48 protein-coding genes are annotated in these 55,356 nt (G+C 73.4%); 22 read left to right on the top strand and 26 right to left on the bottom strand.

All coding sequences use genetic code 11. From position 1 onward, the window contains the following. Positions 1–408: 408 nt before the first annotated feature. Complete coding sequence (locus AB0M30_RS23045) at positions 409–1,185, bottom strand: DUF1932 domain-containing protein (protein ID WP_364586813.1); 777 nt, start codon at positions 1,183–1,185, stop codon at positions 409–411. Positions 1,186–1,261: 76 nt separating this feature from the next. Here AB0M30_RS23045 and AB0M30_RS23040 point away from each other — a divergent pair, with 76 nt between their 5' ends. From AB0M30_RS23040 to AB0M30_RS23030, 3 genes are all read left to right on the top strand, one after another. Then, positions 1,262–1,936, top strand: a complete 675-nt coding sequence (locus tag AB0M30_RS23040) for a GntR family transcriptional regulator (protein WP_364586810.1) — start codon at positions 1,262–1,264, stop codon at positions 1,934–1,936. Positions 1,937–2,014: 78 nt separating this feature from the next. Then, the gene (locus tag AB0M30_RS23035; protein WP_364586808.1) at positions 2,015–2,719 is read left to right on the top strand and encodes a 4-carboxy-4-hydroxy-2-oxoadipate aldolase/oxaloacetate decarboxylase; all 705 of its coding nucleotides are present in this window, start codon (positions 2,015–2,017) and stop codon (positions 2,717–2,719) included. Next, complete coding sequence (locus AB0M30_RS23030; RefSeq protein ID WP_364586805.1) at positions 2,716–3,747, top strand: 4-oxalomesaconate tautomerase; 1,032 nt, start codon at positions 2,716–2,718, stop codon at positions 3,745–3,747. The genes AB0M30_RS23035 and AB0M30_RS23030 overlap by 4 nt, the downstream gene beginning before the upstream one ends. A gap of 60 nt (positions 3,748–3,807) precedes the next feature. Here AB0M30_RS23030 and AB0M30_RS23025 read toward each other — a convergent pair whose 3' ends face one another. Then, the gene (locus AB0M30_RS23025) at positions 3,808–4,356 is read right to left on the bottom strand and encodes a DUF2231 domain-containing protein (RefSeq protein WP_364586802.1); all 549 of its coding nucleotides are present in this window, start codon (positions 4,354–4,356) and stop codon (positions 3,808–3,810) included. A 488-nt stretch (positions 4,357–4,844) separates the two neighbouring features. On the opposite strand from AB0M30_RS23025, the gene AB0M30_RS23020 reads away from it, so the two are divergent. Then, complete coding sequence (locus AB0M30_RS23020) at positions 4,845–6,059, top strand: MFS transporter (RefSeq protein WP_364586799.1); 1,215 nt, start codon at positions 4,845–4,847, stop codon at positions 6,057–6,059. 242 nt (positions 6,060–6,301) lie between these two features. Continuing rightward, a complete protein-coding gene (locus AB0M30_RS23015; protein ID WP_364586796.1) occupies positions 6,302–7,564 on the top strand; it encodes a GGDEF domain-containing protein in 1,263 nt (420 codons plus the stop codon). Between the two features lie 5 nt (positions 7,565–7,569). On the opposite strand, the gene AB0M30_RS23010 is transcribed toward AB0M30_RS23015, so the two are convergent. Further along, positions 7,570–8,565 carry a LacI family DNA-binding transcriptional regulator gene (locus AB0M30_RS23010; RefSeq protein WP_364586793.1) on the bottom strand — a complete coding sequence of 332 codons (996 nt, stop codon included), beginning with the start codon at positions 8,563–8,565 and terminating at the stop codon, positions 7,570–7,572. Between the two features lie 81 nt (positions 8,566–8,646). On the opposite strand from AB0M30_RS23010, the gene AB0M30_RS23005 reads away from it, so the two are divergent. Both AB0M30_RS23005 and AB0M30_RS23000 read left to right on the top strand, forming a co-directional pair. Then, positions 8,647–9,489 (top strand): phytanoyl-CoA dioxygenase family protein, encoded by an 843-nt coding sequence (locus AB0M30_RS23005; protein WP_364586790.1) that lies wholly within the window; start codon positions 8,647–8,649, stop codon positions 9,487–9,489. 35 nt (positions 9,490–9,524) lie between these two features. Beyond that, positions 9,525–9,665, top strand: coding sequence for a hypothetical protein (locus AB0M30_RS23000; protein ID WP_364586787.1), 141 nt, complete (start codon positions 9,525–9,527; stop codon positions 9,663–9,665). 185 nt (positions 9,666–9,850) lie between these two features. Here AB0M30_RS23000 and AB0M30_RS22995 read toward each other — a convergent pair whose 3' ends face one another. After that, positions 9,851–9,973: a hypothetical protein gene (locus tag AB0M30_RS22995; RefSeq protein ID WP_255410490.1), complete on the bottom strand. Its 123-nt coding sequence runs from the start codon at positions 9,971–9,973 to the stop codon at positions 9,851–9,853. A 206-nt stretch (positions 9,974–10,179) separates the two neighbouring features. On the opposite strand from AB0M30_RS22995, the gene AB0M30_RS22990 reads away from it, so the two are divergent. Further along, entirely contained in the window at positions 10,180–10,932 is a 753-nt protein-coding gene (locus tag AB0M30_RS22990) for a ZIP family zinc transporter (protein WP_364586784.1), read from the top strand. Here AB0M30_RS22990 and AB0M30_RS22985 read toward each other — a convergent pair. Both AB0M30_RS22985 and AB0M30_RS22980 read right to left on the bottom strand, forming a co-directional pair. After that, complete coding sequence (locus AB0M30_RS22985) at positions 10,913–11,230, bottom strand: hypothetical protein (protein ID WP_364586781.1); 318 nt, start codon at positions 11,228–11,230, stop codon at positions 10,913–10,915. The two genes, AB0M30_RS22990 and AB0M30_RS22985, sit on opposite strands and share 20 nt — an antisense overlap. A 26-nt stretch (positions 11,231–11,256) precedes the next feature. Then, positions 11,257–11,856: an SRPBCC family protein gene (locus AB0M30_RS22980; RefSeq protein WP_364586779.1), complete on the bottom strand. Its 600-nt coding sequence runs from the start codon at positions 11,854–11,856 to the stop codon at positions 11,257–11,259. A gap of 96 nt (positions 11,857–11,952) precedes the next feature. Here AB0M30_RS22980 and AB0M30_RS22975 point away from each other — a divergent pair, with 96 nt between their 5' ends. Next, complete coding sequence (locus AB0M30_RS22975) at positions 11,953–12,588, top strand: TetR/AcrR family transcriptional regulator (protein WP_364587083.1); 636 nt, start codon at positions 11,953–11,955, stop codon at positions 12,586–12,588. A 9-nt stretch (positions 12,589–12,597) separates the two neighbouring features. Here the strand turns inward: AB0M30_RS22975 and AB0M30_RS22970 are convergent, their stop codons facing one another. The 5 genes from AB0M30_RS22970 to AB0M30_RS22950 form a co-directional block, all read right to left on the bottom strand. After that, positions 12,598–13,464 carry a trypsin-like serine protease gene (locus AB0M30_RS22970; RefSeq protein WP_364586776.1) on the bottom strand — a complete coding sequence of 289 codons (867 nt, stop codon included), beginning with the start codon at positions 13,462–13,464 and terminating at the stop codon, positions 12,598–12,600. 67 nt (positions 13,465–13,531) lie between these two features. After that, the gene (locus tag AB0M30_RS22965; RefSeq protein WP_364586773.1) at positions 13,532–14,173 is read right to left on the bottom strand and encodes a TetR/AcrR family transcriptional regulator; all 642 of its coding nucleotides are present in this window, start codon (positions 14,171–14,173) and stop codon (positions 13,532–13,534) included. 87 nt (positions 14,174–14,260) lie between these two features. Then, complete coding sequence (locus tag AB0M30_RS22960; protein WP_364586770.1) at positions 14,261–15,139, bottom strand: CU044_5270 family protein; 879 nt, start codon at positions 15,137–15,139, stop codon at positions 14,261–14,263. Beyond that, positions 15,132–15,722 (bottom strand): RNA polymerase sigma factor, encoded by a 591-nt coding sequence (locus tag AB0M30_RS22955; RefSeq protein WP_364586767.1) that lies wholly within the window; start codon positions 15,720–15,722, stop codon positions 15,132–15,134. The genes AB0M30_RS22960 and AB0M30_RS22955 overlap by 8 nt, the downstream gene beginning before the upstream one ends. Before the next feature lie 101 nt (positions 15,723–15,823). Next, complete coding sequence (locus AB0M30_RS22950; protein ID WP_364586764.1) at positions 15,824–16,306, bottom strand: MarR family transcriptional regulator; 483 nt, start codon at positions 16,304–16,306, stop codon at positions 15,824–15,826. Between the two features lie 87 nt (positions 16,307–16,393). Between AB0M30_RS22950 and ribA the strand changes: the two genes are divergently transcribed. Beyond that, positions 16,394–17,008, top strand: a complete 615-nt coding sequence (gene ribA, locus AB0M30_RS22945; protein ID WP_364586761.1) for a GTP cyclohydrolase II — start codon at positions 16,394–16,396, stop codon at positions 17,006–17,008. A gap of 125 nt (positions 17,009–17,133) precedes the next feature. Here ribA and AB0M30_RS22940 read toward each other — a convergent pair whose 3' ends face one another. The 4 genes from AB0M30_RS22940 to AB0M30_RS22925 all read right to left on the bottom strand — a co-directional run bounded on the left by AB0M30_RS22940 (position 17,134) and on the right by AB0M30_RS22925 (position 22,414). Further along, positions 17,134–17,478: a hypothetical protein gene (locus tag AB0M30_RS22940; protein ID WP_364586758.1), complete on the bottom strand. Its 345-nt coding sequence runs from the start codon at positions 17,476–17,478 to the stop codon at positions 17,134–17,136. Positions 17,479–17,623: 145 nt separating this feature from the next. Further along, the gene (locus tag AB0M30_RS22935) at positions 17,624–20,767 is read right to left on the bottom strand and encodes a family 43 glycosylhydrolase (protein WP_364586755.1); all 3,144 of its coding nucleotides are present in this window, start codon (positions 20,765–20,767) and stop codon (positions 17,624–17,626) included. Positions 20,768–20,861: 94 nt separating this feature from the next. Continuing rightward, complete coding sequence (locus tag AB0M30_RS22930) at positions 20,862–21,836, bottom strand: hypothetical protein (RefSeq protein WP_364586752.1); 975 nt, start codon at positions 21,834–21,836, stop codon at positions 20,862–20,864. After that, the gene (locus AB0M30_RS22925; protein ID WP_364586749.1) at positions 21,833–22,414 is read right to left on the bottom strand and encodes a TetR/AcrR family transcriptional regulator; all 582 of its coding nucleotides are present in this window, start codon (positions 22,412–22,414) and stop codon (positions 21,833–21,835) included. The genes AB0M30_RS22930 and AB0M30_RS22925 overlap by 4 nt, the downstream gene beginning before the upstream one ends. A gap of 60 nt (positions 22,415–22,474) precedes the next feature. Here AB0M30_RS22925 and AB0M30_RS22920 point away from each other — a divergent pair, with 60 nt between their 5' ends. Continuing rightward, positions 22,475–23,470 (top strand): hypothetical protein, encoded by a 996-nt coding sequence (locus AB0M30_RS22920; RefSeq protein ID WP_364586746.1) that lies wholly within the window; start codon positions 22,475–22,477, stop codon positions 23,468–23,470. On the opposite strand, the gene AB0M30_RS22915 is transcribed toward AB0M30_RS22920, so the two are convergent. After that, positions 23,461–24,186 carry an alpha/beta fold hydrolase gene (locus AB0M30_RS22915; RefSeq protein ID WP_364586743.1) on the bottom strand — a complete coding sequence of 242 codons (726 nt, stop codon included), beginning with the start codon at positions 24,184–24,186 and terminating at the stop codon, positions 23,461–23,463. The two genes, AB0M30_RS22920 and AB0M30_RS22915, sit on opposite strands and share 10 nt — an antisense overlap. 188 nt (positions 24,187–24,374) lie before the next feature. Between AB0M30_RS22915 and AB0M30_RS22910 the strand changes: the two genes are divergently transcribed. The 3 genes from AB0M30_RS22910 (at position 24,375) to AB0M30_RS22900 (ending at position 27,453) form a co-directional block, all read left to right on the top strand. Continuing rightward, positions 24,375–25,169, top strand: coding sequence for a hypothetical protein (locus AB0M30_RS22910; protein ID WP_364586740.1), 795 nt, complete (start codon positions 24,375–24,377; stop codon positions 25,167–25,169). A gap of 35 nt (positions 25,170–25,204) precedes the next feature. Next, complete coding sequence (locus tag AB0M30_RS22905; RefSeq protein WP_364586737.1) at positions 25,205–26,509, top strand: alpha/beta hydrolase; 1,305 nt, start codon at positions 25,205–25,207, stop codon at positions 26,507–26,509. Positions 26,510–26,577: 68 nt separating this feature from the next. Beyond that, a complete protein-coding gene (locus AB0M30_RS22900; protein ID WP_364586734.1) occupies positions 26,578–27,453 on the top strand; it encodes an LLM class F420-dependent oxidoreductase in 876 nt (291 codons plus the stop codon). Between the two features lie 48 nt (positions 27,454–27,501). On the opposite strand, the gene AB0M30_RS22895 is transcribed toward AB0M30_RS22900, so the two are convergent. Next, positions 27,502–28,338, bottom strand: a complete 837-nt coding sequence (locus AB0M30_RS22895; protein ID WP_364586731.1) for an alpha/beta hydrolase — start codon at positions 28,336–28,338, stop codon at positions 27,502–27,504. 148 nt (positions 28,339–28,486) lie between these two features. Here AB0M30_RS22895 and AB0M30_RS22890 point away from each other — a divergent pair, with 148 nt between their 5' ends. Both AB0M30_RS22890 and AB0M30_RS22885 read left to right on the top strand, forming a co-directional pair. Further along, on the top strand, positions 28,487–29,944 hold the full coding sequence (locus AB0M30_RS22890; protein WP_364586728.1) for a hypothetical protein: 1,458 nt from the start codon (positions 28,487–28,489) through the stop codon (positions 29,942–29,944). 166 nt (positions 29,945–30,110) lie between these two features. Then, the gene (locus AB0M30_RS22885; protein ID WP_364586725.1) at positions 30,111–30,758 is read left to right on the top strand and encodes a GTP pyrophosphokinase family protein; all 648 of its coding nucleotides are present in this window, start codon (positions 30,111–30,113) and stop codon (positions 30,756–30,758) included. On the opposite strand, the gene AB0M30_RS22880 is transcribed toward AB0M30_RS22885, so the two are convergent. From AB0M30_RS22880 to AB0M30_RS22870, 3 genes are read right to left on the bottom strand one after another with little or no spacing between them, the layout of a single operon-like run. After that, positions 30,755–31,351, bottom strand: a complete 597-nt coding sequence (locus AB0M30_RS22880) for a TetR/AcrR family transcriptional regulator C-terminal domain-containing protein (protein ID WP_103335819.1) — start codon at positions 31,349–31,351, stop codon at positions 30,755–30,757. The two genes, AB0M30_RS22885 and AB0M30_RS22880, sit on opposite strands and share 4 nt — an antisense overlap. A gap of 32 nt (positions 31,352–31,383) precedes the next feature. Continuing rightward, positions 31,384–32,688, bottom strand: coding sequence for a cytochrome P450 (locus AB0M30_RS22875; RefSeq protein ID WP_364586721.1), 1,305 nt, complete (start codon positions 32,686–32,688; stop codon positions 31,384–31,386). Positions 32,689–32,746: 58 nt separating this feature from the next. Further along, positions 32,747–33,406 (bottom strand): DUF998 domain-containing protein, encoded by a 660-nt coding sequence (locus AB0M30_RS22870; protein ID WP_364586719.1) that lies wholly within the window; start codon positions 33,404–33,406, stop codon positions 32,747–32,749. A gap of 190 nt (positions 33,407–33,596) precedes the next feature. Here AB0M30_RS22870 and AB0M30_RS22865 point away from each other — a divergent pair, with 190 nt between their 5' ends. After that, positions 33,597–36,065, top strand: a complete 2,469-nt coding sequence (locus tag AB0M30_RS22865) for a M14 family zinc carboxypeptidase (RefSeq protein ID WP_364587080.1) — start codon at positions 33,597–33,599, stop codon at positions 36,063–36,065. A gap of 64 nt (positions 36,066–36,129) precedes the next feature. On the opposite strand, the gene AB0M30_RS22860 is transcribed toward AB0M30_RS22865, so the two are convergent. The 3 genes from AB0M30_RS22860 to AB0M30_RS22850 all read right to left on the bottom strand — a co-directional run bounded on the left by AB0M30_RS22860 (position 36,130) and on the right by AB0M30_RS22850 (position 40,425). Beyond that, on the bottom strand, positions 36,130–37,203 hold the full coding sequence (locus AB0M30_RS22860) for a LysE family transporter (RefSeq protein WP_364586716.1): 1,074 nt from the start codon (positions 37,201–37,203) through the stop codon (positions 36,130–36,132). Positions 37,204–37,318: 115 nt separating this feature from the next. Further along, positions 37,319–38,407 (bottom strand): DnaJ domain-containing protein, encoded by a 1,089-nt coding sequence (locus AB0M30_RS22855; RefSeq protein ID WP_364587077.1) that lies wholly within the window; start codon positions 38,405–38,407, stop codon positions 37,319–37,321. 434 nt (positions 38,408–38,841) lie between these two features. Further along, positions 38,842–40,425 (bottom strand): AMP-binding protein, encoded by a 1,584-nt coding sequence (locus AB0M30_RS22850; RefSeq protein WP_364586713.1) that lies wholly within the window; start codon positions 40,423–40,425, stop codon positions 38,842–38,844. Between the two features lie 189 nt (positions 40,426–40,614). Between AB0M30_RS22850 and AB0M30_RS22845 the strand changes: the two genes are divergently transcribed. Further along, complete coding sequence (locus AB0M30_RS22845; protein ID WP_364586710.1) at positions 40,615–41,124, top strand: DUF664 domain-containing protein; 510 nt, start codon at positions 40,615–40,617, stop codon at positions 41,122–41,124. Positions 41,125–41,128: 4 nt separating this feature from the next. Here the strand turns inward: AB0M30_RS22845 and AB0M30_RS22840 are convergent, their stop codons facing one another. From AB0M30_RS22840 to AB0M30_RS22830, 3 genes are all read right to left on the bottom strand, one after another. Then, entirely contained in the window at positions 41,129–41,845 is a 717-nt protein-coding gene (locus AB0M30_RS22840; protein WP_364586707.1) for a transporter substrate-binding domain-containing protein, read from the bottom strand. 49 nt (positions 41,846–41,894) lie between these two features. Beyond that, entirely contained in the window at positions 41,895–42,986 is a 1,092-nt protein-coding gene (locus AB0M30_RS22835) for an aldose epimerase family protein (RefSeq protein ID WP_364586704.1), read from the bottom strand. A 130-nt stretch (positions 42,987–43,116) separates the two neighbouring features. Then, a complete protein-coding gene (locus AB0M30_RS22830) occupies positions 43,117–44,364 on the bottom strand; it encodes a helix-turn-helix domain-containing protein (RefSeq protein ID WP_364586701.1) in 1,248 nt (415 codons plus the stop codon). Between the two features lie 282 nt (positions 44,365–44,646). Here AB0M30_RS22830 and AB0M30_RS22825 point away from each other — a divergent pair, with 282 nt between their 5' ends. From AB0M30_RS22825 to AB0M30_RS22810, 4 genes are all read left to right on the top strand, one after another. Further along, on the top strand, positions 44,647–46,650 hold the full coding sequence (locus tag AB0M30_RS22825; protein ID WP_364586698.1) for an MMPL family transporter: 2,004 nt from the start codon (positions 44,647–44,649) through the stop codon (positions 46,648–46,650). Beyond that, positions 46,647–48,032 (top strand): MFS transporter, encoded by a 1,386-nt coding sequence (locus tag AB0M30_RS22820; protein ID WP_364586695.1) that lies wholly within the window; start codon positions 46,647–46,649, stop codon positions 48,030–48,032. The genes AB0M30_RS22825 and AB0M30_RS22820 overlap by 4 nt, the downstream gene beginning before the upstream one ends. A gap of 92 nt (positions 48,033–48,124) precedes the next feature. After that, positions 48,125–49,876, top strand: a complete 1,752-nt coding sequence (locus AB0M30_RS22815) for a fatty acyl-AMP ligase (protein ID WP_364586692.1) — start codon at positions 48,125–48,127, stop codon at positions 49,874–49,876. Next, positions 49,873–55,356: SDR family NAD(P)-dependent oxidoreductase (locus AB0M30_RS22810; protein WP_364586689.1), on the top strand; the 5,484-nt coding region annotated here is incomplete at its 3' end. The genes AB0M30_RS22815 and AB0M30_RS22810, both read left to right, overlap by 4 nt.

Genomic DNA, 55,356 nt, shown 5'->3' with positions numbered 1-55,356 from the left:
ACGGGGGCTGGCGTGTCAACGGTTCGGTGAGTGGGCGGGGTGTGCCGGCTGGTCGCGGACCGTGGGCCGTGGGCCGGGCGGTTGTGGGTCGGCCGCGTCTGTGCGGCGGGGGCTGGCGTGTCAACGGTTCGGTGAGTGGGCGAGGTGCGCCTGCTGGTCGTGGGCTGCGGGCCGGGCGGCTGTGGCTCGGCCGCGTCAGTGCGGCGAGGGCTGGCGTGTCAACGGTTCGGTGAGTGGGCGGGGTGTGCCGGCTGGTCGCGGGCCGTGGGCCGGGCGGCTGTGGCCCGGCCGCGTCAGTGCGGCGAGGGCTGGCATGTCAACGGTTCGGGTGAGTCGGTGAGGTGTGCCTGCGGGCCGCGGACCCGGCGGGCGTGGCTCGGCTGCGTCTCCGCGACGGCGGCCGGAGCGTCAACGGTTCGGTGAGTGGGCGAGGTGCGCCAGCTGGTCACGCGCCGCGGCGGCGACGTCGGCCCGGACGCCGAGCTCGCCGAGCATCTCGGCGGCCGCCGCCATCTCGGCGGTGCGGCGGACGGCGTGCCGGTACGAGCCGTCCACCAGCCTGTCCACAGTGGACGCACCCGCGGCGGTGAGCTCGGCGACGACGATCTGCCGCAGCCAGTCTTCGCAGCCGGTGGCCCGGGCGGCCTGCAGCGCCTCGACCACGGCGGCGGACATCCCCTTGAAGAAGACGCTGCGCAGCAGCTTGCGTTCGGCGGCGAGCCCGGCCTCGCCGGCCATCGTCTCGACGGCCGCGCCGAGCGGGTTGAGCGCCGCGGCGACCACGTCGGCCGCGGGCCCGGTGGCCAGCATCGGCACCCGCAGCCCCCGGCCGGGGACCGGGGCCATGATCGCCACGTCGGCGAAGGGAATCCGGTGCTCGGCCGCGAGGGCGGCGAGTTCGCGTTTGGTGCCGGGCGAAGCGGTGTTCAGGTCGGCCCAGGCGGCGCCCTCGGCCAGCCCGTCCAGGCCGGCCTCGAACGCCCGCCGGGCGGCCGAAGCGCTGTTGACGCTCAGGACGAGGTCCGCACCCCGGGCGGCGTCGGCCTCCGAGCCGGTGGGCACGATCCCGCCGGTGGCGGAAACCGCCGGGTCGTAGCCGCGCACGACGGCGCCGGCCGCCACCAGGTCGCGGGCCAGTGCGCCGCCGGCTTCGCCCAGGCCGAGTACGGCGATGGTTCCGGTCATAGCAAAATCCTCCTCGCCAGCTACGATCGAGTACACGATGTGCTCGACAAAATTGTCAACAAACGGAGCCGAGGCTATGACGGAGAGTGCGCCGGACCCGCAGCCGGGGGAGCGGTCCGCGGTGGCGGCCATCCGCGACGCCATCGTCCGCGGCGAGTTCGTGCCCAACCAGCGGCTGGTCGAGGCGGATCTGTCGGACCGGTTCGGGGCGAGCCGGGCGACGGTCCGGGCGGCGCTGATCGAGCTGACCAACGAAGGGCTCATCGAACGCGTGCAGAACCGCGGTGCCCGGGTGCGCGCGGTGTCGCTCGAAGAGGCTGTCGAAATCTCCGAGGTGCGCATGATGCTGGAGTCGCTCTGCGCGGCGAAGGCGGCGGAGCGCGTTTCGGACGCCGAGGTGGTCGAGCTGCGCGAACTGGGCGAGCGGATGCGGGCGGCCGTGGCGGGCGGGGACGTCGTCGGGTACTCGGGTCTCAACCAGCGGCTGCACCGCCGCATCCGCGAGATCAGCGGCCAGCGGACGGCCGCGCAGGTGCTGGAACGGCTTCGCGGGCAGAGCGTCCGGCACCAGTTCCGGCTGGCGATGCGCCCGGGCCGGCCGCAGGTCTCGCTCCCGGAGCACCTGGCGATCATCGACGCGATCTGCGCCCACCGGCCGGAACAGGCGGCCGAGGCCGCCCGGGCTCACCTGGGGAGCGTGATCGAGGCGCTGAAGGCGGCCGACGCCGAGGTCTCGCCGCTTCACTCCTGACCTGCGGCGATCGAAGCCTCCGCAGCCTGTGCGCCAAGATTGTTGACAATTTCGTCGACCGAATCGTACGGTGATGGCATGAACCCGGTCATCGTCACCGATCCGCCGCGCGCCGACCTCGACGAGGTGACGCGGCTGGCCGACTACGGCGTCGCCACCGTGCACGAGGCTCTCGGCCGCTCCGGCCTGCTTTCCGCCGGCCTCCGGCCGATCCAGGACGGCGCCCGCGTCGGCGGCACCGCCGTCACCGCCCTGTGCTGGCCCGGCGACAACCTGATGATCCACGCCGCCGTCGAGCAGTGCCGCGAAGGCGACCTCCTCGTCGTCACCACCACCTCGCCGTGCCGGGACGGCCTCTTCGGCGAGCTCTTCGCCACCGCGCTGCGCCGCCGCGGGGTGCGCGGGCTGGTCACCACCACCGGCGTCCGCGACGTCGCCGAGCTGCGCGCGCTCGGCTTTCCCGTCTGGTCGGCCGCGGTGAGCGCGCAGGGCACGGTCAAGGCGACCGCGGGCGCGGTCAACGTCCCCGTCGTCGTCGGCGGGCAGCTCGTCCGCCCCGGTGACGCCGTCCTGGCCGACGACGACGGCGTCCTGCTCGTCCGCCGCGAAGACGTCCGAAGTGGACTCGAGAAGGCGCAAGCCAGGCTGGCCAAGGAAGCCGCCGCCCGGGAAGCCTTCGCGAACGGCCAGCTCGGCCTGGACCGCTACGGCCTGCGCGAAAAACTCGAAGCGCTCGGCGTCCGGTACCTGACGGCCGAGGAGTACGCGAAGGAGCAGGCATGACCGGCGTGCGCTGCATGCTCATGCGCGGGGGCACGTCGAAGGGCGCCTACTTCCTCGCCGAAGACCTCCCGGCCGACCCGGCCGCCCGCGACGACCTGCTGCTGCGGATCATGGGCACCCCCGACCCGCGCCAGATCGACGGCCTCGGCGGCGCGCAGCCGGTCACCAGCAAGGTCGCCGTCGTCTCGCCGGCCACCGACGACGGCCACGACGTCGACTACCTGTTCCTGCAGCTCGGCGTGGAGGAGGCCACCGTCTCCGATCGCCAGACGTGCGGCAACCTCCTCGCCGGCGTCGGGCAGTTCGCCGTCGAGCGCGGGCTCGTGCCCGCCGGGCCGGACCGCACCACCGTCCGCGTGCGGTTGCTCAACACCGGCTCCATCGCGATCGCCGGCTTCCCCACCCCCGGCGGCGAAGTCGACTACCGCGGGGGCACGGCCATCTCCGGTGTGCCGGGCACCGCCGCCCCGGTCGAGCTCGACTTCACCGGCACCGAAGGGTCGACGTGCGGCAGCCTGCTGCCCACCGGCCACGTCCGCGACGAAATCGGCGGCATCGCCGTCACCTGCGTGGACAACGGGATGCCGGTCGTCGTCGCGCGCGCCGAAGACCTCGGCGACGGGCCGGACCTGGGCGAGCGGATCGACGCGCTGCGCATCGAGGCCGGGAAGCTGATGGGCCTCGGCGACGTCCGCGGCTCGTCCGTCCCGAAGACCACGCTGGTCGCCGCGCCACGCGACGGCGGCGCCATCGCCACCCGTACCTTCATCCCGGTCAAGCCGCACCCGTCGATCGGGGTGCTCGGCGGCGTCAGCGTCGTGACGGCGTTGCTGCTCGACGGCGCCGTCGGTGCCGAGCTCCTCCGGAAGCCGCCGTCCGGCGAGCCGATCGAGATCGAGCACCCGAGCGGCAAGCTCGCCGTCGGCATCGAGTTCGACACGACGGTCACGCCACCCCGGATCCGCCGGTCCACAGTGGTCCGCACGGCCCGGAAGCTGTTCGACGGCACCGTTTTCCCCCGGTACTGACGACCACGTCGAGCGGCTCACCCCGAGCCGGACGGCACGCCGCCGGTGCCCTGAGCGCGGTCAGCGCGCCTGCCAGCGGAAGAATCCGGAGCCCTGCGCGTAGGCGAGGTGCCCGCCGAGGGCACCGCCGGCGCTCGTCACCGCGAGGCCGAGCGCGCCGAGAACCCGGCCGTGGGCCACCCGGCCGCGCGTGCGCGCGGCGTAGGAGGCGCCGAAGAGGGCGATCGCGACGGCGTTGCCCGCGGCGTGGGCGAGACCGACCCGGCGCTGCCGTTCGTCGAGGTCGGCGTAGTCGAACAGGCCGAGGACCACGGCCGCGGGTGCGGCCAGCAGGCCGGTCGCGACCAGGCGGCGGGCCGCCTCTTCCTGGCCGGGCAGCAGGTCGAACAGCGCCGAGCACACCCATGCGCCGATCGGCACGGTGACGGCGAGGGGGTGCAGCGGGTGGCCCAGCCAGCGCCCGCGCAGCAGCCGGCCCGGGACGCTCGTGGCGGCCCGGCGCAGCCGGTAGGCAAGCGCGGTGGCGGGCACATCGAGCACTTCGGCATCCTCGACGGCCATCAGCGCCCGGTGCGGCGGGGCAGGGGTCTCACGGTCGGCTCTCTGCATGCCGTCCTGGCTACCCGGCTGGGCGCGGTCCAACCGCCTGCGCCGCGGGTGGACCGGCCGGGCGGCCGGCTATCCCTCTGCCGGGCGGGGTCTTGCCGCCGCCGTTGCGGGGTGGTCGGTTCGCCGGGGTGGGCCGGCTGGGCGGCCCACCTCTCTGCCGCCACGGTCCCACCGCCGCCGAGCGGCGTGGTGGGTTCCTTGCCTTGGGGTGGTCTGGCCGGGCGGCCCAGCCTCTCTGCCCGCCGCGGTCCCACCGCCGCCGTGCGGGCGTGGTCGGTTCGCTTGCGTCGGATCCAGCCCGGCCGAGCAACCCACACCGACCGTGGTTCAGCCGGCCCGGCGCCCCACCGACCGTCGTTCAGCCGGCCGGGCGACCCCACCGCCCGTGCCCCACCTCCGTCGATGGTGGCGGACCTCGCCACGCGCTACCGTGAGCGTCTTGGGCAACGCTCTGCGTGACACGGTGAGGGCCGGCCTGGGGGTGGGGGATGGGTGTGACGCGGTCCGCGTTCGCGGTACGCGGCTTCCGCCTGCTCTGGCTCGCGGGCCTGCTCTCGGTCGCAGGTGACCAGCTCGCCCGGGTCGCCTTGTCGATACTCGTCTTCCAGCGCACCGGTTCCGCCGCACTGAGCGCCGCCACCTATGCCCTGTCGATGCTGCCCGCGCTCGTGTCCGGCGCGCTGCTGTCGTGGCTGGCCGACCGGTACCCGCGGCGCCGCGTCATGGTGGCCTGCGACGGGATCCGGGCGGCGCTCGTCGCCGTGATGGCCGTGCCCGCCGTGCCCTTGCCGCTGATGGCCGGGCTGCTCGTGCTGGTGCAGCTGGCCGAAGCGCCGTTCTCCGCCGCCCAAGGCGCCGTCCTGCCCGAGCTGCTGGGCAGCCGGTACGAGGCGGGACAAACCGTTCACCAGGTCACCACGCAGCTGTGCCTGGTACTCGGGTTCGCGGCGGCCGCGTTCGTGGTCACCGGGGTCGGCGCGCACGCCGCCCTGGCCGTCGACGCCGCCACCTTCGCCGCCTCCGGCCTGCTGATCCGGGCCGGCCTCGGCCGCCACCCGCCGCCCGCCGTCGCGGCACACGAGGCGACGTGGTGGCGGCGGATCGCCGCCGGCGCGGTGGCCGTCAGCCGGGATCGCACCCTGGGCACGCTGGTGTGGCTGGGCTGGCTGGCGTTGTTCACCGTCGTCCCCGAGGGGCTCGCCGTCCCGTTCGCCCAGCAGGCCGGGGTGGGCGGCGAATGGATCGGGGTGCTGCTCGCCGCGGAGCCGGCGGGCGCGGTCGTCGGCGCGCTGCTGCTGCGGCGGGTCGCCCGGCCGGTGCGGGTGCGCGCACTCGGCGTGCTGGCGGTCGGGACGGCGGCGCCGCTGGTGGCCTTCTGGGGCCGGCCGACCCTGGGCACGGCGCTGGTGCTGCTGTTCGTCTCCGGGCTGTGCTCGGCCTACCAGGTCACCGCGGGCGCGACGTTCGTCCAGCTGTCCCCGCCGCGGGTGCGCGGGCGGACCCTCGGGTTCGCGCGCACCGGCATGATCGCCGGGCAGGGGCTCGGGATCGTGGCCGGCGGTGTCCTCGCCCAGCTGGTCGGGCCGGCCGCGGCGATCGCCTGGGCGGGAACCGCGGGAGCGCTCGTCGCGCTCGTCGCGGCCGCGGCCTGGGCGCGCCGCCGGCCGGACGCCGTTTCGGCGGCCCTCCCGGCCGAGGCCTGAGTTCGTCACCAGCCTTTGTCGCTCATCGCGGGCTCCTTCCCGGTGGCAGGGGAGTGGGGACTCGGTTCACCAGCCCTTGTCGCTCATCGGCTCGCCTTTCCGTGCGGTTCCTCCGGTGCCGGATACCCGGGAATCGTCTCAGCCGCCCGGTCGGGTCGCGATGGCGGGAAACACCTGACATCCGGCCGTGACGCGACTACCCTGGGCGATCGGGGCATCACCGGCGCGGGGGAGGCGCTGCGATGGGGGAAAACGTGGTCACCGGCGGGGGCCGGTCGCCATCGGGGTGGAAGCTGTGGTCGTTGCCGGGGCGGGTGCGGTTCCTCGTCCTGGGCGTGGACCTGCTGGCGTTCGGCGTGCTGGTGCTCTCGGCCCGCGCGGCGCCGACACCGGAGCAGTGGGTGACGGCGGGCTGGCTCGCGGCGGCGGCGTTGCCGCACCTGCACGCCTCCCACCTCATCGAACGGCGGCGGCGCGATCGCGAGGGCACCCCATACGTCGACCTCTGCAGCGTCTGGATCTTCGCCGGGGCGATCGCGGTGCCCCTGGTGCTCGAACTGGTGCTGGTGGCGGTGATCTACGCCCACCGCTGGGCGCTGGTCAACCGGTTCGACGCGGTCCGGCCGCCGCACCGCACCGTGTACACCGCCGCCACGCTCGCGCTGGCCGCGGCCGCCGCGGCCGCCGTGCTGCGCTCGACCGGCGTCCACGAGCACCTCGCCGGTGGCGCCCGGCCCGGCTGGGCCGACCTGGCCGCCGTGATCGTCGCGGCGGCGGTGCAGTGGGCGGTCAACACCGGGCTCGTCGGCACGGCCATCGCCTGGACGGTCACCGTCGAACACCCGCGCCGGCTGATCGGCAGCGCGTCGGACAACCTGCTGGAGGTCAGCCAGCTCGCACTGGGCGTGTTCGTCGCGCTCGCCCTGCTCTGGTGGCCGCCGGCCGCGCTGCTGATGATCATCCCGACGTTCGCGCTGCACCAGTGCGTCCAGCTCGACCAGCTCAAGCTCGCCGCCCGCACCGACCAGCGCACCGGGCTGCTCAACGCGATCGCCTGGCACGATCAGGCCGAGCTCGCGCTCGAGCGCACCCGCGGCCGGATCGGGGTGCTGATGATCGACCTCGACTGGTTCAAGCGCATCAACGACACCCACGGCCACCCGGTCGGCGACGACGTCCTCGCCGAGGTGGCCACCGTGCTCACCCGGACCGTCCGGCGCGGGGACACGGTCGGCCGGTACGGCGGCGAGGAGTTCGCGGTCCTGCTGCCCGACGTCGACGAAGCCGAGGTCCGCGCGATCGCCGAGCGGATCCGCGTCCGGATCCGGGCGCTGCGCATCACCGCGCCGACGGGCGAGGCGGTGACGCTGTCGGCGACGATCGGCGCGGCACTGGATCCGTCCGCGCCGGGAGCCGGCCTCGACGAGATGATCCGCGCGGCCGACGACGCGCTGTACGCGGGCAAGAAGGCGGGCCGCGATCGGGTGGCCGTCGCCGGCTGCTGACACGCTCAGCTCGATTCGCGCACTTCCAGGTGGTGCGGCGCGACGATCGACCGCGGGGGTTCCGGGTCGGCGGCCTGCCGGGCCAGGCGGTCCAGGGCGAGTTCGGCGATCCGGTCCTTGTCCGGCGACACGGTCGTCAGGGCCGGCACGCTGTAGCGGCCGTCTTCGATGTCGTCGAACCCCACCAGGGCCACGGATCCGGGCACCGCGACACCGCGGTCGGCGGCGGCCCGCACCGCGCCCAGCGCCAGTTCGTCGGTGAAGCAGAAGACGGCGTCGGGCGGGTCGGGCAGCTCCAGCAGGCCCAGCATCGCCCGGTGGCCGTCGGCCCGGTGCAGGCGCCGCACCGGGACCTCGAGCTCCGGCTCGGCGGGCAGGCCCGCCTCGGCCAGCGCCTGCCGGTAGCCGGCGAGACGCTGCCGCGCGGTCGCGTTCAGCGAGCGCGGCTGGATGCCCAGCGCCGCGACGCGGCGGCGGCCCGAGGCCAGCAGGTGCCGGGTGGCCTCGCGCGCGGCGGCGACGTTGTCGATGGCGACGTGGTCGACGCCGGCGGTGCCGTCGTGCTCGCCGAGCAGCACCAGCGGAACGGTGTCGGTGCGCGCGGCCAGTTCCGCGGGGGCCACCGCCCACGGGCTGAACAGGACCCCGTCGACCAGCTGGCTGCGCCGGCCGTGCAGCAGCTCCTTCTCGCGCTCGGCGTCCCCGTCGGTCTGGTCGATGAGCACGGTCAGGCCCCGGGCACCGGCGATCCGGACCGTCCGCGCGGCGAGCTCGGCGAAGTACGGCGAGTCGATCTCGGGGATCACCAGCGCCACCAGCCCGGTCCGGCCGCGCCGCAGGGTGCGCGCGGCCAGGTTGGGCCGGTAGCCGAGCGCGTCGATGCTCGCCTGCACGCGTTCCCGCGTCGCCGGGGCCACGTACCGGAACCCGTTGACCACGTTGGACACCGTGCGCACCGAGACACCGGCGTGCTCGGCCACGTCACGCAGTTTCGGGTTCACCGGCGCAGCGTACCTCTTGCAACGTGGCATGCCACGTTGCAAACTGAGCTGCCACGCCGTCGTGCTCGTCAGGAGGCCCGGATGACCGCGCACCAGACCGCCCCCGCTCCGCTGCCCGCCGCCGAACTCGCGGCGCTGACCGAGCGCCTCGGCTCGGACGGCATCATCGGCCTGCCCGGCGCGTTCTCCCGGGACTGGGTGCGGCGGCTCGGCGAAGACATCGACGCGGCGTTCGCCGAGGCCCGCGCCCGCCCGGGCGGGGCCGTCGGCCGCGGGCCGAACCGCTTCTACGTCGAGATCCACCCGGAGCAGCTGCGCGGGTTCACCGAACTGGCCGGCCACCCGTGGATCACGGCGGTCGCCGAGGCGGTGCTGGGGCCGGCGTACCGGATCGTCGAAGTGGGCTTCGACGTCCCGCTCGAAGGCGCGGTGGACCAGCCCTGGCACCGGGACTTCCCGATGCCCGCGGAAACCGCGCGCGAGGGGCGGCTGACGTCGCTGGCGGTGAACGTGACCGCCGTCGACACCGAGCCGGACATGGGGCCGTTCGAGATCGCGCCCGGCACCCACCGCGACGACGGCAGCGCGTTCGACCACGGCATGTTCCCGCCCCGGGAAGCCTGGCCGCGGTACCGCGAACTCGCGACCCGCAAGTTCCCGCGGATGGGCGACATCTCGATCCGGTCGGCCCTCACGGTCCACCGCGGCACCGCGAACCACTCCGCGAAGTCCCGCCCGGTCCTGGTGCTGGGTCTCGACGCGCCGGGGGCGGGCAACGACGCCCGCCACGACACGGCGGTCACCCGCGAATTCTGGGCGTCCCTGCCGGAATCCGTGCGCGCCCACCTGCACTGCCCGGTCGTCGACGTCCTGCGGCCGATCACCCAGAAGCACACGATCGAGGGGCTCGTGATGGGAGCTTGATGTTTGGCCGCCCCGGACGCGGGCACCTGGTTGCCATGGCTGATGCGGGAATCACCGAAATGACGGGCCGGGCCGGCGTCGTCGCGGGGCTGCGCCGCGTACTGCTCGCCTTCGGGGTCGGCGGTGCGCTGGCGTGCCTCGCCTGGATGGCGTTGTGGCTGGCCATGCACGTCTAGTGTCGCGCGTCCGAAGTTCAGTGACAGCGGCCCAGTCCCCGAGCGCCCCAATGTGGCCTTGGTTGCGTTCAACGCACCGAAGGCCACATTGGGGCGCTCTTCCCGGACGTCAAACAACTTGCGACGCGCGACACTAGATCTGCCGGCTCCGGCCACGCGCGGTGCGTCGTGGCCGGAGCCTGGTGTCACTGGCAGGCTTCGCAGTCCGGGTCGTCGATGCGGCAGGCGGCGCCGTCGGTGAGCGGGAAGTCGAAGTCCTCCAGCTCGGGCACGGCGACGGACTCTTCCGGGGTGGTGGTGGCGGACATGGGCCCTCCCTTGTGGACGAACGGGTTCTCCTGGGTGTAGCGCCGAAGATCGCCGGGCATTCCGTGACGCGCACCACACCGGCGACGCCGCGGCGATCAGGCTCGGCCGGATGTCCACGCACCTCGGGACCAGGTTTTGTGTCCGCGACGGCCGTCGTGGGTAGTCCCCTCCCGGACGATCACGGACTCGGCGGAAGGTGGCTGTCGTGCCGCAGTGGGTGGAGGCGGGGCTGTGGGGCCTCGTCGGCGGGGCCGCGCTGGTGCTCGGCGCCGCCGTGGCCTGGTGGGTGCGGGTGTCGCGGCGGGTCGTCGCCGGGATCATGGCCTTCGGGGCCGGCGTGCTCATCTCCGCGCTCGCGTTCGACCTCGTCGACGAAGCGCAGCGGGCCGGCGGGCTCTGGCCGACCGCCGGCGGCTTCCTGGGCGGCGCCGCCGTGTACGTCCTGATCAACGTGCTCCTCGCCCGGCGGGGTGCCCGGCACCGCAAGCGTTCCGGGGATCAGCAACCGTCCGAACAGGACACCGCGGGCAGCGGGGCCGCCATCGCCGTCGGTGCCCTGCTCGACGGGATCCCGGAATCCGTCGTGCTCGGCGTGTCGCTGCTCGGCGGCGGGGGCGTCGGGGTCACCGTGCTCGCCGCCGTGTTCATTTCGAACGTCCCCGAAGGCCTGTCCAGCGCCGCCGGCATGAAGGCCGCCGGCCGCGGCGCCCGGTACGTCTTCGGCGTCTGGAGCGGCATCGCGATCGCCAGCGGGCTCGCCGCCCTGGTCGGCAACCTCCTGCTGCGGACCGCGTCCCCCGCGACCGTCGCCGCCATCACGGCGGTGGCCGCGGGCGCGATCCTCGCCATGATCGCCGACACCATGATCCCCGAGGCGTTCGAACGCACCGAGCTCTACACCGGCCTGCTCGCCACCATCGGCTTCCTCACCGCGTTCGTCATCGAGCACGCCGGCTGAGGGCGACCGCGACCACGACGCCCGCCGCGGTGAACAACGCGGTGGCCAGGGGACTCAGGAACTTCGACAGGCTCGGTGCGCTGCTCGGCCCGGCCAGCCACGCCGTCAGCACGCCGGCGTAGACCACGGCGAGGGCGGCGGCCCACCGGCGCCGCGCCCGCCGCCGCAGCGCACCGATCAGCACGACGGCGATGGGCACGCCCGACAGCAGCGCGAACTGACCGGCCACCAGGACCGGGACGGACCAGGCCGCGACGAGGACGGCCTTCGAGGTGCGGGGCGGGGCGGTGGTGGTCATCGTCTTCTCCTCCTGGGGAACGAAGCTCAGCGGGCTTCGGCGGTGGTCTTGAGGTCGGCGAGCCAGGCGTCGAGCCCGGAGGCCAGGTAGCGGATGGCGGTGGCGGGGTCGGCCTCGATCTGCTCGCCCGTCCAGCTCTCCTCGGTGCGGACGAGCACGCCGCCCCGCACCGGCGTGAACGTCCAGACGTGCACGCCGCGGTCGATGCGCAGGCCGTCGCCGATCGCCGGGCCGGTCCAGCGGACGCACCGGCCGGGCTGCAGCTGCCCGACCGTCGAGGTGATGACCAGGGTGGTCGCCGGGGTCGTGGGGGTGGGCGGCGCCGGCGTGGTCCAGCGGAACCGCGAACCCGGCCGCAGCGGCCCGGCGTCGAGCCGCCGCGCGGTGGTGACGGCCGGCTGCCAGGCGGGCCAGCCCGCCACGTCGGTGTGCAGCTTCCAGACCGCGGCGGCCGGCGCCTTGATCAGCGTTTCGGTCCGGTAGTGGAGCCGCGCCGCCGGATCGATGCCCACGCCGCGGCAGCTCGGGGCCGTCGCCGGGGTGGCCTCGGCCGGGGCGGCGGTGCCCGCGAGCCCCGCGGCGACCGAGAGGGCGAGCAGGGTGGAACGGAGCCGGGTGCCGGTCATGGTGTCCTCCGGGTGGTTAGTGCTTCTTCGGATAGTTAGAAGCTATAACCAGCGTGGCGTGAGTGTCAATAGGAAAAGTGATAACCTCTAACGGTGATGAGCGAGAGCCCGCGAGAGCGTTATCGAGCCCAGGTGCGCGAGGAGATCAAGCGCCACGCGTGGGAGCAGATCGCCGCGGCCGGGGTGCCCGCCCTGTCGCTCAACGCGATCGCGAAGCAGCTGGGCATGAGCGGGCCGGCGCTGTACCGGTACTTCGCGAGCCGGGACGAGCTGATCACCGCCCTGATCCGGGACGCCTACCGCAGCCTCGCCGACACCGTCCGCGCCGCCCGCGACGCCGGGGCCGGCCTGCCCGGGCTGGCGGGCACCATCGGCGACTGGGCGCGCCGCGATCCGCAGCGGTACTTCCTGATCTACGGCACGCCCGTGCCCGGCTACCACGCGCCGGGCGACACCACCGCGATCTCGTCCGAGGTCATGGCGGTGCTGATCGAAGCCTGCGCCGACGAGCCGGCCGGCGAGCCGCCGACGCCGTTCGACACGCACCTCGAGATCCACCGCGAGTGGGCGGGCGGCCACCCCGCGCCGGCCGCGGCCCTGCACCGCGCGCTGTCCTTCTGGATCCGCCTGCACGGGGTGCTGTCCCTCGAGCTGGCGGGCCACTTCGCCGGCATGAAGTTCGACCCGGACCTGCTGATCGCCGAAGAACTGGCCGCCCTGCGGGAGAGCTGACCGCCGGGGTCAGCCCGTTTGTTCGCGGATCCAGTCCGCCACGACGTCCACCCGGGCGATGGTCTCGGCGCCGGGCTGCGGGCATGGCGGACCGGTGTTGACGATGGCCACCAGCGTCCCGGTGCGGTCGTCGTCCGACACGAAGAACGGCCCGCCCGAGTCCTCCGGGCACGGGCCGTTTTCGACCGTGCGCTTGCCGACCGGCTGGGCCTCCAGGGTGGCCTGGCCGATGCCCGACACCGTGAACCGCCCGCGTTTGAGGTGGTCGGACGGGCCGAGCACGGTCGCCGAGAGCGAACCCCACCCGGCGAACTCGAGCTGCTTCCCGACCGGCGGCCGGCTCGTGGCCAGCGCCACCGGGACGATGTCGTGGATCTGGCGGCCGAGCTTGGCCACCGCCAGGTCGTTCACCGGCGACTGCCGGACGTCGACGACCTCGGTCGTGTACCCGCCGGGATCGGTGTCCTTCAGCCGTCCGACGGTGACGGTCATGGTGTACGGCGGCCGCCCGCCGATCCGGGCGTCCTTCAGGTCGTGGAAGCAGTGCCCGGCGGTGACGATCCACTGCGGCGCGACCAGCGCCCCGCTGCAGGCGCCGTTGCGCACCCCGCCGCCCGGGACGGGGATGTCGTCGGACGTCAGCTTCGCGTTGAACGGCAGCGTCGGGTTCGGGGCCGGCCGGGCGGACGTCACCGGTTCCCTGGCCGGGGCCGCGGTGTCGGGCAGGCTGTGCCCGCCGGCCGCCGCGGCCAGGATCGGGCCCGCGACCGTCACCCCGGTCGCGGCGTGGGCGAACGCGAGGCCGGCGCCGGTCAGCACCGCGACCGCCACCGCTCGTGCCCGGAACTGCCGTCGTCGATCCGAAGAGGTCCTCACACCTCTAATGCACGGGTGGGAGCCCGGAATGGTTGCGAGAACCGGGCGGTACTTGCATCCGCGCCGGTCAGCCGCGTCGGCGGCGGGCCGGCTTCTTCGCCGCGATCGCCGGCCACAGCACCGACACGACCGCTTCGGGGATTTCGTCCCGGCTCTCGCCGCGGTAGAAGGCGGCGAAGTAGCTGCCGAAGCACAGCGTCGCGATGGTGTGCTTGTCGATGCCGCCGGCGACATCGCCGCTCTCCTGCAGCTGGGTCAGCACGTTTTCGACGAGCGTGACCCGCGGTTCGACGGCGTGCTCCCGGAGGATCCCGAGCAGCTCCGGTGTCCGGATCGCTTCGCCGGCGAAGTTGCCCATGAGCACCATGGCGTCCGGGTTGAAGTACGCGGGATCGAGCCGCCGGACGGCTTCGGTGAACGCCTCGCGCGGGGCCATTTCGGTCAGGTCGACGGTGTAGGAGTCGCGCTGCTTGCGGAAGCCGTAGTCGAGCGCGTCGACGACGAGGTCGAACTTGGTGCGCCACCGCCGGTACAGCGTCGGACGGCTGACCCCGGCGTCCGACGCGATGTCGCCGATGGTCATGAGGGAGTAGCCGTCGCGGACGAGGCGCTCGCGGGTGGCCAGGATGATCGCTTCGTCGAGCGCGGCGTCGCGGGGACGCCCGCCCGGCCGCGGCGCTTCCGGGTTCGTCTCGCGTGCCGGCGCCATGGGGGAGAGCCTAATCGATCCGTTACGGCACGTCGTCGTAACGGACGGCCCGCCGGGACCCGGTCCGAGTCCCGGCGGGCCGGGTGGTCAGGGGCGCTGCCCCACCTCGTCGACGTAGGTCTTCACCGTCACCGCGCTGTCGGTCGTGCCCAGGAACTGGTACGTGGTGGCGTCGAAGACCAGCACGATCGGCTTCGCTTTCGGGCCCGAACCGGGGGACACCGGGAATTCGATCCCGACGCCCGGGCGGCCGGCGCCGTCGGTGACGTGGTCCAGGGCCGTCAGGCCTGGCACCCTGGCCGCCGCCTCGAACAGCGCCGCGTAGGACGCCGGCTGGAGGACCTGCTCGTAGGCGAGGCCGTACACGGTCTTGCCGATGTAGCCGGCCCGCCCTTCGCGATCCTCCTCCTTGTCGTAGAGGTAGGCCAGCATCGCGTCGGCCGTCGTCGGCAGGTCGGTCCGGTAGGCCCGCCTGGGTGTGCAGTCCTCGAGCGTCCCTTCGAAGCGGGGGTCGTTCGTGCCGTACATCGGCGCCTTGCCGTTGCGGCAGCCCCCTTCCTTGAAGCTGCCGATCAGGCTGTCGCGGGTGCCGTCGACCGAGAGCCAGACCTCGCGGTTGGGGGGAATGGTGTATTCGGTCTTCACGTACAGGAACTGGTCGGGCCGGGGTGGCTTGGCCGGCTCCTTCAGCGCGGTGTTCGCCGCCGCGGTCAGCACCTTGACCGGGTCGGCGTGCGCCACACCCGCCCCGACGCCGACCTGGTCGGCCGGGGTCAGTGCGACGACGGCGGTGATCGCCGCGGCCAGGCCGATCGAGGCACCGGCGAGCCAGAACCAGCGGCGCGGCCGGTGCCGCCGCTCGCCGCGCGCGGCGGCCAGCAGCCGCTCGCGGGCCGGAGCGAGGTGCTCGGCCGGCGCGAAGCCGACGGTGTCCGCGCGGCGGCGGATCAGGTCCAGTTCATCCATGACCCGAGGTCTCCTTCACGAGGTCGAAGGCGCCGAGCTCGGCGCGGACGCGGCCGCGAGCCCGGCTGAGGCGGGATTTGACGGTGCCGACGGGGATGTCGAGCGCTTCGGCGACTTCCTGGTAGGCCAGGCCTTCCGCGGCGACGAGCAGCAGGACGTCCCGCTCGCGGGGCCGCAGGGCGGCCAGGGCCCGGTCGAGCCGCGTGGCGAGGGCCCGCGCGGTGACCTGGTCGGCGACCCGGTCGGCGTGCCCTTCGTCGGCGGCCGGCGGTCCGACGGCCAGCCGGAGCTTCAGCTCGCGCACTTCCGTCCGCCGGTGCCGGGAAATGAGGTTCGTGGCGATGCCGTAGAGCCACGGCCGGGCGTCGGACCGGGCCGGGTCGAACTTCGCCCGCTTGTCGAAGGCGATCAGGAACGTGTCGGCCAGGACGTCGTCGGCGGTCGCCGGGCCGAGCCGCCGGGCCACGTAGCGGTGGATGTGCCGAGAGTGGCGGTCGAAGATGACCGCGAACAGGCTCGGCTCGTGCCGCGACCGCGCGATCACGCTCGCGTCGTCGTCGGCATCGGTGTCTTCCGGGGTCATCGCCCGCCTTTCGATCCAGCCAGTGTCATGAGCTGTTCTCAGGCGGCGTGCGACGCGTTCCGGAATCGGCGCGGATCAGCAAAGGAAGTGACGCAAGTCACTCAGGGGCAGCCGTCGGTGGCGTCTCCGGCCGCGAGCATGCGGCGGTTCGCCTCGCTCAAGCCGTCGGCCAGCGCGTGCAGCTGGTCCGGGGTGAGGACGTCGATCAGCAGTTCGCGGACCAGCCCGACGTGTCCGGGCGCGGCCTGCTCGAGCAAGGTCATGCCGTCGTCGGTGAGCACGGCGTAGACCGCCCGCGGATCGCTCTCGCACGCGCGGCGGCGCACCAGGCCGGCCCGCTCCAGCTGCCCGATCTGGTAGGTGAGCCCGCTCTTGGAGTTCGAGACCGCGCAGGCGAGCTCGGCCATCCGCAGTTCGCGGTCCGGGGCGGCGCTGAGCCGCGCGAGGATCACGTACTGGAGGTGGGAGATTCCGGAATCCTGCTTGAGCTGCTGGTCCAGCCGCCGGTTGAGCAGCTCGTAGGTGCCGAGGAACGCGTTCCAGGCGCGCTTCTCCTCGGCGTTCAGCCACCGTGGACGACCCATGTCACAACGGTACCTGTTGTTCAAATTCGAACTCAAGGGGTACGGTCGGCTCAGAGTTCAAATTTGAACGAGCAACCTGGAGTCACCATGATCCCCGCCGCCACCGTCCGCACCCGCGTGCGGGTCCCGCTGCGCTTCGCCGACGGCTTCTCCGCTTCGGCCGACGTCGTCACCTTCGACGGCTTGGCGGACGGCGCCGAGCACCTCGCCCTGGTCTTCGGCAACCCGGTCCGGCCGCTGGTGCGCCTGCACTCGGAGTGCCTGACCGGCGACGTGTTCGGGTCCGCCCGCTGCGACTGCGGGCCGCAGCTGCGCGAGGCGGTGGAACGGATCGACGCGGCCGGCGGTGTCCTGCTGTACCTGCGGCAGGAGGGCCGGGGCATCGGCCTCTACGCCAAGCTGGACGCCTACGCCCTGCAGGACGCCGGGCTCGACACCTACCAGGCGAACACCGCGCTGGGCCTGCCCGAGGACGCCCGCGACTACACCGCGGCGGCCCAGATGCTCGCCGCGCTGGGCATCGGCGAGGTCGACCTGCTCACCAACAACCCCGACAAGGTCCGGCAGCTGCGCGAGCGGGGCGTCACGGTCGCCGCGACGGTGCCCACCGGCGTGCACGCCACCCCGGACAACCTGCGGTACCTCGACGCCAAGGTCCGGCACACGAACCACACCCTGGCCCTGCCCGAACTGGCCGGCTGAGGCCGGCCGGGCCTCGTCTCAGCGCCGGGAAGCCACGGTCGCCAGCTGCTCGGTGAGCTCGGCCAGCAGCTCGGTGGCCGCGTCGCCGAGCGCGGCCAGGTCGGCCAGGGTCGTTTCCTCCGTCGTCACGGGCACAGGTCCTCCTCCAGGGCGTCGTGGCGGGCGACGACGGCGTCGGCGAACGCGGTGTGCACCCGGAGGTACTCGTCGCGGCCGACCGCCGTGTCGGCCCATTCGTGCCAGCGGATGTGTGCTTCGGCGACGTCGACCTGCGCGGCCGCCGCCACCGTGGCGGGGGACGTGCCGGCGAGGATCGCGTGGTGCATGAGCGACGGCGACGAGCGCCGGGCGAGCTCGGCCAGGGCGGCGAGGCGGGCGAGCTCCGCGAGCGTGTCGGACGTGACCGGCCGAGGGCGCGGCCGGGGGACCGGACGCGTGTTCCCGAGGTTGTCGGTCAAGACGCTGGTCATCAAACGACTCCTGAGGCGGAAAGCAGCTGGCGCAACCCGAACGGCGGATGTTTACCCCGGGCAGACCGGGGTAAACACCTACGCTCGTGATCTCCGTCTCACCGCATCGGGTGGGCCACCCCGCCGGGCGGCCCACCCGCGGGAGTCAGCTCGCCCGGACGGCCCCGCAGTGCCACGGGATCCGCTGCGGCCGCACGCTTTCCAGCGTCGGGACGACCGGGACGATCGTGCCGTCGCGGCGGAACGTCAGCTTGTCGATCGTCGTCTCGCGGTGGGTGCCGTCGCCGCCCGGGATGCCGAAGCGGTGGTACGCGAGGTACCAGTCGTCGGTGCCCGGGACCTGCAGCATCGAGCTGTGCCCGGTGCCGAGGACCCCCAGGTGCGCGTCCTTGCTCAGGAGCACGCCGCGGTTGGTGAACGGCCCGGTGGGGCTCGGTGCCGTGGCGTAGCCGACGCGGTAGTCCGGGCTGCGGGTGTCGTCGATGGACCAGCTGAGGTAGTACGTGCCCTTCCGCTCCACCATGAACAGCCCCTCGCGGAAGTCGGCCAGGCCGTCCAGCCGGGTGATCTTCGCCGGGTCGTAGGACACCATGTCGTCGTTCAGCGGGACGACGTAGGCGTTGCCGTTGCCCCAGTACAGGTACGGCTTGCCGGTGTGGTCGAGGAACACGGCCGGGTCGATGGCCTGGCCGCCGTCGGGGTTCTTGGCGATCAGCGGCTTGCCGGAGTCGACGAACGGGCCGGTCGGCGAGTCGCTCACCGCGACGCCGATCTTGGCCTCCGCGCAGAAGTAGAAGTAGTACTTCCCGTTGCGTTTCGCGATCGTCGGCGCCCAGGTGTTTTTGTCGGCCCAGCTGACGTCCTTGCCCAGGTCGAGGATGACGCCCTCGTCCTTCCAGTCGACGAGGTTCTTCGACGACCACGCCGAGAACTTCGTCCCGCTCCAGCCGTCGAACCCGTCGGTGGTCGGGTAGAGGTAGTAGGTGTCGCCGAACGCGACGATGTTCGGGTCGGCGTTGAAGCCCGGCAGGACGGGGCTGCGCACCTCGTGCGCCTCGACCGTCCACACGCGACGCTCACCGCCGGCGCCGGTCACCGTGAACTGCTTCGGCGAGCTGAGGTTCACCGGTTTCCCGTTGTCCGGCTTGATGGTCGCACCCGGCGCCAGGCCGAACTTCGGCGCGAGCCGGTGCAGATCGGTGCCCGGCTTGACCGGCAGCACGACCGTCCCGGCGCCGGCGTCGATGACGGCCGGCGTCTTGAGCGCGTCGAGCTGCACCGAGCGGATCGCGGTGCTGTTCGACGGGAGCGTGGCGACGTCGAGCCCGGACAGCGCCCGGTTGTAGAGCCGCACGTCCTTCATCTTGCCGGTGAAGGTCTTGTCACCGGCGTACACCGAGCGGCCGAGGTAGTTCGCCGCCGTGACGCCGCCGCCGAGGTCCGCCGGCTTGATGGTGGCGTTCGCGTTGCGGCCCACTTCGACGCCGTCCAGGTAGAGCACCTCGACGCCGTTGCCGACCGTGAGCGTCACGTTCTTCCACACCCCGCGCGGCAGCCCGCCGCCGGAGTCCGCCCCCTGCTCGGTGGTCCAGTTGCCGGTCGCGATGGCGCCGCGGAAGCCGCCGCTCACCGTCCCGCCGGTGGTGAAGAGGTAGCCGTTGCCGGTCCCGTCCTTCGCCGTGTTGCCCAGGCCCCACAGGAAGTAGGGCGTCTGCTGGTTGGGGTCGACCAGGACGTCGGCCGACACGGTGGCCGCGGCGGCGCCGGTGAGCAGGTTGTCCGGTAGCTGCACGTGCCCGTTCTTGCCGCCGAAGGCCAGCGCGCCGCCGGCCCAGGAGACGTCACCGGCGAGGGCGCCGTCGTACCCGTGCCCGGTGGTGTCGGTCGCGACCGTGCCCGACTTCGCGTCGAGCGGCCAGTGCGCGACCAGGCCCTTCGCGTCGGCCTTCACCGGTGCCGGGGGAGCGCTCAGCCGGTTCATCTCGGCCTGGGTGACGGGCAGGACGGTGCCGTGCCGCGGCGAGGCGGGCAGGTGCGCGCCGGCCGACATCGTCCACTTGCCCGAGTTCAGGTCGGTGGTCTCGAACGGGACGTAGCCGCGGCCGCCGAACTCGTCGATGAACAGGTACCACTTGTTCTCGGTGTTGGACTTGAACCCGGTCGGCCCTTCGCCCGCGGACAGGCCGGGGCTGGTCGCGGTGGCCTTGCCGATGCAGTCGGCGACGAAGCCGTAGTGCGGGTCGAGCAGGTCGGTGGCCTTCTCCTCGGTGATGAACTTGCTGCACGGCGTCGAGGAGGTGTTGTTGCGCTCGTCCTTGGTGAACCGGTAGTAGGTGTCCTGGTTCTTGACGACCGTCGAGTCGATCACCGAGTAGCCCGGGTCGATCCACACCTGCGGTGCGCTGAAGGTGCGGAAGTCGCGCGTGGTCGCGTACATCATCCGGTTGTAGGTGTCCCCGGTGTGGTTCGGGTCGTTCTCCGCGTAGAGCTTCGACGCCCAATAGACGACGTACGTCCCGCGCTTGGCGTCCCAGAAGGCTTCCGGGGCCCACGTGTTGCCCGCGGTCGGCGGGGACACCTGGACGCTGCGCTGGCGCGACCAGTGTGCCAGGTCGGTCGACTCCCAGACCATGATCGACCGGCTGCCGGTGCGCTGGGCGGCGTCCCAGCCGCGGCCGGCGTAGATCCGCAGGTCGGTGGCGAGCAGGTAGAACTTGTCGCCGTCGGGGGAGCGCAGGATGAACGGGTCGCGCACGCCCAGTTCGCCGAGGCTCGACTTGAGCACCGGCTGGCCGTTGTTGAGCTCGCTCCAGTTCAGCGGGTCGTTGCCCTTGCTGAGCGCGGAGTAGATCTGCTCGCCGTTGGAAGTGCCTTCGCCGGTGAAGTAGAAGAAGCTGTAGCCCGCCAGGGGTTGCGGGGCCGGTTTGGGGACCACGGTGGCGGTGAACCGCCGCGTGGTGCTCTCGCGGCCCTGGCTGACTTTCGCGGTCAGGACGACCTTCGCGGGGGCCGCACCGGTCGCCGGCCGGGTGACCTCACCGGTCGGCGTGATCACCGACGGCGCGGACGATGTCCAGGTGACCCTCGTGCCGTCCGGGCCGCTCGCCGGCAGCGTGACATTGCCGCGGACGTCGTCGAGGTCGGGCACGGAAAGCGTGCCCGCGGCGGCGCGGACGCCGGTGCCGGACTCGGGGGACGGCGTCGCGCCGGCGCCGGCGCTGCCGAGGGGGACTAGTGCGGCCGCGACGGCCAGCACGACGCCGAAACGGCGCGGGGAGAACAACTTCATCGTTGTCGGTTCCTTCGGGGCACGTCGGGGACCAGCGCATGTTAACGTTAACATGCTCGGGGTACGCTGACTCTAGGTCGGCGTGGTCCGGTGGTCAAGAGCCGGACGGCTGCTGCCCCAGCTGTTCGGCGATCGCCGTCCGCGGATACGGCGTCTTCCGGCTCTCGGTGTGGAGCGCGAAGTAGAAGTCGTTGACGATCGCGGCGAGCGGGGCGTGCCGCTGGAGCAGTGAAGCTTGGTGCGGTACTTCCCCGGCGGCGCACGCGCGGACGAAGTCATTGCGGCTGCGGGCATCCGGCCACGCGCGCAGCGCGCGGACGTGCCGGTTGACCAGGTGGGTCAGCACGTAGGCCCGGTCGTGGCCGTCGTGCTCGGCGAGGAACTCCGCTTCGGCGTCCGAAAGGTCGAACTCCGGGGCCACGGTCAGGCCGAAGTCCGTGAGGTAGAGCCGTTCGCCGTCGGTGACGACGTTGGCGAAGTGCGCGTCGAAGTGCTGGACGCCGCGCGCGGCCAGGAATTCGGTGATGTGCCGCAGCTCTTCCTCGAGCGGCAGGTCGTCGCCCGGCCATTCCGCCAGGCTGTGCGGCAGGTATTCGAGGAACAGCACGAGGTCGGTGGTGGCTCCGGCCAGCGCTTCCAGCCGCCGCCGCACCCCGGCGTCGCCGTGCCAGAACGCGACGTCGGCCTCGATGTCGGCGTGCAGCCGGGGCAGGCCGGGCGCGAGGCGCCAATGGTGCAGGAGCGGGAAGTTCGCACATTCCCCGCCGAGCACCCACGCGGTCGTCATGAGGTGCGCTTCCAGTTCGCGCCACGCCCCGCCGCCCGCCGACCCGACCCCGTAGTGCGACCACGGCGGCAGCCCGTAGAGGTCGGCCGTCGAGCGGGGATTCGCCAGTTCGACGTCGGTGAGCGGGACCCGCTTGACGAACACGGGTTCGCCGCCGGCCCGCAGCAGCCAGGACGACCCTCCGATGCCGGTGCCCAGCGGGCGGGCCGCGGCGAGGAGGTCGTCGCCGGCTTCCGCCAGGGCGGCGGCGATCTTGTCGTGGCGCGCCAGCCGGTGCGTCATGCGCGCACCAGCGGCAGGTAGACCTCGTCGACGATCTCGACCAGCACGTCATCGTCCACTGTGGTCAGTCCGCGGGTGAGGTATTCGTTGCGCAGCAGGACGAGGGCCACGGTGGCGGCGCGCGGGTGCAGCGCGCCCGGCCGGGCCTCGCCCCGGGCCACCGCCCGGCCCACGAGCGTGACCCAGGCGGCGGCGCCCCCTTCGGCGGCCTGTTCGTGCAGCTGTTCGCGCAGTTCCGGTTCGTCGCCGACGCCGGTGAGGAGGCCGCGGAGGGCGCGTGCGGCCGGCGAGGTCTGGCCGCAGTTGATCGCCCGCAACAGGGTCAGCGCGTCTTCGCGGAGGTCGCCGGTGTCGGGTGGCTTGAGCGTTTCCTCGGCCAAGTGACGGTAGGCGGCGACGCCGAGCGCGGCGCGGTTCGGCCAGCGGCGGTAGATCGCGTTCTTGTTGGTGCCGGCGCGCTGGGCGACACCTTCCATGGTCAGGCCGGGGTAGCCGGATTCGGCGAGTTCGGCCGCCGCCGCGCGCAGGATCGCCTCTTCCAGTTCGGTACCCCGGCGCCGGGGCTTCGGTGCGGCCACGAGCGTCAGCTTAGCCTATTAGGGTACGGTACGGTCCGTACCCTAACGAGGGGAGTGAGCATGCGGGCCAAGGGCATCGGCTACGACACCGGCCTCGAGCGGGCCGGGCGGTTCAACCGGCCGTTCGAGCCGGACCTCGTGCGGCGGGAGCTGGCGATCATCCGCGACGACCTGCACTGCACCGCGGTGCGGCTGATCGGCACCGACCTGGACCGGATCGAGTTCGCCGCCCGCGAGGCGGCCGCGTTGGGGCTGGAGGTGTGGTTTTCGCCGTTCCCGTGGGACCGCACCCCGGACGAGGTCCTGGCCCTCCTCGCCGACGGTGCGGCCCGGGCCGAACGCCTCCGCGAGGCGGGCGCCGAGATCGTGTTCGTCACCGGTGCCGAGCTGAGCCTGTTCTGCCACGGCTTCCTGCCGGGTGACAGCATCACCGAGCGGCTGGAAAACGTGCTGGCCTCGCGGGAACTGCTCGTCGGGCTGCCGGAGCGGGTGAATGCGTTCCTGGCCCGCGCGACCGAAGCGGTCCGGGCCCGGTTCGGCGGCCGCGTCACGTACGCGGCGATTCCCTTGGAGCGCGTCGATTGGGCGCCGTTCGACATCGTCTCGGTGGACGCGCACCGCTCGAAGGAGGTCGAGCACCTCTACCGCGAGGGCGTCCGGAGCCTGGTCGCGGCGGGCAAGCCGGTGGCGATCACGGAGTTCGGCGTGACGCCGTACCGGGGCGCGGCCGACCTGGGGGCCCGCTGCGGCGAAATCCTCGAGTACGAAGGCGACGTCCCGGTCCGGTTGACGGGCGACTACGTCCGGGACGAACAGGAGCAGGCTCGGTACCTGCGCGAACTGGTGGAGATCTTCGCGGCGGAGGGCGTCGACGCGGCGTTCGCCTGCACGTTCGTGTGCTACGGGCTGGTGCACCGGGCCGATCCCCGGACCGACCTGGACATGGCGAGCTGGGGCGTGGTGAAGGTGCTGGAGAACGGGACCGGCGAGACGTACCCGGACGTGCCCTGGGAACCGAAGGCGGCGTTCGGCGCACTGGCCGATTGCTACGCCTGAGCCAGGAACTCCACCATCGCCGTCGTCAGTTCCGGGCCGGTCATCGCCGTGAAGTGGTTCCCGGGCACCCGGGCGAACCGGCCGTTCGGCAGCGCCGCGGCGAGGGCGCCGGCCGAGGCGTGGCCGTCGTCCTCGTCACCGACGAGGACCAGGGTGGGTGTGGTGATCCGGTCCAGGTCGGTCGTCGGCACGTGGGTGCCGAGGACGTGCCGCAGTGCCACCGGATCGCCGCCGGCCTGTTGCGTCCAGTACGCCGGTGACCCGGGCTCGACGGGCTCGCCGTCGATCAACGCGGTCAGGGCGGCGTGGTAGGTGCCGGTCCGGGACGTCGCTTTCCGCACGGCGTCGAGGCCCTGGCCGGCCACGACGGCACGGCCCGGGCGGGCACCGCGGGCCAGCAGGCGCAGCACGATCCGGCCGCCGTACGAATAGCCACCCAGGTCGTAGTCGTCGAGGCCGAGGTGGTCGAGCAGCGCGAACCCGTCGTCGGACAGGACGTCCGGCGGGTACGCCGTGGGGTCGTGCGAGGCGGCGCTCGCCCCGTGGCCGCGCAGGTCCGGAAGGATCACCCGGCGGCCGTGCTCGGCGAGCACGGCCGCCGGGCCGAGCCAGTCGCGTCCCGAGCCGGTGAATCCGTGGAACAGCACCAGTGCCCGGCCGCTACCCAAGGTCCGGTAGGCGAGATCCCGGCCGTCGCGGGCGCAAAAGTGCTCCATCCCGCCACCGTACAGCGATCTGATGAATTCCTGTCGAACCCGGGCGGCAACTGGGGAGGCGTTGACAGAAAGTGCTGTCTCTTCTAGCTTCATAGCGCAAGACATCGGATGTCCAGCCCGGTTCCGGGCCCGTCCGCCGACCGATGTGCACCCCTGCCGAACTCTTGGTCAGGAAGGACACACCGACGATGCCCGAATTCCCCCGCCGGACGGCCCTGCGCTCGCTCGCCGTCTCGGCTCTCGCCGTCCCGCTCATCCTGGGCACGGCCCTCCCCGCGCACGCGGCCCCGCTGTGGCACCCGGACCCCGCCACCGACGGCCTCAAGGCCTTCGAAGGCATCGAGGCCGACCGCGGCAACCACCACCCCGACCGCAAGTACGTCGTCGTCGAGGGTGACCACTACCGCTTCAACATCTGGAAGGACGACCGCGACACCACCGGCGGCGGCGACCGCCAGCGCACCGAGTCGAAGGGCATGGTGCAGAACGGCACCACGCTGAAGATGCACAACGGCGAGACGTGGACCCTCTCCTACGAGATGTACATCCCCGCGTCCCTGCACGGCACCAGCAAGTTCACCCACATCTTCCAGACGAAGACGCCCTCGACCAACGGCGGCCCGTGGGTGACGCTCGACCTGACCCGCAGCGGCGGCAAGGAAATGCTCAACGCCCGCGCGTACGCCAACTCGGGTTCGCCGAGCATCGCGGCCACCGACCTGTCGCCGCTGCGGGACAAGTGGATCACCATCGAGTGGACGTTCACGCCGGGCTCGAAGGGCAAGGCGGCCTGCGTCATCCGCAACGGCACCGGGTCCGGTGCGGCGATCGCCGCGCAGGGCAGCATGAGCAACGTGAACATCCCCGACCAAGGCGACTACGTCCGCCCCAAGTGGGGGATCTACCGGTCGGTCCAGAGCGCGTCGTCCGACATCCTCGACACCTACCTGCTGTTCCGGAACTACACGGCGGCCCGCAAGTAGGTGCGCGTTCGCGCGACCAGGGTGACACTGGCGGCATGAAGGTCGTCGGCGGGCAGCGTGGGGGGTACCGCTCGCCGACGACCGCACCGGCCGCGCTGCGGCGCGGTCCGCTGCTGGTCACGGCCGTGTTCGCGGCCCTCGGCGGGGCAGTGATCCCGGCGGCCGCCCTGCCCGCGCTGTGGCGGGTCTGGCAGCTGTACGCGATGCTGTTCGGCTTGGTGGCCGCCGTCGGGATCGTCGCCGCCGTCGCGGTGCTCGGGTGGCCGACGCGCAAGACCGCCCACTTCGGCGCGCTCGCGGCGGCCGGAGCGCTCGTCCTGTGGGTGGTCAGCCGTCCGCTCGGGCTGCTGACGCGGTTCGACCCCTGGCAGCCGGCCGACACGGTCGCCGGCTTCACCGACTACGTGGCCGCGGGACTGCAGGCCGTCGCCGTGCTCGGGTTCCTGTTCGTGGCCCGGCGGCGGGCGCACCCGTGGCCGTCCGCGGCGCGGCGGGCGACGGCCTGGGTGGCGCTGTTCCCGGTGCTCGTGGCGGTGCTCGCGACCGGCGTGGCGGGCGCCGTCGCGGCCGGCGACAGCAGCACCGGGCCCGCCGCTTCGACGCTGCTCGACGCCGGCCCGGGCACGGTCGAGTACTGCCGCCCCGACGGGGTCCCGCTGGCGATGGACGTCTACCGGCGGAGTACGGGCGGCCCGCCGGTCCCGGTGGTGCTCTTTCTGCACGGCGGCGGGCTGGTCCTGGGCAACCGCAAGCCCACCGGCCCCGGGGCCCTGCTCGCCGGCTCGCGGTTCGGGCCGCTGCGGGACGAGCTGACGGCCCGCGGGTTCGCGGTCGCCGTGATCGACTTCCGGCTGGCGCCCGCGGCGCCGTGGCCGGCCCCGCTCGCCGACGCCCGGTGCGCGGTCCGGTTCCTCAAGGCCAACGCGGCCGCGCTGGGCGTCGACCCGGCCCGGATCGCGGTCGCGGGCACCGGCACGGGCGGCACCCTGGCGTCGCTGCTCGGCGTCGCGCGTGGTCAGGACACCGGGCAGTACCGCGGCCAGGACAGCACGGTCCGCGCGGTGGCGGCCCTGTCGGCCCCGGCCGCCTTCGACTTCGCCGGCCTCGATCCGCTCACCCGCGCGTCGGTGCTCATGGCGCTGGGCCGCTCGCCGGCGGCGTTGCGCGCGGCGAGCCCGCTGACCTACGCCGGCCCGGGCGCGCCGCCGTTCCTGCTCGGCAACGGCGGCCGGAACTCGGCCGAGTTCGCGGCCCGCCTGCGCGCGGCGGGGGTGCCGGTGACCGAGGGTGCGGTTTCCGAACGCGCGGTCGCGGAGTTCCTCGCCGCGGCCGTGGGTTGAGGGTTGCGCTGGAGCGCACTCCAGGTCCTAGCGTGGGGCCTACACCGACCACCACAGGAGCGCGTTTCATGGAACTCGGCTTCCACCTGCCCATCTTCGACATCGACGGCGGGACGTCCGCCATCGCCGGCGAGCTCGCCCGCGTGGGCACCGCGGCGGAGGAAGCGGGGGCGACCTGGCTGTCCTTCATGGACCACTACTTCCAGATCGAGCCGACCGGCCTGCCCGCCGAGTCGAACATGCTGGAGGGCTACACCACGCTCGGCTACCTCGCCGCGCACACGTCCCGGATCGACCTCGGCCTGCTGGTCACCGGGGTGACCTACCGGCACCCCGGGCTGCTGGCGAAGATCGTCACCACGCTCGACGTCCTCTCGGGCGGCCGGGCCACCCTCGGCATCGGGGCCGCCTGGTTCGAGCGCGAGCACCGGGGGATGGGCGTGCCGTTCCCGCCGATCGCCGAACGGTTCGAGCGGCTGGAGGAGACGCTGCGCATCTGCGCGCAGATGTGGGACCCGGCGGACAACGGCCCGTTCGAGGGCAAGCACTACCAGCTGGCCGAAACGCTGTGCTCGCCGCAGCCGATCCACCGCCCGAAGATCCTCGTCGGCGGCGGCGGGGAACGCAAGACGCTGCGGCTGGTCGCCCAGTACGGCGACGCGTGCAACCTGTTCGGCTCCTCGCCCGAAGACGTCGCGCACAAGCTCGACGTGCTGCGCCGCCACTGCGACGACGTCGGGCGCGACTACGACGCGATCCGCAAGACGATCCTGGCCAACAACCCGCGCCCGACGCCGGAAACCCGCGACGAGTTCGTCCGCGCGATGGAGGGCTACGCGAAACTCGGCGTGCAGAGGGCGATCGTCACCCCGACGTCGGGTTCGCCCGCCGCGTGGATCGAGGGCATGGCCCCGGCGGTGCCGCAGCTGGCGGAACTCGGCTAGTGCCGCGCGCCCCAAGTTGACGTTGGGGCGCTCTTCCCCGGGCCGCTGTCATTGAACTTCGGACGCGCGACACCAGCCGGTCAGGATGCGCGCGGTGACCAGCTCCGGCCGCTGCAGCGGCAGGGCGTGCGTCGCGCGCGGCACGATTTCGACGTCGAACAGCGGGTTGAGCGCTTTCACCCGCTGTTCGACCTCGCGCGCTGAGTGGATCACGCTGCGCTCGCCCAGCACCAGCCGGACGGGGACGGTGACCGCGCGCAGCTGGTCGTCGGTGAACAGGTACTCCGGTGGGTGGTGCGCGCGGTACTTCAGGCCGCCGAACAGCAGCGGCCGGAGGGTACGCCGCACCGCCGCGCGGGGGCGGGGGTCGAACCAGGTCGCGACTTCACGCGCGCTCCAGAAGAAGAAGCGCCGGCCGATCGGCGCGAAGCCGGGCGGCTCGATGGCGACCACGCCGGCGATCCGGCCGGGGGTGCGGGCGGCCAGGGTGAGCGCGAGCCACCCGCCCCGCGAAACCCCGGCCAGCAGGAACTTCCCGGGCCCGAGACCGTCGAGGACGTCGGCCAGCCAGTCCGCGCACTCCGCGGCGGTGGGCATCGGCCGCGTCTGGCGCGAGCGCCCCGGTTCGCCGAGTGTGTCGACGGCGAAGACGCGGTGCCGCTCGGCCAGCTCGGCGACGTGCGGGTACCAGGACAGCGACGTCCCCATGAGGCCCGGCAGCAGCACGATCGGCGGCCCGGCCGCGCCGCTCGCCCGGACACGGGTGGGCCCATACCGCGTGCCGATGTCCAGATCCCGCACCGGAACGGGCCAGCGTACGGCGATTTCGTCGTAGGCGGCCAGATATCGCTCTTCGCTGCGGGCGTTCTTGAACTTGCCGATCATGAACCCTCCCCAGGTTTCATGGTGCGGACACGGTAACACACTCCCGCTGCGAATATCTTGTCCATAGTGGACAGTCGAACTCCCGGTGAACCGCTTCGCCGTTTTGTCCGTGTGCCCTGGTGAGGTGGCGACCCGAGAGGAGGGGCTGATGCCCCACGTGCGCACGACAGGACGACACCGCAAACCCGCGACGATCGGACTAGCGGCACTGGTGGGCGTAGCCGGCGCAACGGCGGCGGCGATCGCGTTGACCAGCCCGGCGAGCAACGCGGCGACGGAGCAGTGCAGCGGCCTGGACACGGCGTTGCAGAACAACCTGACGTACATCGCGAGCCAGCGCACGGCCCCGGACGCCCAGTCGAAGGCCCGAATCGCCGACAGCCAGGCGGCGGCCGACCGGCTCGGCCAGCAGCGTAAGGCGGCGGGCTGCGCGAACCAGGTGGCGGCGAACGAAGTGGCGGCCCAGTGCGCGGCGATCGCGGCGGCCGGCGAGGATGCGATGGCGGAAGCCGCGGACAAGGCGGCCGGGAAAAAGGCGGCTGGCCAGGACAAGGCCGCCGCCGGAAGCGGCAAGGCCCAGCACAAGGGCATGGCGGCGGGCAACGGTGCCGCTGACGAGAACGGGATGGCGGCGGAGAACGGCGCCGCCGACGAGAACGGGATGGCGGCCGGGAACGGCATGGCCGGGAAGAAGGCCGCGGCCGACGAGAACGGTGCGGCCGACGAGAACGGCATGGCGGCCGGGAACGGCATGGCCGACCAGAACGGCATGGCGGCACAAAAGGGCGCGGCGGCCGGCAAGAAGGGCGCGGGCAAGAAGGCCGATGAAAACGGCATGGCCGGTCAGAAGGCCGCCGAGCAGGATGCTGCTGCCGTCCAGGCCTGTGAGGTGGTCCAGAAGTGCCTGGCCCAGGCCGCCGGCGCGGCCGACGCCAACGCCATGGCGAACCAGAACGGCAAGGCCGAGGAAAACGGCGCGGCCGCCCAGAACGGCATGGCCGATCAGAACGGCATGGCCGGCGAGAACGGCATGGCGGATCAGAACGGCATGGCTGCCCAGAATGGCATGGCCGATCAGAATGGCATGGCCGCTCAGCAGGGCGCGGCCGGTGAGAACGGCATGGCCGCGGACGACAGTGCGGCCGACCAGAACGGCATGGCGGCGGAAAACGGCGCCGACGGCAAGGCCGCCAAGAAGGAAGCCGCCGGTCAGAAGGATGCCGCGAAGCAGAACGGCATGGCCGGTGAGCAGCAGAATGCCGGCCGGATCGTGCTCTCCGCGCAGGACTGTGCGGGCATCCTGACCTGCGTTGGCCAGGCCGCCGATCCCGCTGCCGCCGCGCAGCAGCAGGGGATGGCCGCCGAAGAGAGCCAGAAGGCCCAGGACCAGAAGGCCCAGGACCAGAAGGCCCAGGACCAGAAGGCCCAGGACCAGAAGGCCCAGGACCAGAAGGCCCAGGACCAGAAGGCTCAGGACAAGCAGAAGGCCAAGAACGGCAAGGCCGGCAACAAGGCCGACGAAAAGGCCGATGCCGCCGGCGCGGCCGCGGTCAAGTGCGTCGCCGCCGCGGTGACCGCGGCCGGGAAGGCGCCCGCGGGACGTTGAGCAGCACCGGACCCGGACCGGCGGCCGCACGCCCCGGTCCGGGCCCGGACCCGCGAAACACCCGAACCGGTGACCGGCGGGAACTCCGGCCCGTCGCCAGTCGTTGACCGGACGGAGCGCAGTACTCTGGCGCTCGGAAAACGTCCGACGACAGCACGAGGCTTCAGTGACCACCGACCCGGCGGCCGAGGACCTGCGCGAGGCGGCCGACGAGCTCGCCGTCGCCGGGCAGCTCCCGCGATTTCTGCTGATGTACAAGTTCGTCATCGAAGAGCTGATGACGAAGCTGCGGATCCTCAGCGAGGAGTTCGACTTCGTCCACCAGCACGACCCGATCGAGCACATCACGAGCCGGGTGAAGCGGCCCGAAGCCATCAAAGAAAAAGTGCGCCGCCGCGGCCTGGGCGGCGACTGGGTCTCCGCCGCCGCCGCGCTCGATGACATCGCCGGCATTCGCGTTGTCTGCCCGTTCGTTTCCGACGTCTACGAGGTCGCGCGCATGCTCACCGCGCAGGACGACGTCGAACTGCTGCGCACCAAGGACTACATCACCAGCCCGAAGGCGAACGGCTACCGCAGCCTGCACCTCATCGTCCGCATCCCGGTCTTCCTGTCCGACCGGGTGGAAAAGGTCAAGGTCGAGGTGCAGCTGCGCACCATCGCCATGGACTTCTGGGCGGCGGTGGAGCACAAGCTCTCCTACAAGTACCGCGACAGCGTCCCGCCCGACTTCGCGGGCGAGCTCGCGGCGGCGGCCCGGACGGCGGCGGACCTCGACAGCCGGATGGCCGCTCTGCACGAACGGATCCGCTAGGGCTCGCCCAGGGCGTCGAGCATGATCCGCAGGCCGAATTCGAACTCCGCTTCGTGGTCGCACACCGCCAGGTAGGGCGCGGCCACGGACACCGCGGGCAGCCCGGACGCCGAAAGGTCCGCGAGCCGCTGGACGCTGCCGCCGAACGTCGGCGCGGCCTCGACCTCGCGCATCAGCGTGCCGGTGAGGAACGCCAGCACGGCCCGCAGCCCGTGCACCGCGCGGTCCGGCGGGTAGCCCGCCGCGAGCAGCGGGCCGAGCACCGCCTCCACCGGGGCCAGCGCCGTCATCGACGCGAGCCGGCGGGTCAGCACGAGCGGCGCCGCCCGCGGGTGGTCGAGCATCGCGGCCCGGAAGCCGTGCGCCAGCGCCGACATCGTCCCCCGCAAGTCCGCGTCCGGTGGCGGCGCGGGGATGGTGGCGAGCAGCAGCTCGGCGATCCCGTCCAGCAGCGCGTCCTTGCCGTCGACGTGGTTGTACAGGCTCATCGGGTCGACGCCGAGCCGGTGCGCCAGCTTGCGCATGCTCACCTCGGCCAAGCCCGCTTCGTCGACCAGGGCGAGCCCGGCGAGCAGGATCCGTTCGCGCGTCAAGACACCCTTCGGTGGCCGGCCACGCCGGCCGGTCACGGCGCGAGCACCGCGGGCAGGTTCTCGTAGCCCCGCAGGATGCGCGTCGTCCGCCGGCGGCCGCCGGGCAGCACGCGCAGGCCGGGGAACCGGTCGAAGATCGTGCGCAGGCCGATCTCGCCCTCCATGCGCGCCAGCGACGCACCCAGGCAGTGGTGGCGGCCGGCGCCGAACGACACGTGGTCGCGCGCGCCGGCCCGGGTGACGTCGAAGACGGCCGGATCGGTGAACACGCCGGGGTCGCGGTTGGCGCCCGCCAGCACGGTCGTGACCAGCGCCCCGCGGGGCAGCGGCACCCCGGCGACCTCGGTCGCGCGGGTGGCCAGCCGGCCGGTCAGCAGGACCGGCGGGTCGTACCGCAGCACCTCCTCGACGGCGTTGCCCCACAGCTCCGGCCGTTCGCGCAGCACGGCGAGCTGCCCGGGGTCGCCCGCGAGCAGCGCGATGCCGCTGCCGAGCAGGTTGACGGTCGTCTCGAAGCCGGCCGCCAGCACCAGGCCCGCGGTGGACTTCAGCTCCGTCTCGGTGAGGCCGACACCGTCGTCACGGGCCGCGACGAGCTTGCTGAACAGGTCTTTCCCGGGATTCCGGCGCAGGTGGGCGAGGTGCTCGCCGAGCCAGGTGTCGAACTCGGCCAGCGCCGTTTCGACGTGGCGGAACGTCCGCCAGCCGAGCCCGAGGTCGAGGCTGGGCGCCGCCGCCGCGCCCAAGGACAGCACCTTGCCGAGGTCGGCCGGCGGCACGCCGAGGATCTCGCTGATGACCGTCACCGGCAGCAGGCCGCAGTAGGACTCGACGAGGTCGAGCGGGGTGCCGGGGTCGAGCCCGTCGAGCAGGCCGTCCGCGATCTCCTGCACCCGGCCGCGCAGCTGCTCGACCGCGCGCGCGGTGAACACGCCGGTGACCAGCTTGCGGTAGCGGGTGTGCTCGGGCGGGTTGACGGCGAGCAGCGACGGCGGCCGCACCGGGTGCAGGTGCTCCCCGGCCGACCACTCGACCAGGCGGCCGAGCGCCGAGCCGTCCGAGCCGATGATGCCGACGCGGAAGTCCTCGCTGGCGAGCACCTCCCGGACCGCGGCGTGCGTGGTGGTCATCCAGCCGAAGCGGGTGCGGGCGAGCGGGCCGGTGTCGCGGATCTCCTCGAACAGGCCGGTCAGGTCGCGGCCGTCGGCCGCGGCGACCACCATCCGCCCCTGGAGGTCCCCGCGCCGGGCCTCGCGGCGCAGCACGGTCCGGGGGAGCGCGTGGCCGAGGCCCCAGCGGACGACGGGTTTCGCGCGGGCCAGGGCTCCTTCGAGCACGGCTTCCCCCTTCGGTCGGCGTGCCTACAGTGTAGGTTATTGCCGCCCGCGCGCGGGGTCATCGCGGTTGCCCGGACCTCTGCCCGACCGGCGCCAGGAGCACCCCCAGCGCGAGCAGTTCCGTCAGCGCCATCCCGCGTTCCACCAGGCCCAGCGGGATGAGCGTCCACCAGCGGCCGTCTTCCGCCGCGGCGACCACCACCGCGCCCAGGATCACCGCGAACCAGCCCAGCGACACGATCGCCAGTACGCGCGCCAGCAGGCGGCGGAACGGCGCCGCCGGGAACGCCGTGCGCGCCGCGACCAGGACCGCCAGCGGCAGGGCCACGAACGCCACCACGCTGGCGATCCGGTGCAGCGTGCCGCCGAAGTCCGCGCGGGAGACCGTCGCCCAGTCCGGCTTGGGGAACGCCACGATGACCAGCAGTCCGACCGTCCACAGTGTCCCCAGGATGGCCGCGGGCACCGGGAGCCGCCGCTGGCCGCGCAGGACGGCCAGGCCGGCCGCCGAGCCGAGGGCGACCAGGACCACCGCGAGGTCGAAGACCCACTTGTGATCGGACAACCCGTATTCGCTGATCGTGCGGCGGGTGACGCTGATCCGGTCGGTGGGCGGGATGACCTGCAGCAGCAGTACCAGGCCGGCGCCGAGCACCATGGCCGCGATGCCCGTCAGCGAGACCGCGACCGACAATCGTCGCGCAGGGACGGTGACCATGGACGCACAGTAGCCGACCAGGGGTTGAACTCCCGGTGAAAGGCGCCGCCGCGTTGAACGCTGTACGACTTACGGCGGTGTCCGCGGCCGGATTTCCTCCATTATGGTCCTCCGCTACCGGTACGTCCGTGCGTGCCGGCCTCGGTCAAGGAGGTCTCTTCCTGTGGGGAATTCACCAAGACGGCTGGTGATGCTGGCTTCGGCCGTCGCGCTGGCCGGAACGTTCGTCGTGTTGCCGTCCGGCACCGCGGGCGCGGCGCAGAACATCCTGCGCGCCGACAAGTCCGTCGCCCGCTCGTGCTTCGCGAAAGTGCTGCCCAAGGGCACCTCGGGCACCGATCGCCGCGAGCTGACGTCCACCGTGGACGGTCTCGTCCAGGCGCGGCTCAAGCCGGCGCAGGGCGCGGAGGGTGACTGGGACGTCGCCGTCTTCGACAAGGCCACCGGCGCGGTGGTCGCCGCTTCGGCGGCGTTGCGCACCCACGAACTCGCCGAGAGCTTCGTGAAGAAGGGCCAGGAACTCGTCGTCCAGGGCTGCCGTTACGGCGGCTCGGCCGGTCAGGCCCAGCTGGGTGTCGACTTCCTGGCGCTGACGCCGCAGGGCACGCCGACCGGTGCGGCCGCGGCCGCCCAGCGCGCGGAGCTCGTCCGCGTCGAGACGCCGACGCGCGCCGACAAGAACAAGCTGACCGGGCTCGGCCTCGACGTCACGGAGAAGGGTGACGCGACCGGAGTCGAGGTCGTCCTCGCCGGCGACGCCGACCGCAAGACGCTGAAGGACAGCGGCTTCAAGTCGCAGGTCATCGAGGCGGACCTGTCGGCCAAGTCCGTCCAGGACGCGAAGACCGACCGCCAGTACGCCGCGAAGACGGACGCTTCGGCGCTGCCGTCCGGGCGCACGAGCTACCGGCACCTCTACGAGTACAACTTCGAAATGAAGGAGCTCGCCCGCAAGAACCCGAACCTGGTTTCGGCGTTCACCATGCCGGAGTCGACCTGGGAAGGCCGGGACGTCGTCGGCGTCGAAATCGCCACGGACGTCAAGAACCTGACCGACGGCAAGCCGGTGAACTTCACCATGGGCGTGCACCACGCCCGGGAGTGGCCGGCCGGCGAGCACGTCATGGAGTGGGCGTACGAGCTGGTCAACGGCTACGCGCACGACGCCGCCATCCGGTCCATGGTGGGCAAGACGCGCAACATCGTCGTGCCGATCATCAACCCGGACGGCTTCGAGATCTCCCGCGAGGCCGAGCCCAAGGGTGACTTCACCCGGTTCGACTACGAGATGAAGCGCAAGAACTGCAACGTCAACGACTCGCCGCCGCAGTACGCGACCGGCGTCTGCAAGGCGAACCCGGGCGGCCGCCTGCGCGGCACCGACCCCAACCGCAACTACGGCGGCTTCTGGGGCGGCAACGGCGCCGAGGTGGCCTGGAGCGGCGACACCTACCGCGGGTCCGCGCCGTTCAGCGAGCCCGAGGTGCGGAACGTGCGCTCCATCGTGTCCTCGCGCCAGGTGACGAACCTGCTGACGATGCACACCGTCGCCGCGCTGGTGCTGCGCCCGCCGGGCGTGGCGGACGTCCGGCCGCCGCTGGAGGAGCCGCAGTACAAGGCCCTCGGCGACAAGCTGGCCTCGCGCAACGGCTACACGAGCGAGCCGAGCTGGGCGCTCTACGACACGACCGGCACCACCGAGGACTGGTCGTACTGGGCCACCGGCGGCTGGGGCTTCACCATCGAGGTCGGCGGCAACGGCTTCCACGGCCCCTACGCCGACAACGTCGTGGCCGAGTACGAGGGCCTGGCCCCCGCGACCGGCGCCGGCAAGGGCGGCAACCGGCAGGCGTTCCTGGACATGCTGGGCAACGCGGCCGACCCGCAGCAGCACTCGACGCTGATCGGCTCGGCGCCGAAGAACTACCAGCTCAAGCTGCACAAGACGTTCCAGACGCCGACGTCGCCGGTGATCCAGCCCGACGGCTCCACCAAGCCGCCGATCTACATCACCGACGACCTGAACTCGAAGTTCACCGCCACCGGCGGGCGCTTCGCGTGGTCGGTCAACCCGTCGACGCGGCCGTACGTGGCCGGCCGGTACGGGCGCGACCCGCAGGGCCCGGCGCAGCAGGGCTTCGCGGTCACCAACCCGGCCGGGGTGCCGCCGATCAACCAGAACTACCCGGTGGACCCGGCGGGTGACTCGTTCACCTTCCACGTCGACGGCCTGCCGAAGGTCGACAACGGGAAGTTCAGCGTCAACATCAACTGGGCGAACACCACGACCGACTGGGACCTGTACATCTACGACTCGGCGGGCAACCTGGTCAGCTCGTCGGCGAACGGCGGCACGACGTCCGAGCACGCCGTGCTGTTCGACCCGCCGGCGGGCGACTACAAGGCCGTGGTGGTCAACTACGACCAGACGAACCCGGCCGCGGTCGACGACTGGACCGGCGACGTGTCGTTCTCGTCGCCGATCCCGCCGACCTACGGGACGAAGGAGGCCTACCAGCTGACCTGCTCGGCCCCGAACGGCAAGCTCGTCGGCGTGGCGGACGTCTTCGCCGACCGCGGCCAGACGGTCGACGTCGGCGAGGTCTGCACCCGCTCCGCGCACGCACAGAAGCAGCGCGCTTCGGGCGGCGTCCGGTAGTTCGGTTCGGTTCCGTCGTTTCGTTTCGTTTCGTGAAGGCCTCCTCGCTCGCGCGGGGAGGCCTTCACGGCGTTAGGGCGAGGGTGAGGCCCAGGACGACGAGAACGCTGCCCACGACGCGGTTGAGGGCCGGTTCGGCGCGGGCGTACCACCGCTGGGTGGCGGGGGAGGAGAACAGCAGGGCCACACTCAGGTGCCACCCGGCCGAGGCGGCGACGATCAGCGCAACGGCGGCGGCCCGCACGGCGGCGGGTTCGGTGGGCGGCAGGGTGGCGGTGAGGACGCTGCCGAAGAACGCGGCGGCCTTGGGGTTGGTGAGGTTGCTGACGACGCCGCGGCGGAAGGCGCTGCCGCGGCGGGCTGGTGCGTCTTCGTGGTTCGGCGGGGTGGGCGCTACCTCGTTCTGGTGCGGTGGCGCCACCGGCTCGCCGGGGCCGCCAGGCGCGGTGGGGCTGCCGGGCGCGCCGGGCACGTGGGGCGCGCTGGGATCGCCGAGCGCGCGGGGATCGCCGGGCACGCTGGTGCTGCCGGAAGCGCCGGAAGCGCCGGGATCGCCGGGCACGCTGGTGCTGCCGGAAGCGCCGGAAGCGCCGGAAGCGCCGGGATCGCCGGGGTCGTGGGGCGCGCCGGAGACACCGGGATCGCCGGGGTCGTGGGGCGTGCCGGGATCGCCGGGATCGCCGGAAGCGCCGGGGTCGTGGGGCGCGCCGCGCTCGCCGGGATCGCCGGGCACGCTGGCGCTGCCGGGGTCGTGGGGTGCACCGAGAGCTTCGGGCGCGTCGAGATTGTGGGGCGTGCTGGGATCGCGGGGCGCACCGGAACCGCCGGGCGCACCGGGGTCACCGGGCGCGCGGGCGTGCCACCACAGCCGCACACCCAGCCACGCCAGATAGCCGCCGCACGTCACGCGCAGCGCCGTCGCCAGCCACGGCGTGCGGGCGAGCACGCCGCCGAGTCCGAAGACCGCGACCGCGGCCAGCAGCCCGCCCGCGGCGACCACCCCGAGCGCGATCGCCACCGCGGCCCGGCGTGTCCCGGTGGCGGCCGTGTGCGCGATCAGAACGAAGTTGGGGCCGGGGGTGATCGCGGCCGGGAGGTAGGCCAGCAGGACGGTGCCGAGGGGCGCGGCGGGACTCACGCCGCGGGTCCGCCGGCGCCAGGGTGAAGCCGAAGGCGAGCACCCGAAGCACCCGAAGCACCCGAAGCCCCCGGAACTGTCGGTGCCCTCCGGTAGCGTGGAAAACGGGGGCTGCTCATGCCGCCCGACCGCCGCCGACCACCTGGTCGCGCATCGTCCGCAGCGTCTCGTGGTCCACTGTGGACGGATCGGCGGCCAGCCATTCGCCGATCTCGTGCAGGAACTCTTCCGGTGTCATCGGGGCGACCGTCAGCTCGCCCGGGTCCGCCGTGGTCAGCTCGCCGCTGCGGCTCGGGTACACGATCATCGCGCCCCGCAGCGCCACCCCCGGGAGCAGCTCGCGGTAGGCCGCCAGGCTCTCGGTCAACCGGCTGCCGCCGCCGCGGAACGGGCGGCCGTTGCGCAGCAGCCGGCCGTCCTCCGCCGTCTCGTAGTGGCCCGGCAGCCACAGCTTCGACTCGATCAGCACCAGCCGCTTCCCGCACAGCACCGCGTGGTCGACGTCGGCGAACACCGAGCCCGGCCAGGCGAGCCCGTGGAAGATGCGGGCGCCCGGCAGCCGGGTCAGGTACCCCTCGAGCAGGTCGGCGGTGAGCCGCTCGGCCAGCTCGTCGCGCTCGGTGCCGGGCGCGCCGAACACCGTGCGGCCGCCGAACTCCTCGGCGAACGCCTCGCGCGCCTTCGCGGCCCGCAGGTACCCGCGCGCCAGCCGTTGGACCAGCAACGCCGTGCCGGCGGTGAGCAGCAGCCAGACGATGAGCACCGGCGTGCTGAACCCGGCGCCGGTGACCAGCGGCAGCAGCACGAGCACCATCCCGGCCACCGCGACGACCACCGGCGTGTGCCCCGGCTCGCGGCGGCTGTGCCGCATGCGGGTGTCTTCGCCGGCGAAGTGCCACCAGCTCAGGTCCTCGGCGTCCAGCTCGGGCAGGTCGGGGACGAAGCCGGGCTCGTCGCCGAAGCGCCGCCGGGGACGCGGCCGGACCGGCACCGGCACCACGGTCGCGCCGCCGGAGTCGTAGCGGGCGCGGGCCTTCGGGTCGCTCAGGACGTCGTAGGCCTCGCGGAGCAGCCGGAACGTACCGACCGTGCCGCCGCCGTCCGGGTGCATGGTCTTGGCCAGCCGGCGGTAGGCCGCCTTGACGTCGGCCGCCGTGGCGTCGCGGCGGAGGCCGAGCACCTCGTAGTAGTCGACGTCGGGCACGCGGGTGGTCACCTCCGATGGCTGCGCGAAGACTTTATGGGGTCCGGTCGCGGGGCCTGTCACCGCCTCGGCGGCGCGCCGGAGTGATCGTCCTCGGTGCAGGTCAGCGCGGTGTGAGCGGTTTTGCCGGTGACGGCCCGGAAACGGCCCCTCCGGGGTGGCGCGGCCGGCGGGTCCGGTGACGGCGTCCCGCATGGCGGCGACGCCTTCGTCTTCCGTGGTCAGGGAGTGTCCATTGAGGACTGTTTGTCACCCGGAAGTGTTGCCGCGCCCGGGAAGGCCGGGCCTCCGGTGACTTTTCGTAATCGGAATGCACCCGAATGGCCGTGAACATGTGTTCGAATCGTCGCCTAGTCTTGGGTCATGTCCTCGACACCCCTCAGACGTGACGGGCCCACCGCCACCCCACCTCGGCAGCGGGCCCGTCACCCCCGTCAGCGCTCGCGCAGCAGGTATCGCTGCAGCTTGCCGCTGGCATTGCGCGGCAGTGCGTCGAGGAAGCGCACCCGGCGCGGGTACTTGTACGGCGCGGCAACGGCTTTGGCGTGCTCCTGCAGGGCGTGCACGACGTCCGGGCCCGGGGCGACGCCGGGCCGGAGCACGACGAAGGCCGTCACCACCGCGCCCCGGTCCGGGTCGGGTGTGCCGACGACCGCGCACTCCTCGACGTCCGGGTGCGTCAGGAGCACCTCTTCTACCTCGGGAGCCGCGATGTTGTAACCGGAAGAGACGATCATGTCGTCGCTGCGCGCCACGAAGCGGAAGTAGCCGTCCGGCTCGCGGACGTAGGTGTCGCCCGTGATGTTCCAGCCGTCGCGGACGTAGCCGGTCTGCCGGGGGTCGCCGAGGTAGCGGCAGCCGGTGGGGCCCTGGACGGCGAGCAGCCCGGGTGTGCCGTCCGGGACGGGCCGGCCGTCGGCGTCCAGGACGGCGGCGCGGAAGCCGGGGACGGCCTTGCCGGTGCAGCCGGGGCGGACGTCGTCGCCGGCGGCGGAGATGAACACGTGCAGCATCTCCGTGCTGCCGATGCCGTCGATCAACGGCGATCCGACGACCTCGCGGTACCGCTCTGCCACGGCGGCGGGCAGTGCTTCCCCGGCGGAGACGGCGCGGCGGATTCCGGCCAGCAGGGGTCCGTCGCCGGCGCCGAGGATCGCGCGGTAGGCGGTCGGGGCGGTGAACAGCACCGTCACCGCCTGCTCGGCGACGATCGACGCCAGCTCCTTGGGCGTCGCGCGTTCCAGCAGGAGCACCGACGCGCCGGCGTGCAGCGGGAACACCAGGAGGCCGCCCAGGCCGAAGGTGAAGGCCAGTGGCGGGGTGCCGCAGAAGATGTCGTCCGGGGTGGGCCGGAGGACGTGCCGGGAGAACGTGTCGGCGATGGCGAGCAGGTCGCGGTGGAAGTGCATGGTGGCCTTCGGCGTCCCGGTCGTGCCGGAGGTGAAGGCGAGCAGGGCGACGTCGTCGGCGGCCGTCGGCACGTCGGCGAACGTCGCCGGGTGCCGGGCGCAGCGTTCGGCCAGCTCGGTGCCGTAGGGCACCACGGGCAGCGTGGGCGGCAGCTCGTCGAGCAGGCGCTCGTCGCACAAGGCCACCGTGGGCTGTGCCCGGTCGGTGATCTTGTCGAGCTCGCCGCGGCGCAGCATCGGCATGGTCGTCACGGCGACGGCTCCGGCCTTCAGGACGCCGAGCCAGCACGCCGCGAGCCACGGCGTGTTGGTGCCGCGCAGCAGCACGCGGTTGCCGGGCACGACACCGAGCTCGGCGGTGAGGACGTGCGCGATCCGGTTGGCCCGGGCGAGGACGTCGCCGTAGGTCCACGTCGCGTGCGGGGTGCGCAGGCAGGGGCGGTCCGGGCCGAGGCGGGCGGCGGTCTCGTCGAGCAACGCCGTCGCGGCGTTGAGGCGGTCCGGGTAGTGCAGCTCCGGCAGGTCGAACACCAGCCGCGGCCACTGGTCGCCGGGTGGCAGGCGGTCGCGGCAGAACGAGTCCGTGTGAGCGCTGGGAGAAAGCCTCATCGCCGCTCCTCGTTCTCGGCCGGCCCGCCACCAGGAACGTAGCACTCGTTGCGACCGTCGAGAAGACGCAATGTCGTATCGATGACGACGGCAACCGGCAAGCCAGAGGGTGCGCGGGGCGCCGAGTCACCCCGTCGTGGGCGCGCGGGATCACCGCGTCGCGGGCCGCCGCCCAGTAGCTTTTCGATCATGGTCGAGACGCCCGAACCGCCTCCCACGCTGGCCGATCCGCGCGCGCTGCTGCTGGGCTACCTCGACCACAGTGCCGCCGTCATCCTGCGCAAGCTCGACGGCCTCTCCGAACGTGACCTGCGCCGGAGCGTGCTGCCGTCGGGCTGGACGCCGCTGGGCATGGTCAAGCACCTCGCCTGCACCGAACGCTTCTGGGTCCGGTACCTGTTCGCCGGCGAGGACGTCGACTTCTCCTGGCCCCGGACCGCCGAGCAGGAGTGGTTCGTCGCGCCGGCGGAACCGTCGGCGGACATCACCGCCTTCTTCCTGGCGGAGCACGAAAACTGTGCCCGGCTCGCCGCGGTCACCCCACTGGAGGGCCGGGCCGTCCGCACGACCCGCCGCGGCGGGGCCGAAGAGCACCCCACCTTCGCGTGGATCCTGTGCCACCTGGTGCAGAGCTTCGCCCGGCACGCCGGGCACGTGGACGTCGGCCGGGAGCTGATCGACGGCGTGACCGGCAAATAGCGCGTCAGGCGGGCGGCGCGATCGTGGCGTCCTGGTTCGCGCGGCGCAGCGCGTCGGCGACGAAGCCGGTGGCCTTCAGCTCTTCGACCAGGTCGTGCAGGAACGCGATCGTCTCCGGGCGGCGGTCCGGGGTGGTGCAGACCGCCTGCCGGATCTCCATGAAGCGTCCCGGAAGCACGCGGGTCCCGGGGTGGGCGGCGACGTAGGCGGTCAGCGGCTGCCGGATCCCGGCGGCGACCTCGAGGCCTTGGTTCTCGAACGCCGTGACACCGTCCTCGCCGCGCACGAGGGTGGCCTGCTGGACGGTCCGGGTCAGGTAGAGGTCGTACGCGGACCCTTGCTTGACGCCGATCCGGACGTCCGGCCGGTCGACGTCGGCCGGTGTGGTGATGGGCGAGCCGTCCGGCACGACGTACACGCCTTCGATCACGACGTACGGCGCGGTGAACGTCACCTCGGCCGCGCGGGCGGGCTCGATCGCCAGGAAGCCCAGGTCGGCCGCGCCCGAGGTCAGCGCCTCGAACGACTTGCGGGCCGCATCAAAACACACGAACTCGACCGGGACGGCCAGCCGTGCCGCCACCTCGCGCGCGAGGTCGACCGTGACCCCGCCCGGTGCCGCCGGCGTGCCGTGCGCGAGCACGGGATTGCCGAGGTTGACGGCGGCGCGCAGCGGGCCGGTGGGCGCGAGGTCCCGGGCGACGGCGGAAAGATCTCCCATGACCGGCGAGGCTAGCGGCGGGACTCCGCGTGCGCCCCGCGATTGTCGCTCACGCCACCGGCGGCTCGTCCGCGGTGGTCAGGGCGAACACCGTCTCCTGGTGGTAGACCTCGCCGGGGCGCAGCACCGTGCTGGGGAAGTCCGGGCGGTTGGGGGAGTCCGGGAAGTGCTGGGCCTCCAGCGCGAAGCCGGCGCCGCGGTGGTACGGGCGGCCGCCGGTGCCGGTGAGGGCCGCGGTGAGGTAGTTGCCCGAGTAGAACTGCAGGCCCGGCTCGGTCGTCCACATGGTGAGCAGCCGCCCGGACGCCGGGTCCCACGCGCGGGCGGCGAACGGCGCGCCGTCGTCGAGCACCCAGTTGTGGTCGTAGCCCTGGCCGATCACCAGCTGGGGGTCGGGTTCGCCGACGCGGGCCCCGATCGGCGCTCCCCGGCGGAAGTCGAAGGGCGTGCCCTCGACCGGCACCGGGTCGCCGGCCGGGATCAGATCGTCCCCGGTCGGGCAGAACCGGCTCGCGGCGATTTCCAGCCGGTGCTCGTGGACGTCGCCCGCCCCTTCGCCGGCCAGGTTCCAGTAGGTGTGGTTGGTCAGGTTGACCACCGTCGGCGCGTCGGTGGTGGCGCGGTAGGTGATGCGCAGCCGGTCGCGCGCGTCGACGCGGTAGGTGACCTCGGTGGTGAGCCGGCCGGGGTAGCCCTGATCGCCGTCCGGGCTGACCAGCGTGAGCCGCAGGGCGACGCCGTCGCCGTCGCGGATTTCGGCCGCCGCCCAGACCCGCGTGTCGAACCCCGCCGGGCCGCCGTGCAGGCTGTTCTTGCCGTTGTTGAGGGGCACCCGGTACTGGACGCCGTCGAGGGTGAAGGTGCCGCCGGCGATCCGGTTGGCGAACCGGCCGATCACCGCGCCCAGGAACACCCGGTCCGCTTCGGGCCGGTTGTTGGCGACGTAGGCGTCGAGATCGGCGAAGCCGAGGACGACGTTGCCGGGGTGGCCGTCGCGGTCCGGTGCCTCCAGCGACTGGAGCACGCCGCCGTAGTCGAGCACGCGCACGACCGGCCCGCCGGGCCGCCCCAGCGTGTACCGGTGGACGTCGGTGCCGCCGGCCTGGCCGAACAACTCCCGGGTGAGCTCGGGTGCGGTCATCGGTGCGTCCTCCAACCGACTGTTAGCGCTAACAGCCTGGACCGACCTTAGATTCGCCGCCGTGCACGGTCAAGGACCGAGGCCGCCTCCAGGGCAGTGAAGGTGGCCCCAGCCCGTCGGTGTTGGCCAGTCAGCGTTCGCCGGTCGATGGCCGGGTGCCCAGCAGCCGGTGGGCGCACAGCGCCATCTGGATCTCCAGCCGCTTCGCCGGATCCGCCAGCCGGTCGCCGAACAGCTCGCTCAGCTGGCTCACGCGGTAGCGGACCGTCTGGGGGTGGATCCGCAGGGCCTGGGCGATCTCCGGGGTGTTCCCGTTGTGCTCCAGCCAGCTCAGCAACGTTTCGGCCAGCCGGGTCTGCTGCTTCACCGTCAGGCCCGCGAAGGGGGCGAGCGCTTTCGCCGACAGCTCGTCCAGCAGGAAGCGGTCGAGCAGCAGCCAGTGCGTCGCCAGGTGGTCGGCCGTGTGCGTGACCGGGCCGTCGCCGGCCAGGCCGCGGCGGAGGAGGTCGAGCGTGCGGCGGGCCCACAGCAGCGACGTCGCCGCGTCGGCCGGGCGGACCCGGGGGCCGATCGCGGCGCGCCAGCCCGGGAGCCGGCCTTCCAGGCCCCGCAGGTCGCGATCCGGGTTCGGGGTCAGCAGGCACGGCTCGGGGCCGTCCAGATCGAGCAGCACGTCGCCGGCCAGCTGCGGGGACGGCGGCGGGTGCTGCTCGGTCCGCGGGTCGAGCGCGACGACCGTGACCCACTCCGGCACCGTCCACTGCGCCGCCTTGGCCATGGTCGCCAGCGTCGCCGGGGACGTGGGCGGGGTGGCCAGCAGTAGTTCGAACAACCGGCGCCGCCGTCGTTCGAGCGTGCCGCTCGCCATCGCCTGCGCCAAGGTGTACCCCTCGACCGAGTACGAGGAAATCTCGTCCACGTAAGCGAAAACGGCTTCCGCGCCGACGCACAGCACGGCCGCCGGGAACCGGTGCGCCTGCCCCAGTTCGGCTATGTAGTGCCACGCCGCGCGGCCACCCGCGCGGTAGGCGGCCTGCAGGGAATTGAGGCTGCCGCCGTCGTGGTGCACGCGCTTGCCGACCTCCACGAACAACTTCGCCCCACTGTCCTGTGTGGACGCCAGGTCCTCGATGCTGTCGATGCAGCCGAGCACCGCCTGCTCGATCGCGAGCACGATCATCTTGCCGAACTCGCCCTCGAGGGGCTTGGCGTACTCGGGGACGGCCCGCTGGACCTCCTCGAGGATCCGCCGGGCGAGCTGGTCGGCGTGCGGCCGGAACCGCCGCCCCAGTTCGGTCGGCAGCGAGCACCACAGCTGCCGCGCGCGGCCGGTGCCCCGCGGGTGCGGAATCGCCGCCTGCGTGATCGTCCGGGTCATGGCTCACACCCCTTACCGCGCTTCGTGGAGAGTCCGCGCCGTGCTCGGCGCGGACGTCATGTACTCACACGGGATCGGACTTGGCAACCGCCGCCCCTGCGTCCGGAGCGGGTTCTGTCACGCCGGGCTCAACGGTCACACCGGAGTTTGTCACCTCCCGGACAAAGTGGGAACACTAACCGCGGCAAAGGTTTCCGGAATCCGATTTGTGAACCGAGACGGTATCTTCGCGCCCCTTCCCGTTGTTAGCGTGATCAACCGGCACGCGGGAGGAGAACACCGATGACGGCGCTCGTTTCCTGGTGCTTCCGCCGGGCCGGCGTCGTGATCGTGCTGTGGCTGGTGGCACTGGGCGGGCTGGTGGGCGCCGCGGCGCACACCGGCGCGGCCTTCCGCGACACGGTGGACCTGCCCGCCGCGGACAGCACGGCGGCGGCGAACCTGCTGCGCGCTTTCGGTGCCGGCAACGCCGGGGAACGCGTCGTCGTCCGTTCGGAGGACGGCCCGGCCGACAGCGGCGCGGGCCGCGTCCGGCTCGACGCGCTCGCCGCCCGGCTGGCGGCGGTGCCGCACGTCGTGTCCGTCGATCCGCCCCCCGGCCGGCTGTCCGCCGACCGGCGGATCGCGGTGCTCACCGTGCGCTTCGACGCCCCGGCCGCCGACCTCGGGCAGGGGACGGCCGACGCGCTGGCCGCCACCGTCCGTGACACCGAGGGCCTCACCGCCGGCGTTTCCGGAGAGCTCGCCGCGATGACGGCCGCCGCGCCCGACCTGGGCAACGCCGGGATCGGCCTGCTCGCCGCGGCCGTCGTGCTGCTGGTGGCCTTCGGCTCGCTGACCTGCGTCCTGCTCCCGGTCCTGACCGCGGCGGTTTCGGTCGGCTGCGCCCTGGCCGCGGTGACGCTGGTGTCGCACGTCATGACCATGCCGAAGATCAGCACCGAGATCGCCGCGCTGCTCGGGCTCGGCGTCGGTGTCGACTACGCGCTGTTCGTGCTGACCCGCTACCGGCAGGGCCGCCGGGACGGTGCCGGGCCGGCGGCGGCGCTGGCCGTCGCGGCCGCGACCTCCGGCCGCAGCGTGGTCTTCGCCGGCGTCACCGTGTGCGTCTCGCTCGCCGGGATGCTCACCGTCGGCCTGCCGTTCCTGGACGGGATCGCGGTCGCCGCCGCGGTCTCGGTGCTGCTGACCGCGTTCGCCGCCCTCACCCTGCTGCCGGCGCTGCTGCGGCTCCTGGGCCGCCGGATGCGCCTGCGCCCGGACGGCAGCGCGGGCCGGTGGGCCCGGCTCGCGGGGTCGGTGACCGCGCGTCCCGGCCCGTACACCCTGGCCGCCCTGCTGGTCGTGGCCGTGCTCGCGCTGCCGATGGCCGGCCTGCGGCTCGGGGTGCCGGACGCCGCGTCCGACCCGCCCGGCAGCGTCACGCGGACCGCGGCCGAGCTGCTCGAGGAGGGCTTCGGCCCGGGCGCCGACGCGCCGTTGCTGGTGGTCGGGACCGGCGGCGGCGATGCGGTGGGCGCGCTGCGGGAAGCGCTGCTCGCGAGCGCGGACGTCGGCCCGTCCGCCGCGTTGCCCGGCGGAACGTGGCTGCTGACGGTGCTGCCGCGGACGGGCCCGAGCGATCCGGCCACCGGCGAGCTGCTCGCGTCGACGCGGGTGATGGCCAGGGTCATCGGCAGCCCGGACGCGCACGTCGGCGGCGTCGTCGCCGCCCGGGCCGACTTCTCCGCGGCGATCACCGCACGGCTGCCGGTGTTCCTCGCCGTCGTCGTCGGGATTTCGGTCCTGCTGCTGGCCTGGGTGTTCCGCAGCGTGCTGATCCCGCTCACCGCGGCGGTGATGAACCTGCTGACCGCGGCCGCGACGACCGGTGTGGTGGTGTTCGCCTTCGGCGGTCCGATCGAGCCCTACCTGCCCGTGTTCCTGTTCGCCGGGCTGTTCGGGCTGTCGATGGACTACGAGGTCTTCCTCATCGCCCGGATCCAGGAGGCGTGGCGCCGGCACGGCGATCCGCGGGCCGCCATCGTCGACGGCGTCGCGGCGACCGGCCGGACCATCACCGCGGCCGCGCTGATCATGGCGCTGGTGTTCGTCTCCTTCGCCTTCGTGGACGCCCGGGTGGTGCGTGAGGCGGGAGTCGGGCTGACCGTCGCCGTGCTCCTGGACGCCGTCGTGGTCCGGTGCGTGCTCGTCCCCGCGGTGATGGCCCGGCTCGGGGCGGCGAACTGGTGGTTCCCGCGCCGGAAGGCCGCGGTCGGCGGCGAACTGGTGGGGAGCACACGATGACCCGGCGGACGCTGGTCGTGCTCGCGCTCGGCGCGTTCGTCACGACGCTGGACAACACGATCGTCGCCGCCGGCGCGCCGTCCATCGCCCGCGACCTCTCACTCGACGTCGGGACGCTGCAGTGGATCGCGCTGGGGTACATGCTCCCGTTCGCCGGGCTGCTGCCGGTGGCCGGCGCACTGATCGACCGCTGGGGCCGCCGCCCGGCGCTGACCGGTGCCCTCCTCGCGTTCGGGCTCGGCGCGGCGGCGGGCGGCCTGGCGGGTTCGGCGTGGCTGCTGGTCGCCGCCCGGGTGCTCCAGGGGCTGGCGGCCGCGTTCCTGGTGCCGGGCCTGCTGAGCCTGCTGCGGACCAACCTCGACGCGCGCGGCCGGACGCTCGGCGCGGCGGTCTGGACCGCCTGCCTGGCGGCCGCGCTGGCCCTCGGCCCCGCGCTGGGCGGTGTCCTGAGCGAATACTGCGGCTGGGCCTGGATCTTCTTCGTCAACCTCCCGTTCGTGGCCGCGATGCTGGGCCTGCTGCCGGGGACCGTGCCGCCCGGCCGCGGGGGCGGGACCCGCGCGCCACCGGCGTCGGCGATGCTCCTGGTGACGGCGAGCCTGGTGCTGCTCACCACCGCGCTGGCCGAACCCCGGCTCCGGATCCCGCTGCTCGCCGGGGGGACCGCGGTCGGGGTGGCGTTCCTCGTGCGGGAACGGCGGGCGGCCGACCGGCTGGTCCCGCCGGCCCTGACCGGCAACCGGGTGTTCCTGGGCTCGCTCGGCCTGCAGCTGCTGTGGGGACTGGGGATTTCCGGGATCTTCTTCTTCACGCCGTTGCTCCACCAGGAGTTCCTGGGGCTCGGCCCGGCCGGCGCCGGGCTGCCCCTGGTGCTGGTCGCGGTGGCGGTCGTGGCCGCGACGCCGCTGGTGCCGGCGGCCGTCGCCCGGCACGGTCCATTTCGGACGGTGGCGGCGGGGCTGGCCGTGGTGGGTGCGGGACTGCTCGCCCTCGCCGCGGTGAACCACGTCCCCGCGCTGTGGCCGCGCGTGCCCGGCCTGGTCCTGATCGGCGCGGGCTCGGCCTTCACCGTCCCGATGACCTCGCACGCGCTGGAGGTGGTGGAGCGGCAATATTCCGGCACGGCGTCGGGATTGCTCACCGCGGGCCGGGAATTGTCGAGCGCGCTCGGCGTGGCGCTGATCGGCGCGGTGCTGACGTCGGTGCGCGCGGCGCGGCTCGAAGCGGGCGTTCCCGCCGGGGCGGCGCTGGCCGGCGGGTACACCGCGGGCCTGCTCGTCGCGGCCGGGCTGACGTTCGCCGGCGCGCTGCTGGCCGTGCGCGTGCCCGGCACCCGCCTCGCCGAGACCTCGTCGCCGCGTGACAAACGTGCGGTGCCCTGACCCGTTTCCCCGTGAGTATCGGTGATCGAATCGTTGACAACCGCACCGGCGCGGTTATTCACTGCGCCGGTAAACGCTCTCTGCGAGGATGCATGGAAACCATTTCCCGGCCGGTTCCCGTCACCGGTGCGCCCGTCGACGGCGGCGAGTCCTTCGCGACCCTGCTGGGTCACTGGGCGCGCCGCCTCGGCGACCGGATCGCCGTGACCCACCTCGACCACCGCGACGGCGGCGACGGCCGGGCGGTCACGCTCACCTGGCGCGAGCTCGACCAGCGGGTCGAGGCGGTCGCGGCCCGGCTGTCCGAAGTGGCCGGTCCGGGGGAGCGGGCGGCGGTGCTGGCCGGGCAATCCACCGGCTACGTCGTCGCGTTCCTCGGTGCGCTGCGGGCGGGACTGGTCGCCGTGCCGCTGTTCGCGCCCGGCCTGCCCGGGCACGCGGGCCGGCTGGCCGCGGCGCTCGCCGACTGCGGCCCGCGGGTCGTGCTGACCACGGCCGGGGAGGGCGAGGCGGTCACCCGGTTCCTCGCCGGTTGCGCGGTCGACCCGGCGGTGGTGGACGTCGACGCCGTGCCGCCGGTCGAGTCCGGGCCGCGCGACTGGCCCGAGCCCGATCCGGACGCCCCGGCGTACCTGCAGTACACGTCCGGCTCGACGCGCTCGCCCGCCGGGGTCGTGCTGACCCACCGCAACGTGCTCGCCAACGCCCGTCAGGCGTGCGCCGCCTACGGCGCCGAGAGCGGGACCACGTCGACGGTCAGCTGGTTGCCGCTGTTCCACGACATGGGCCTGATCCTCGGCATCGGCGCGCCGATGGCCGGTGGCCTGGAGTCGGTCCTGATGGACCCGCTGGCGTTCCTCGAACGGCCCGCGCGCTGGCTGCGCGCCCTCTCGGCCAGTCCCGGCGCGATCAGTGCGGCCCCCAACTTCGCCTACGCCTACTGCGCTTCCCGCGTCACCGAGGACGAGAAGCTCTACCTCGAGCTGAGCCGGGTCGTCTCGCTGATCAACGGCAGCGAACCGGTGCTGCCGGCCACGATCGCCAAGTTCGACGCCGCCTTCGCCGGCTGCGGGTTGCGGCCGGAGGTGCACCGCTCCTCCTACGGCCTCGCCGAGGCCACCGTGCTGGTTTCCGTGACGGACGCGGGAAAACCGCCCCGGCAGGTCACGTTCGACCGGGCCCGGCTCGCCGCCGGGTCCGCCGTGCCGGCCGCCGCGGGTGCGGCCACCACGACGCTCGTCTCGTGCGGCCGCCCGGTCGGCCAGCGGGTCCGGATCGCCGACCGGGCGACCGGGGAGCCCGCCGAGCCGGGCACGGTCGGCGAAATCCGGGTCAGCGGCCCGAACGTCGGCCGCGGCTACTGGGGCCGGGCCGAAGCGTCGGTGGCCACTTTCGGCCTGCCCCCGCTCGATCCGGACACCGGTGCGGGCTGGCTGGCGACCGGCGACCTCGGCGTGGTGTTCGACGGCGAGCTGTTCGTGACGGGCCGGCTGAAGGACCTGGTCGTCGTCGACGGCCGCAACCACTACCCGCAGGACATCGAGCAGACCGCCGAGGACCACCCGGCCGTCCGGCCGCACTCGGCCGCGGCCTTCGCGACCGACGGCGACGACGGGGAAGCCGCGGTCGTCGTCCTGGAACGGGCGAAGGACACCGAAGCCGACGTCACCGAGGCGGCCGCGGCCATCCGGGCGGCGGTTTCGGCCGGGCACGGGCTGCGCCTGCACGACGTCGTCTTCCTGGCGCCGGGCGAGGTGCCCCGCACCTCCAGCGGCAAGATCAGCCGGGCCCGGTGCCGGCAGTCCTATCTGGACGGTGCGTTCGCCGCCCGGCGGCTCGGATGAGCGCGCCGGACGCCGCGGCGATCCGCGCCTGGCTGCTCGCGCGTCTCGGCGACGTGGACGTCGACCGGCCACTGCACGAAACCGGACTGTCCTCAAGAGACGCGGCGAGCCTGGCGGCCGACCTGGGCGCGTTCACCGGGCGCCCGCTGTCCCCGACCCTGGTGTGGCAGTACCCGACGATCACCGCGCTCGCCGGCCACCTGTCCACTGTGGATCATGCGGTGGCTTACGTGCCGCTACCGGAGGACAGCGAGCCGATCGCGGTCGTCGGCCTCGGCTGCCGGCTGCCCGGCGGGATCGAATCCCCGGAAGCGTTCTGGCGCTTCCTCGACTCCGGCGGCGACGGCATCGGCGACGTCCCCGAGGGCCGCTGGGAGACGTTCGCGCCGGTGGAAGACCTCGCCGGCGTGCCGTCGCGTGGCGGGTTCCTCGACGACGTCGCCGGGTTCGACGCGGCGTTCTTCGGCATCACCCCGCGCGAAGCCGAGGCGATGGACCCGCAGCAGCGGATCCTCCTCGAGGTCGTCTGGGCGGCGCTCGAGCACGCCGGGATTCCGCCGGCCACGCTGCGCGGCAGCCGGACCGGGGTGTTCGTCGGGCTGTCGGCCACCGAGTACGGCTCGCTGACGATGACCGACGTCGCGGGGGTCGACGTCTGGTCCGGGACCGGCGCGGCGGCGAGCATCGCGGCGAACCGGCTGTCGTACCTGCTCGACCTGCGCGGGCCCAGCCTCACCCTGGACACCGCGTGCTCGTCGTCGCTGGTCGCGGTGCACCAGGCGGTGCAGAGCCTGCGCCGCGGCGAGAGCGAGACGGCGCTCGCGGCCGGGGTGAACGTCCTGCTCTCGCCCGGCATCACCGCCGGTTTTCACCGGGCGGGGGTGCTGGCCGCGGACGGCCACTGCAAGCCGTTCGACGCCGGCGCCGACGGGATCGCCCGCGGCGAAGGCTGTGGCGTGGTCGTGCTGAAGACGCTGCGTGCGGCGCGGCGGGCCGGGGACCGGGTGCTGGCGCTGATCCGCGGCAGCGCGGTGAACTCCGACGGCCGGTCCAACGGCCTGACGGCGCCCAACCCGGACGCCCAGGCGGCGTTGCTGCGCGACGCGTACGCCGCGGCCGGCGTCGATCCGTCCTCTGTGGACTACGTCGAGGCGCACGGGACCGGCACGCCGCTGGGCGATCCGCTGGAGGCGGGTGCGCTGGCGGCGGTGCTCGGGGCGGGGCGTTCGCCGGGGCGTCCGCTGCTGCTGGGGTCGGTGAAGAGCAACCTGGGCCACCTCGAAGGCGCGGCCGGCATCACCGGGCTGGTGAAGGTGGTGCTGGCGATGACGCACCGCCGGCTGCCGCCGAGCCTGCACTTCCGCGAGCCGAACCCGCACATCGACTTCACCGGGTTGCGGGTGGTGGCGTCGGGGACGGACTGGCCGCGCTATGCGGGCACGGCGCGGGCCGGGGTGTCGGCGTTCGGCTTCGGCGGGACGAACGCGCACGTCGTGGTCGAGGAGTGGCCGGCGGCGGCCTTCCCGCCCCGGGCCGGTGACGGAGGTCCGCAGGTGTTCGCGCTGTCGGCGCGGTCGGCGGAGGTGCTGCGGGCACGGGCGGGTGAGCTGGCGGACTGGCTGTCGGATGGTGCGGCGCCGCTGGACGCGGTCGCGTCGACCTTGGCGCACCGGCGAGACCACCTGCCGGTGCGCGGAGCGGTGGTCGCCGAGAGCCGGGCCGAAGTGGTCGAGGCGCTGCGGGAACTGGCCGAGGGACACGAGCGCCCCAATGTGGCCTTCGGTGCGTTCAACGCACCGAAGGCCACATTGGGTGCGTTGAACGCAACCAAGGCCACATTGGGGCGCTCGGGTGGGAGTGGGGTCGTCTTCGTCTTCTCCGGTTATGGCTCGCAGTGGTCCGGCATGGGCCGGCTGCTGCTGCGTTCCGAACCCGCGTTCCGGGCTGAAATCGAGGCGCTCGACCCCGTCTTCCGGGCCGAAGCCGGGTTCTCGCTGCGCGAAGCCCTCGAACACGAGCTGCCCGACCTCGCCGCGACCCAGCTCGCCCTGTTCGGCGTGCAGCTCGCCCTGGCCGCTCTCTGGCGGGCGCACGCGGTGACTCCCGCGGCCGTGCTCGGGCACTCCATGGGCGAGGTCGCCGCCGCCGTGGTGGCCGGGGCGCTCGATGTCGCCAGTGGCCTGCGGGTCATGGCCGCCCGGGCGCGGCTGCTCGCCCAACTCGACGAACGCGGGGGCGGGGCGATGGCTCTCGTCGAGCTTTCGCCGGCCGAGCTCGCGGAATTCCCCGACGTCACCATCGCGGTGTACGCCTCGCCGACCCAGTGCACCATCAGCGGGGCCGCGGACCGCGTCGAGGCCGTGGTCGCGCACGCCGAACACCTCGGCCGGCTCGCGAAACGGCTGCCGGTCGGGGGTGCCGGGCACTCCGCCGCCGTCGAGCCGCTGCTCGGCCCGTTCCGCGCCGCGGTCGCGGGGTTGACCCCGGCCACGCCCGGGATCCGGTGCTACAGCAGCGTCCACGACGAGCCGCCCGTCTTCGACGTCGAGTACTGGGCGGCGAACCTGCGCCGGCCCGTGCGGTTCAGCCAGGCGCTGGCCGCGGCCGCCGCCGACGGGCACACCGTCTTCGTCGAGATTTCGCCGCACCCCGTCGCGCTGGCCGCGATCGAGCAGTCCGGCGGGCTCGGCCTGCCCTCGGCGAGCCGCCGGATCGACGAGCGGACGGCGTTCCTGACCAGCCTCGCCCGGCTGCACGTGCTCGGATGGTCCGGCGTGCTGGCCGCCCGGCCGCAGACGCCGCCGGTCGAGCTGCCCGGGCCGGTCTGGCGGCACGAACGCTTCTGGCCGCGCCGGACCGTCCGCACCGGCGGGGCTCACCCCCTGCTCGGCGTGCACATCGAAGACCCCGGCGGCGGCCACCTGTGGCGGGGCGACATCGGCGTCGCCGCGGTGCCGTGGCTGGCCGGCCACACCGTCCGGGACGTGTCGGTGTTCCCGGCCACCGGTTTCCTGGAACTCGCGCTCGCCGCCGCCGGTCCGGGCCGCCGCGTCCACGACCTCGAACTGCGGGAAGTCCTGCCGCTCGGCGACCACACCGAGGTGACCACGACGCTCCGCGGCACCGAACTGAGCGTCCACACGAGAGCCGGGCGCTGGGTCCGGCACGCCACCGCCCGGATCGGCACCGGCGGCACACCGTCGGCGCCGTTCGGGGAAACCGCCGGGGAGCCGGTCGACGTCTACCGGGCGCTGGCCGAGCTGGGGCAGTCGTACGGCCCGGCCTTCCGCGGCCTGCGCCGGGTGACGGCCGCGCCCGGCCGCGCGTCGGCGTCGATCGCGCAGCCGGAAGCCGACCATCCCGCGTACGTGCTGCACCCGGCGCTCGCCGACGCCTGCCTGCACGCGCTGGCCGCGGCGGTCGGCGACGCGGACGCCCTCTACCTGCCGCTCAGCGTGGCCGAGGTGGTGGTCGCCGGCGACCCGCGCCGGGGCGTGCGGGTGGACGCCGTCCTGCGGGAGTCCGGCGACGGCGTGCTCGGCAGCGTCCAGCTGGTCGACGCCGACGACGTCGTCCTGGTCGAATTCCGCGACGTCTACTGCCGTCCCTACCGCGACGCGGCCCTGACCCGGCTGCTGTTCGAGGCGGCCTGGCAGCCGGCGCCGCTGCCCGCCGCGCCGGAATTGTCGGTGCCGGCCGGTAGTGTGGAAAACGGGGGGCGCCCCCGCGGGCCAGGGCGGGCGCACCGCTGGATCGTGCTGTCGGACGACAATCGGGCGTTCGACGGCGAGGACGTCCGGACCGCCCGCCTCGGCGACCGGCCCGAGCTGGCGAAGCTGCTGCGCGACGGCGAACCGACCGCCGTCCTCGCCCTGCTCGGCGGCGAGGCCGAGCCGGATCCGGCGCGCGGGGCGCGGCTGGTCGAGACGCTGGCCGGCGTCGTCGCCGAACTGGCCGAACTGCCGGTGGCGCCCAGGTTGTGGCTGGTGAGCGCCGGAGCGCACGCCGTCGAGCCCGGCGAGCGGGGCGATCCCGGGGTGGCCGCGCTGCGCGGGCTCGTGCGCGTGCTGGCCTTCGAGCACCCCGAACTGCGGGTGAGCCAGGTCGACGGCGGAGCGGACCGGCTGCGGGACGAGATCCGCGCGGACGGCCCGGACGACGAAATCGCCTGGCGCGGCGGCGTGCGGTACACGCGGCGCCTGATCCGGCCCGCCGTCGGTGACCCGGTCCGCGAGCCGGTCCGCGACGGCGCGTACATCATCACCGGCGGCCTCGGCGGCCTGGGACTGGCCGCCGCGAAGTGGCTGGCCGCCCGGGGCGCGACGCGGCTGGTGCTGAACAGCCGGCACGCCGCCGACCCCGGGCTCGGTGAACCGGGCGTCGACGTCCGGGTGGTGCCGGGCGACATCGCCGCCCCGGGCACGGCCGAGACCCTGGTCGCGGTGGCCGTCGAAGGGGGCGTGCCGCTTCGCGGGGTGCTGCATGCCGCCGGTGTCCTGGCCGACGGCGCCGCGATCAGCCTCGACGCCGACGCGCTCGAAGCCGTCTGGCGCCCGAAGGCGCTGGGCGCGTGGCGGCTGCACGAAGCGACGGCCGGCCACGACCTCGACTGGTGGCTGGTGTACTCGTCGGCGGCCGCGCTGTTCGGATCGCCGGGCCAGGCCGCGTACGCGACAGCGAACGCGTGGGCCGACGCGCTGGTCGCATGGCGCCGGGCCCAAGGCCTCCCCGCAGCGACGATCGGCTGGGGCGCGTGGGGCGAGGTGGGCGCGGCGGCCGGTTCGGCCAACCCGGTGCTCGAGCCGCTCGGCACCGAGGAAGCGTTGTCGGCGCTGGACTTCCTGCTGGCCCGCGACCGCGCGGCGACCGGCGTGGCGCGGGTGGACCCGGGAACCGTACTGGAGCTCTTTCCCCGGCTGGGGGAGCGGCCGTTCTTCACATTGTTCGGACCGCGGGCCGCATCGTCCACATGGGACGGACTGGACGCACTACGGTCGGCGACACCGGAAGCGGCCCGCGCGGCGATCGCTTCGCACTTGGCGGAGCTGGTCGCGGACCTGCTGGGGTTGCCGGAGATCGACCGGACGGTGCCGCTCACCCGGCTGGGGCTGGATTCGCTGTCGGCGATGCGGGCGCGCGGCGCGGTGGAACGGGACTTCGGGCTGCCGTTGCCGATTCCGCTGCTGCTGCGGGGGGCGAGCTTGGCGGAGCTTGCCGGGAACCTGGCCGAGCAGGCGGGTTTCGGGCCTGGTGCGCCGGTGGGTGCCGGGGTGGCGGACTCGGTGGACGCCGCCGGACCCGCTGCGCTGGCGGGGGCTGGTCCACGTGACCTTGCCGGGCTTGCTGCGCCGGTGGGTGCTGGGCAGGTGGACTTCGCCGGAGCGGCTGCGCCGGTGGGTGCTGGGCAGGTGGACTTCGCCGGAGCGGCTGCGCCGGTGGGTGCTGGGCAGGTGGACTTCGCCGGAGCGGCTGCGCCGGTG

It is taken from the genome of Amycolatopsis sp. NPDC051716 (assembly GCF_040681595.1).
Lineage (GTDB): Bacteria > Actinomycetota > Actinomycetes > Mycobacteriales > Pseudonocardiaceae > Amycolatopsis.
The sequence above is the reverse complement of the archived record's forward strand: the minus strand, read 5'-3'. Positions and strand labels throughout refer to the sequence as shown.

What these genes read in the sequence shown, in the direction of transcription:
- AB0M30_RS22915 (WP_364586743.1), bottom strand. Translation starts at nt 24,186, where the DNA reads ATGGAGCACTTTTGCGCCCGCGACGGCCGGGATCTCGCCTACCGGACC.
- AB0M30_RS22905 (WP_364586737.1), top strand. Translation starts at nt 25,205, where the DNA reads ATGAAGGTCGTCGGCGGGCAGCGTGGGGGGTACCGCTCGCCGACGACC.
- AB0M30_RS23025 (WP_364586802.1), bottom strand. Translation starts at nt 4,356, where the DNA reads ATGCAGAGAGCCGACCGTGAGACCCCTGCCCCGCCGCACCGGGCGCTG.
- AB0M30_RS22910 (WP_364586740.1), top strand. Translation starts at nt 24,375, where the DNA reads ATGCCCGAATTCCCCCGCCGGACGGCCCTGCGCTCGCTCGCCGTCTCG.
- AB0M30_RS22820 (WP_364586695.1), top strand. Translation starts at nt 46,647, where the DNA reads ATGACCCGGCGGACGCTGGTCGTGCTCGCGCTCGGCGCGTTCGTCACG.
- AB0M30_RS22930 (WP_364586752.1), bottom strand. Translation starts at nt 21,836, where the DNA reads ATGACGCACCGGCTGGCGCGCCACGACAAGATCGCCGCCGCCCTGGCG.
- AB0M30_RS23015 (WP_364586796.1), top strand. Translation starts at nt 6,302, where the DNA reads ATGGGGGAAAACGTGGTCACCGGCGGGGGCCGGTCGCCATCGGGGTGG.
- AB0M30_RS22815 (WP_364586692.1), top strand. Translation starts at nt 48,125, where the DNA reads ATGGAAACCATTTCCCGGCCGGTTCCCGTCACCGGTGCGCCCGTCGAC.
- AB0M30_RS22870 (WP_364586719.1), bottom strand. Translation starts at nt 33,406, where the DNA reads ATGGTCACCGTCCCTGCGCGACGATTGTCGGTCGCGGTCTCGCTGACG.
- AB0M30_RS23000 (WP_364586787.1), top strand. Translation starts at nt 9,525, where the DNA reads ATGGCTGATGCGGGAATCACCGAAATGACGGGCCGGGCCGGCGTCGTC.
- AB0M30_RS22840 (WP_364586707.1), bottom strand. Translation starts at nt 41,845, where the DNA reads ATGGGAGATCTTTCCGCCGTCGCCCGGGACCTCGCGCCCACCGGCCCG.
- AB0M30_RS22900 (WP_364586734.1), top strand. Translation starts at nt 26,578, where the DNA reads ATGGAACTCGGCTTCCACCTGCCCATCTTCGACATCGACGGCGGGACG.
- AB0M30_RS23040 (WP_364586810.1), top strand. Translation starts at nt 1,262, where the DNA reads ATGACGGAGAGTGCGCCGGACCCGCAGCCGGGGGAGCGGTCCGCGGTG.
- AB0M30_RS22920 (WP_364586746.1), top strand. Translation starts at nt 22,475, where the DNA reads ATGCGGGCCAAGGGCATCGGCTACGACACCGGCCTCGAGCGGGCCGGG.
- AB0M30_RS22940 (WP_364586758.1), bottom strand. Translation starts at nt 17,478, where the DNA reads ATGACCAGCGTCTTGACCGACAACCTCGGGAACACGCGTCCGGTCCCC.
- AB0M30_RS22830 (WP_364586701.1), bottom strand. Translation starts at nt 44,364, where the DNA reads ATGACCCGGACGATCACGCAGGCGGCGATTCCGCACCCGCGGGGCACC.
- AB0M30_RS23030 (WP_364586805.1), top strand. Translation starts at nt 2,716, where the DNA reads ATGACCGGCGTGCGCTGCATGCTCATGCGCGGGGGCACGTCGAAGGGC.
- AB0M30_RS22995 (WP_255410490.1), bottom strand. Translation starts at nt 9,973, where the DNA reads ATGTCCGCCACCACCACCCCGGAAGAGTCCGTCGCCGTGCCCGAGCTG.
- ribA (WP_364586761.1), top strand. Translation starts at nt 16,394, where the DNA reads ATGATCCCCGCCGCCACCGTCCGCACCCGCGTGCGGGTCCCGCTGCGC.
- AB0M30_RS22985 (WP_364586781.1), bottom strand. Translation starts at nt 11,230, where the DNA reads ATGACCACCACCGCCCCGCCCCGCACCTCGAAGGCCGTCCTCGTCGCG.
- AB0M30_RS22890 (WP_364586728.1), top strand. Translation starts at nt 28,487, where the DNA reads ATGCCCCACGTGCGCACGACAGGACGACACCGCAAACCCGCGACGATC.
- AB0M30_RS22825 (WP_364586698.1), top strand. Translation starts at nt 44,647, where the DNA reads ATGACGGCGCTCGTTTCCTGGTGCTTCCGCCGGGCCGGCGTCGTGATC.
- AB0M30_RS23005 (WP_364586790.1), top strand. Translation starts at nt 8,647, where the DNA reads ATGACCGCGCACCAGACCGCCCCCGCTCCGCTGCCCGCCGCCGAACTC.
- AB0M30_RS22835 (WP_364586704.1), bottom strand. Translation starts at nt 42,986, where the DNA reads ATGACCGCACCCGAGCTCACCCGGGAGTTGTTCGGCCAGGCCGGCGGC.
- AB0M30_RS22965 (WP_364586773.1), bottom strand. Translation starts at nt 14,173, where the DNA reads ATGGCGCCGGCACGCGAGACGAACCCGGAAGCGCCGCGGCCGGGCGGG.
- AB0M30_RS23035 (WP_364586808.1), top strand. Translation starts at nt 2,015, where the DNA reads ATGAACCCGGTCATCGTCACCGATCCGCCGCGCGCCGACCTCGACGAG.
- AB0M30_RS22955 (WP_364586767.1), bottom strand. Translation starts at nt 15,722, where the DNA reads ATGACCCCGGAAGACACCGATGCCGACGACGACGCGAGCGTGATCGCG.
- AB0M30_RS22895 (WP_364586731.1), bottom strand. Translation starts at nt 28,338, where the DNA reads ATGATCGGCAAGTTCAAGAACGCCCGCAGCGAAGAGCGATATCTGGCC.
- AB0M30_RS23045 (WP_364586813.1), bottom strand. Translation starts at nt 1,185, where the DNA reads ATGACCGGAACCATCGCCGTACTCGGCCTGGGCGAAGCCGGCGGCGCA.
- AB0M30_RS22980 (WP_364586779.1), bottom strand. Translation starts at nt 11,856, where the DNA reads ATGACCGGCACCCGGCTCCGTTCCACCCTGCTCGCCCTCTCGGTCGCC.
- AB0M30_RS22960 (WP_364586770.1), bottom strand. Translation starts at nt 15,139, where the DNA reads ATGGATGAACTGGACCTGATCCGCCGCCGCGCGGACACCGTCGGCTTC.
- AB0M30_RS22975 (WP_364587083.1), top strand. Translation starts at nt 11,953, where the DNA reads ATGAGCGAGAGCCCGCGAGAGCGTTATCGAGCCCAGGTGCGCGAGGAG.
- AB0M30_RS23020 (WP_364586799.1), top strand. Translation starts at nt 4,845, where the DNA reads ATGGGTGTGACGCGGTCCGCGTTCGCGGTACGCGGCTTCCGCCTGCTC.
- AB0M30_RS22845 (WP_364586710.1), top strand. Translation starts at nt 40,615, where the DNA reads ATGGTCGAGACGCCCGAACCGCCTCCCACGCTGGCCGATCCGCGCGCG.
- AB0M30_RS22865 (WP_364587080.1), top strand. Translation starts at nt 33,597, where the DNA reads ATGCTGGCTTCGGCCGTCGCGCTGGCCGGAACGTTCGTCGTGTTGCCG.
- AB0M30_RS22850 (WP_364586713.1), bottom strand. Translation starts at nt 40,425, where the DNA reads ATGAGGCTTTCTCCCAGCGCTCACACGGACTCGTTCTGCCGCGACCGC.
- AB0M30_RS22950 (WP_364586764.1), bottom strand. Translation starts at nt 16,306, where the DNA reads ATGGGTCGTCCACGGTGGCTGAACGCCGAGGAGAAGCGCGCCTGGAAC.
- AB0M30_RS22935 (WP_364586755.1), bottom strand. Translation starts at nt 20,767, where the DNA reads ATGAAGTTGTTCTCCCCGCGCCGTTTCGGCGTCGTGCTGGCCGTCGCG.